Annotated in this window: 55 protein-coding genes and 2 tRNA genes; 47 read left to right on the top strand and 10 right to left on the bottom strand. The window is 71.1% G+C overall.

Going from position 1 to position 57251, the window contains the following annotated elements; translation table 11 throughout:
- From QIS96_RS33445 to QIS96_RS33455, 3 genes are all read left to right on the top strand, one after another.
- On the top strand, window positions 1-166 hold a 166-nt coding region (locus QIS96_RS33445), incomplete at its 5' end, for a chorismate-binding protein (RefSeq protein ID WP_282546641.1).
- A complete protein-coding gene (locus QIS96_RS33450) occupies window positions 163-984 on the top strand; it encodes an aminotransferase class IV (RefSeq protein WP_282546591.1) in 822 nt (273 codons plus the stop codon). The genes QIS96_RS33445 and QIS96_RS33450, both read left to right, overlap by 4 nt.
- Window positions 985-1046: 62 nt before the next feature.
- Window positions 1047-1874 (top strand): GNAT family N-acetyltransferase, encoded by an 828-nt coding sequence (locus QIS96_RS33455; RefSeq protein ID WP_282546592.1) that lies wholly within the window; start codon window positions 1047-1049, stop codon window positions 1872-1874.
- Between the two features lie 23 nt (window positions 1875-1897).
- Here QIS96_RS33455 and QIS96_RS33460 read toward each other — a convergent pair whose 3' ends face one another.
- The gene (locus QIS96_RS33460; protein WP_282546593.1) at window positions 1898-2425 is read right to left on the bottom strand and encodes a DsbA family protein; all 528 of its coding nucleotides are present in this window, start codon (window positions 2423-2425) and stop codon (window positions 1898-1900) included.
- Between the two features lie 172 nt (window positions 2426-2597).
- Between QIS96_RS33460 and QIS96_RS33465 the strand changes: the two genes are divergently transcribed.
- Together QIS96_RS33465 and QIS96_RS33470 are read left to right on the top strand one after the other, a co-directional pair.
- Window positions 2598-3056: a hypothetical protein gene (locus tag QIS96_RS33465; protein WP_282546642.1), complete on the top strand. Its 459-nt coding sequence runs from the start codon at window positions 2598-2600 to the stop codon at window positions 3054-3056.
- A gap of 97 nt (window positions 3057-3153) precedes the next feature.
- A complete protein-coding gene (locus QIS96_RS33470; RefSeq protein WP_282546594.1) occupies window positions 3154-3306 on the top strand; it encodes a hypothetical protein in 153 nt (50 codons plus the stop codon).
- A gap of 37 nt (window positions 3307-3343) precedes the next feature.
- On the opposite strand, the gene QIS96_RS33475 is transcribed toward QIS96_RS33470, so the two are convergent.
- Together QIS96_RS33475 and QIS96_RS33480 are read right to left on the bottom strand one after the other, a co-directional pair.
- Window positions 3344-3904, bottom strand: coding sequence for a CGNR zinc finger domain-containing protein (locus tag QIS96_RS33475; RefSeq protein WP_282546595.1), 561 nt, complete (start codon window positions 3902-3904; stop codon window positions 3344-3346).
- A gap of 197 nt (window positions 3905-4101) precedes the next feature.
- Window positions 4102-4515: an SsgA family sporulation/cell division regulator gene (locus QIS96_RS33480; protein ID WP_003959770.1), complete on the bottom strand. Its 414-nt coding sequence runs from the start codon at window positions 4513-4515 to the stop codon at window positions 4102-4104.
- 189 nt (window positions 4516-4704) lie between these two features.
- Here QIS96_RS33480 and QIS96_RS33485 point away from each other — a divergent pair, with 189 nt between their 5' ends.
- Both QIS96_RS33485 and QIS96_RS33490 read left to right on the top strand, forming a co-directional pair.
- Entirely contained in the window at window positions 4705-5148 is a 444-nt protein-coding gene (locus QIS96_RS33485; RefSeq protein WP_282546596.1) for a TIGR02611 family protein, read from the top strand.
- Window positions 5149-5212: 64 nt separating this feature from the next.
- Window positions 5213-5284: transfer RNA gene (locus QIS96_RS33490), tRNA-Val, on the top strand.
- Window positions 5285-5352: 68 nt separating this feature from the next.
- Here the strand turns inward: QIS96_RS33490 and QIS96_RS33495 are convergent.
- A complete protein-coding gene (locus QIS96_RS33495) occupies window positions 5353-7776 on the bottom strand; it encodes an SCO7613 C-terminal domain-containing membrane protein (RefSeq protein WP_282546597.1) in 2424 nt (807 codons plus the stop codon).
- Between the two features lie 94 nt (window positions 7777-7870).
- On the opposite strand from QIS96_RS33495, the gene QIS96_RS33500 reads away from it, so the two are divergent.
- Both QIS96_RS33500 and QIS96_RS33505 read left to right on the top strand, forming a co-directional pair.
- Window positions 7871-8317: an SRPBCC family protein gene (locus QIS96_RS33500; RefSeq protein WP_282546598.1), complete on the top strand. Its 447-nt coding sequence runs from the start codon at window positions 7871-7873 to the stop codon at window positions 8315-8317.
- A gap of 86 nt (window positions 8318-8403) precedes the next feature.
- Window positions 8404-8475, top strand: a tRNA-Val gene (locus tag QIS96_RS33505).
- Window positions 8476-8548: 73 nt separating this feature from the next.
- Here QIS96_RS33505 and QIS96_RS33510 read toward each other — a convergent pair.
- Window positions 8549-9274, bottom strand: coding sequence for a 3'-5' exonuclease (locus tag QIS96_RS33510; protein WP_282546599.1), 726 nt, complete (start codon window positions 9272-9274; stop codon window positions 8549-8551).
- Between the two features lie 246 nt (window positions 9275-9520).
- On the opposite strand from QIS96_RS33510, the gene QIS96_RS33515 reads away from it, so the two are divergent.
- The 4 genes from QIS96_RS33515 (at window position 9521) to QIS96_RS33530 (ending at window position 14162) form a co-directional block, all read left to right on the top strand.
- On the top strand, window positions 9521-10087 hold the full coding sequence (locus QIS96_RS33515) for a DUF4365 domain-containing protein (protein WP_282546600.1): 567 nt from the start codon (window positions 9521-9523) through the stop codon (window positions 10085-10087).
- Window positions 10087-11295 (top strand): hypothetical protein, encoded by a 1209-nt coding sequence (locus QIS96_RS33520; protein WP_408907299.1) that lies wholly within the window; start codon window positions 10087-10089, stop codon window positions 11293-11295. Before QIS96_RS33515 ends, QIS96_RS33520 begins: the two co-directional genes overlap by 1 nt.
- A 190-nt stretch (window positions 11296-11485) precedes the next feature.
- Complete coding sequence (gene thrS, locus QIS96_RS33525; RefSeq protein WP_282546601.1) at window positions 11486-13462, top strand: threonine--tRNA ligase; 1977 nt, start codon at window positions 11486-11488, stop codon at window positions 13460-13462.
- A 139-nt stretch (window positions 13463-13601) separates the two neighbouring features.
- On the top strand, window positions 13602-14162 hold the full coding sequence (locus QIS96_RS33530) for an HIT family protein (protein ID WP_282546602.1): 561 nt from the start codon (window positions 13602-13604) through the stop codon (window positions 14160-14162).
- Between the two features lie 136 nt (window positions 14163-14298).
- On the opposite strand, the gene QIS96_RS33535 is transcribed toward QIS96_RS33530, so the two are convergent.
- Both QIS96_RS33535 and QIS96_RS33540 read right to left on the bottom strand, forming a co-directional pair.
- Window positions 14299-15951: a hypothetical protein gene (locus tag QIS96_RS33535; RefSeq protein WP_408907301.1), complete on the bottom strand. Its 1653-nt coding sequence runs from the start codon at window positions 15949-15951 to the stop codon at window positions 14299-14301.
- A gap of 276 nt (window positions 15952-16227) precedes the next feature.
- Complete coding sequence (locus QIS96_RS33540; RefSeq protein ID WP_282546604.1) at window positions 16228-18432, bottom strand: elongation factor G-like protein EF-G2; 2205 nt, start codon at window positions 18430-18432, stop codon at window positions 16228-16230.
- A 289-nt stretch (window positions 18433-18721) separates the two neighbouring features.
- Between QIS96_RS33540 and pgsA the strand changes: the two genes are divergently transcribed.
- From pgsA to QIS96_RS33615, 15 genes are all read left to right on the top strand, one after another.
- Window positions 18722-19501, top strand: a complete 780-nt coding sequence (pgsA, locus tag QIS96_RS33545; RefSeq protein WP_282546605.1) for a phosphatidylinositol phosphate synthase — start codon at window positions 18722-18724, stop codon at window positions 19499-19501.
- On the top strand, window positions 19498-20451 hold the full coding sequence (locus QIS96_RS33550) for a phosphatidylinositol mannoside acyltransferase (RefSeq protein WP_282546606.1): 954 nt from the start codon (window positions 19498-19500) through the stop codon (window positions 20449-20451). The genes pgsA and QIS96_RS33550 overlap by 4 nt, the downstream gene beginning before the upstream one ends.
- A complete protein-coding gene (locus QIS96_RS33555) occupies window positions 20448-21608 on the top strand; it encodes a glycosyltransferase family 4 protein (protein ID WP_282546607.1) in 1161 nt (386 codons plus the stop codon). The genes QIS96_RS33550 and QIS96_RS33555 overlap by 4 nt, the downstream gene beginning before the upstream one ends.
- A 396-nt stretch (window positions 21609-22004) precedes the next feature.
- Window positions 22005-22550 carry a LemA family protein gene (locus tag QIS96_RS33560; protein WP_282546608.1) on the top strand — a complete coding sequence of 182 codons (546 nt, stop codon included), beginning with the start codon at window positions 22005-22007 and terminating at the stop codon, window positions 22548-22550.
- Window positions 22551-22729: 179 nt separating this feature from the next.
- Window positions 22730-23656 (top strand): pyridoxal 5'-phosphate synthase lyase subunit PdxS, encoded by a 927-nt coding sequence (pdxS, locus tag QIS96_RS33565; protein WP_282546609.1) that lies wholly within the window; start codon window positions 22730-22732, stop codon window positions 23654-23656.
- A 5-nt stretch (window positions 23657-23661) separates the two neighbouring features.
- Complete coding sequence (gene pdxT / locus QIS96_RS33570; RefSeq protein WP_282546610.1) at window positions 23662-24261, top strand: pyridoxal 5'-phosphate synthase glutaminase subunit PdxT; 600 nt, start codon at window positions 23662-23664, stop codon at window positions 24259-24261.
- A 48-nt stretch (window positions 24262-24309) separates the two neighbouring features.
- On the top strand, window positions 24310-25062 hold the full coding sequence (locus QIS96_RS33575) for a YebC/PmpR family DNA-binding transcriptional regulator (protein WP_282546611.1): 753 nt from the start codon (window positions 24310-24312) through the stop codon (window positions 25060-25062).
- Window positions 25063-25205: 143 nt separating this feature from the next.
- Window positions 25206-25748, top strand: a complete 543-nt coding sequence (ruvC, locus tag QIS96_RS33580; protein ID WP_282546612.1) for a crossover junction endodeoxyribonuclease RuvC — start codon at window positions 25206-25208, stop codon at window positions 25746-25748.
- The gene (gene ruvA / locus QIS96_RS33585; RefSeq protein ID WP_282546613.1) at window positions 25745-26356 is read left to right on the top strand and encodes a Holliday junction branch migration protein RuvA; all 612 of its coding nucleotides are present in this window, start codon (window positions 25745-25747) and stop codon (window positions 26354-26356) included. Before ruvC ends, ruvA begins: the two co-directional genes overlap by 4 nt.
- 101 nt (window positions 26357-26457) lie before the next feature.
- Entirely contained in the window at window positions 26458-27534 is a 1077-nt protein-coding gene (gene ruvB / locus QIS96_RS33590; RefSeq protein WP_282546614.1) for a Holliday junction branch migration DNA helicase RuvB, read from the top strand.
- A gap of 164 nt (window positions 27535-27698) precedes the next feature.
- On the top strand, window positions 27699-28223 hold the full coding sequence (yajC, locus tag QIS96_RS33595; protein WP_282546615.1) for a preprotein translocase subunit YajC: 525 nt from the start codon (window positions 27699-27701) through the stop codon (window positions 28221-28223).
- 144 nt (window positions 28224-28367) lie between these two features.
- Window positions 28368-30125 carry a protein translocase subunit SecD gene (secD, locus tag QIS96_RS33600; protein WP_282546616.1) on the top strand — a complete coding sequence of 586 codons (1758 nt, stop codon included), beginning with the start codon at window positions 28368-28370 and terminating at the stop codon, window positions 30123-30125.
- 1 nt (window position 30126) lies between these two features.
- Window positions 30127-31260 carry a protein translocase subunit SecF gene (secF, locus tag QIS96_RS33605; protein WP_282546617.1) on the top strand — a complete coding sequence of 378 codons (1134 nt, stop codon included), beginning with the start codon at window positions 30127-30129 and terminating at the stop codon, window positions 31258-31260.
- A complete protein-coding gene (locus tag QIS96_RS33610) occupies window positions 31257-31796 on the top strand; it encodes an adenine phosphoribosyltransferase (RefSeq protein ID WP_282546618.1) in 540 nt (179 codons plus the stop codon). The genes secF and QIS96_RS33610 overlap by 4 nt, the downstream gene beginning before the upstream one ends.
- Window positions 31797-32008: 212 nt before the next feature.
- Window positions 32009-34570: a RelA/SpoT family protein gene (locus QIS96_RS33615; protein ID WP_282546619.1), complete on the top strand. Its 2562-nt coding sequence runs from the start codon at window positions 32009-32011 to the stop codon at window positions 34568-34570.
- Between the two features lie 74 nt (window positions 34571-34644).
- Here QIS96_RS33615 and QIS96_RS33620 read toward each other — a convergent pair whose 3' ends face one another.
- Window positions 34645-35877, bottom strand: a complete 1233-nt coding sequence (locus QIS96_RS33620) for a DUF349 domain-containing protein (protein WP_282546620.1) — start codon at window positions 35875-35877, stop codon at window positions 34645-34647.
- A gap of 154 nt (window positions 35878-36031) precedes the next feature.
- Window positions 36032-36871: a peptidylprolyl isomerase gene (locus tag QIS96_RS33625; RefSeq protein WP_282546621.1), complete on the bottom strand. Its 840-nt coding sequence runs from the start codon at window positions 36869-36871 to the stop codon at window positions 36032-36034.
- Between the two features lie 180 nt (window positions 36872-37051).
- On the opposite strand from QIS96_RS33625, the gene QIS96_RS33630 reads away from it, so the two are divergent.
- The 5 genes from QIS96_RS33630 to QIS96_RS33650 all read left to right on the top strand — a co-directional run bounded on the left by QIS96_RS33630 (window position 37052) and on the right by QIS96_RS33650 (window position 41992).
- On the top strand, window positions 37052-37765 hold the full coding sequence (locus QIS96_RS33630) for an MBL fold metallo-hydrolase (RefSeq protein WP_282546622.1): 714 nt from the start codon (window positions 37052-37054) through the stop codon (window positions 37763-37765).
- A gap of 11 nt (window positions 37766-37776) precedes the next feature.
- The gene (gene hisS, locus QIS96_RS33635; protein ID WP_282546623.1) at window positions 37777-39039 is read left to right on the top strand and encodes a histidine--tRNA ligase; all 1263 of its coding nucleotides are present in this window, start codon (window positions 37777-37779) and stop codon (window positions 39037-39039) included.
- Between the two features lie 89 nt (window positions 39040-39128).
- Window positions 39129-39572 carry a hypothetical protein gene (locus tag QIS96_RS33640; RefSeq protein WP_282546624.1) on the top strand — a complete coding sequence of 148 codons (444 nt, stop codon included), beginning with the start codon at window positions 39129-39131 and terminating at the stop codon, window positions 39570-39572.
- A 212-nt stretch (window positions 39573-39784) separates the two neighbouring features.
- Window positions 39785-40417, top strand: coding sequence for a vitamin K epoxide reductase family protein (locus QIS96_RS33645; RefSeq protein WP_408907300.1), 633 nt, complete (start codon window positions 39785-39787; stop codon window positions 40415-40417).
- Between the two features lie 84 nt (window positions 40418-40501).
- Entirely contained in the window at window positions 40502-41992 is a 1491-nt protein-coding gene (locus tag QIS96_RS33650) for a replication-associated recombination protein A (protein ID WP_282546626.1), read from the top strand.
- 242 nt (window positions 41993-42234) lie between these two features.
- Here QIS96_RS33650 and QIS96_RS33655 read toward each other — a convergent pair whose 3' ends face one another.
- Entirely contained in the window at window positions 42235-42924 is a 690-nt protein-coding gene (locus tag QIS96_RS33655; RefSeq protein WP_282546644.1) for a DUF2470 domain-containing protein, read from the bottom strand.
- A 191-nt stretch (window positions 42925-43115) separates the two neighbouring features.
- Here QIS96_RS33655 and rpsD point away from each other — a divergent pair, with 191 nt between their 5' ends.
- The 14 genes from rpsD to nusB all read left to right on the top strand — a co-directional run bounded on the left by rpsD (window position 43116) and on the right by nusB (window position 57061).
- Window positions 43116-43730 (top strand): 30S ribosomal protein S4, encoded by a 615-nt coding sequence (gene rpsD / locus QIS96_RS33660; protein WP_282546627.1) that lies wholly within the window; start codon window positions 43116-43118, stop codon window positions 43728-43730.
- A 219-nt stretch (window positions 43731-43949) separates the two neighbouring features.
- Entirely contained in the window at window positions 43950-44405 is a 456-nt protein-coding gene (locus tag QIS96_RS33665) for a DUF948 domain-containing protein (protein ID WP_282546628.1), read from the top strand.
- Window positions 44406-44412: 7 nt separating this feature from the next.
- Entirely contained in the window at window positions 44413-44769 is a 357-nt protein-coding gene (locus tag QIS96_RS33670) for a DUF6167 family protein (RefSeq protein WP_282546629.1), read from the top strand.
- Window positions 44769-47438: an alanine--tRNA ligase gene (gene alaS / locus QIS96_RS33675; protein WP_282546630.1), complete on the top strand. Its 2670-nt coding sequence runs from the start codon at window positions 44769-44771 to the stop codon at window positions 47436-47438. The genes QIS96_RS33670 and alaS overlap by 1 nt, the downstream gene beginning before the upstream one ends.
- On the top strand, window positions 47438-47914 hold the full coding sequence (gene ruvX, locus QIS96_RS33680; protein ID WP_282546631.1) for a Holliday junction resolvase RuvX: 477 nt from the start codon (window positions 47438-47440) through the stop codon (window positions 47912-47914). Before alaS ends, ruvX begins: the two co-directional genes overlap by 1 nt.
- Window positions 47915-48040: 126 nt before the next feature.
- On the top strand, window positions 48041-49690 hold the full coding sequence (mltG, locus tag QIS96_RS33685; RefSeq protein WP_282546632.1) for an endolytic transglycosylase MltG: 1650 nt from the start codon (window positions 48041-48043) through the stop codon (window positions 49688-49690).
- The gene (locus tag QIS96_RS33690) at window positions 49687-50517 is read left to right on the top strand and encodes a shikimate dehydrogenase (protein WP_282546633.1); all 831 of its coding nucleotides are present in this window, start codon (window positions 49687-49689) and stop codon (window positions 50515-50517) included. The genes mltG and QIS96_RS33690 overlap by 4 nt, the downstream gene beginning before the upstream one ends.
- Window positions 50518-50823: 306 nt before the next feature.
- Window positions 50824-52008 (top strand): chorismate synthase, encoded by a 1185-nt coding sequence (gene aroC, locus QIS96_RS33695; RefSeq protein ID WP_282546634.1) that lies wholly within the window; start codon window positions 50824-50826, stop codon window positions 52006-52008.
- The gene (locus tag QIS96_RS33700; RefSeq protein ID WP_282546635.1) at window positions 52005-52520 is read left to right on the top strand and encodes a shikimate kinase; all 516 of its coding nucleotides are present in this window, start codon (window positions 52005-52007) and stop codon (window positions 52518-52520) included. The genes aroC and QIS96_RS33700 overlap by 4 nt, the downstream gene beginning before the upstream one ends.
- Window positions 52517-53602, top strand: a complete 1086-nt coding sequence (gene aroB, locus QIS96_RS33705; RefSeq protein ID WP_282546636.1) for a 3-dehydroquinate synthase — start codon at window positions 52517-52519, stop codon at window positions 53600-53602. The genes QIS96_RS33700 and aroB overlap by 4 nt, the downstream gene beginning before the upstream one ends.
- Before the next feature lie 208 nt (window positions 53603-53810).
- Entirely contained in the window at window positions 53811-54821 is a 1011-nt protein-coding gene (locus QIS96_RS33710; RefSeq protein ID WP_282546637.1) for an AAA family ATPase, read from the top strand.
- A 79-nt stretch (window positions 54822-54900) separates the two neighbouring features.
- Window positions 54901-56007: an aminopeptidase P family protein gene (locus QIS96_RS33715; protein WP_282546638.1), complete on the top strand. Its 1107-nt coding sequence runs from the start codon at window positions 54901-54903 to the stop codon at window positions 56005-56007.
- A 50-nt stretch (window positions 56008-56057) separates the two neighbouring features.
- The gene (gene efp, locus QIS96_RS33720; RefSeq protein ID WP_282546639.1) at window positions 56058-56624 is read left to right on the top strand and encodes an elongation factor P; all 567 of its coding nucleotides are present in this window, start codon (window positions 56058-56060) and stop codon (window positions 56622-56624) included.
- 2 nt (window positions 56625-56626) lie between these two features.
- Window positions 56627-57061, top strand: coding sequence for a transcription antitermination factor NusB (gene nusB / locus QIS96_RS33725; RefSeq protein WP_282546640.1), 435 nt, complete (start codon window positions 56627-56629; stop codon window positions 57059-57061).
- Window positions 57062-57251 lie beyond the last annotated feature (190 nt).

Consider the following 57251-nt stretch of genomic DNA (forward strand, 5'->3'; position numbering starts at 1 on the left):
CTTCTGGGCCGACCGCGCCGAGGGCGTGCTCCGCTTCGGCACCGGCGCCGGCATCACCTGGGGCTCCGACCCCGAACGCGAGTGGCAGGAGACCGAGCTCAAGGCGGCGCGACTGCTCGCGGTAGCGTCAGGGACGTACGACGTAATGGGAGGAAGCCGCACGTGAAGATCTGGCTCAACGGCGAGCTGCAGGAGCTCGACTCGGCTCGCGTCTCTGTCTTCGACCACGGACTGACCGTGGGCGACGGGGTGTTCGAGACCCTCAAGGCGACCGACGGGCAGGCCTTCGCGCTCACCCGCCACCTCGACCGCCTGGCCCGCTCCGCGCGCGGACTCGGCCTGCCCGAGCCCGACCTCGACGAGGTGCGCCGCGCCTGCGCCGCGGTCCTCGAGGCCAACCCGATGCCGCTCGGCCGCCTCCGCATCACCTACACCGGAGGCCTCTCGCCGCTCGGCTCCGACCGCGGGGACCAGGGCCAGACCCTCGTCGTCGCGCTCGGCGAGGTGACCCGCCGCCCGGACAGCACCGCGGTGATCACCGTCCCCTGGACGCGCAACGAACGCAGCGCGCTGGCCGGCCTGAAGACCACCTCGTACGCGGAGAACGTGGTCGCGCTCGCGCGGGCGCACGAGGCGGGGGCCAGCGAGGCGCTGTTCGCGAACACCGTGGGGCAGCTCTGCGAGGGCACCGGCTCCAACGTCTTCGTCGTCCTCGACGGCGAGATCCACACCCCGCCGGTCGCCTCCGGCTGCCTCGCCGGGATCACCCGCGCCCTCGCCGTCGAGTGGACCGGGGCCCGCGAGACCGACCTGCCGCTCGACGTCCTCGACCGCGCCGACGAGGTGTTCCTGACCTCCACGCTCCGCGACGTCCAGGCCGTCCACCGCGTCGACGACCGCCAACTCCCTGGCGCCCCGGGCCCGGTGACCGCCAAGGCCATGCGGATCTTCGACGAGCGCTCGGGCGACGACCTCGACCCGTGAGCGAACCGGCCACGTCGGAAACCGGATGACCGAGGGGTCCGGCAGCGGGTAGAAATCCCGTGATGACCACGACCCTGCGGCCGACCGGGCCGATCCAGCGCGATACGGACGGAGTGCGTTCACGCACCTACCAAGTGTGCGTGAACAGCCGCCCCGTGGGCACGACCGAGATCGCCACGCACCCCGTCTTCGGCCCCACCGTGGGCCATGTCCGGTACCTCGCGATCGACGAGCCGGACCGCCATCGCGGCCGCGGCACCGTCGCCGCGCTCGCCGCCGAGGAGGTGCTGCGCGGCTGGGGCTGCACCCGCGTCGAGGCGACGATCCCGGCCGCGGCCCCGGCGGCCCTGAGCCTGGCGACGGCCCTCGGGTACGTGGAGCGCAACCGCCGGATGGCCAAGCCGCTCCCCGCCTCCGGCCCGCCCGAACTGCCGGCAGGCAGCACGGGACGGCCGCTGACCGAGTCCGAGTACCCGGACTGGCTGGCGGCGAAAAAGGCCTCGTACGCGCGGACCTGGATGGCGCGCGGAGTCCCGGAGGAGCAGGCGCGCGCCAAGTCGGAGCGGGACTACGCCCGGCTCCTTCCGGACGGCCTCGCCACGGCCGGCGCCCTGCTGAGCGTCCTCACGCACGAAGGCACAGACGTCGGCACGCTCTGGCTCGCACTGCAGGAGGACGGGGCGTTCGTATACGACGTGGAGGTGGACGAGCAGCACCGCGGGCACGGCCACGGCCGCTCCCTGATGCTGCTCGCCGAGCGCCAGGCCGCCGACGCGCGAGCAGGCACCATCGGCCTCAACGTCTTCGCGGGCAACACCCCGGCCCTGCGCCTGTACGAGTCGCTGGGCTACGAGCCGCTCACGTACCACCTCTACAAACCCCTGCTCTGACCCCGGGCGCGCGGGGCCGGAGGTCAGCCGGCGAGCAGCCGGTCGACGATCTCCTCGATCCGCTCCCGCAGCCCCTCCTGGCTCTTCCCGCCGTCAAGCCGCTCGCCGCCGATGACGTACGTCGGGGTGCCGGTGACGCCGATCGCCTTGCCCTCGGCCTGGTCGGCGTCGACGATCAGGATGTGCCGGCCGTCGATCAGCGCGGTGTCCAACTCCTCGGCGTCCAGGCCGATTTCGCGGGCCACGTCCATGAGCAGCGCCTCGCCCTTGCGGTCGAACTCCTCGACACGGGCGAGCACGGCCTCCACGTACGGCCAGGCCTGACCCTGCTCCGCGGCCTCCTCGGCGGCCTGGGCGGCGGCGAAGGAGTGCTTGTGCTTCTCCAGGGGGAAGTGCCGCAGGCGCAGCTCGATCCGGTCGCCGTAGCGGGCGCGCAGGGCGCGGACGTCATCGAGGGCGGCGCGGCAGTCGGGGCACTGGAGCTCGCACCAGACGTCGAGCACGGGGCGGGCGGCGGGGTCGAGAGGGGATCCGAGGGAAGAGTCGCTCATGGGGACAGTCTCACAGGAGCGCCACGAGGCCCCCAACCCGGACCTGACCCTGACCTCAGCGGGGGCCGGACCCGGAGATCTCCCTGAGGTCGCCCCGGATCGTGGCCCCGAGGACCCCGACCGGTGCACGATGGAACCAGGACGTGACCCCGAGGCCCAGCTGGAGGACCGGATGCTTGCCGAGACCATCTGCTCCGCCGTGTCCGCGGCAGGCCTGGGCATCGCCGCGATCACCGCGTACCGCAAGCGTTTCCTGACCGCGACCCGGATCGCTGCCTACTCGCTCGTGCCCATCGGCCTGGTCCTGACCGGGGCCGTCGAGTGGGTCTTCGACCTGGTCTTCAAGCCGAGCACGTGGATCGGAGTGGGCCTCCTCGGCCTCGCCTGGCTGCTGTTCATGACGACGCGCGCGGTCGAGCGGCGCAGCGGCCGAAGAGAGGTGCAGGCCGCCGAGCAGGACGCCGTCGCCCCGCAGGCCTCCGCCCCCTCCCTCGGCGCGGGCCGTACGGCGGCGCCCGCCCCGAAGCACCAGGAGAGACAGCAGGGAAAGCAGCGCGCGAAGCAGACCGATCCCGCACCTGCGGACGACTTCTCGGACATCGAAGCGATTCTGAAGAAGCACGGCATCTGAGAGCCGCCGCGAAAGACCACGTGATCCGGCGAACTCCCGCTGGTACCGGGCGTGTTGATCCTGCCCTCGTGGTGCCCTGCGCCATGATCGCCGCGAGATGCAGGAAACACCCCGGGGCCAGGTCCCCGCACCCACGTCCGAGCCGCGAGGCTGCCTCTTCGCGCTCTCCCAGCCGCCCCTGATGATCTTCCTCGGAGTGGTCGGCTGCCTCCTCCTGGCGGCGGCGATGCACGATCTCTATTTCTTGTGAACGCCGCCCCGCCCCGCTGTCGTGCGCACATCGGCGGTCAGCCCGCCGCGGCCTCCTTGCGCCGGGCCCGGTACGCGGCGACGTGCAGACGGTTGCCGCAGGTCCGGCTGTCGCAGTAGCGCCGGGACCGGTTACGGGACAGATCCACGAAGGCGTGCTGGCAGTCCGGCGCCTCACACCGGCGCAGCCGCTCCTGCTCCCCGGCGACGATGAAGAAGGCGAGCGCCATGCCTCCGTCGGCGGCGAGGTGGTCGGCCACGGAGGCGCCGGGCGCGAAGTAGTGCACGTGCCAGTCGTAGCCGTCGTGGTCGGTCAGCCTCGGCGTGGTGCCGGCCGCGGCGACCAGCTCGTTGATGGTGTGCGCGGCGCCCCGCGCGTCGTCCGCCGGGAACACGGCGGCGAACCGGGCCCGCACGCCCCGCACCGCCGCCAGGTCGTCCTCGGTCAGCCGCCCGACATCGCTGATGGAATGCGTCCGTACGAAGGCGTCGAGGGCCGCGACGTCCGCGAGGTCGTCGGGCTTGTCGTCCTCCGGCGCGGAGTTCACCAGTGCGCACACCGCTTCGAGTGCGCACCGGGTGTCGTGGGTGATCAGCACGAATCGCTCCAGGGCCTTGGGTCCGGGCGGGCGCCCGCTGATGCTGGCCGATGCTAGCGGCTCGATTCGAACACATCGGTGCCGTCGCTGCGGGGGAACCCGCGGCGACGGCACCGAGCACTGCCTGTATGAGGTTGTCTGGGCCCGCGCCGCCTCCCCGAGTCGGGCGGCTGCGGGCTGCTTGCCGGTCGGCCTCGTCAGCTCTCGGCGAGGATGTGGGAGAGCTCCGTGTCGAGGTCGAAGTGACGGTGTTCGGTACCGGGTGGCACCGCGGCGTCCGTCCTCTTGAGGAAGGATTCCAGGGCCCGCGCCGGGGCCTCGAGCAGAGCCTCGCCTTCCGGAGAGCTCAGGGCGATGCAGACGACGCCCTGACCGTGACTGCGTGACGGCCAGACACGGACGTCGCCGGTGCCCGTGGGCCTGTGCAGACCCTCGGCGAGAAGGTCGCGGGCGAAGACCCACTCGACCGTCTCTTCGGCTCCGGTGTGGAAGGTGGCGTGCACGGCGTAGGGATCGGCCGTGTCATACCGCAGTCCTGCGGGTACAGGGAGTGAGGACTCGCTCGACACAACGAGGCGCAGGTGCAGCTCGCAGCTGACCGTGGTGTTCATAAGCGCCAGGGCCTTTCGCTCAGTGTGCGCTCGGGGATTCGCACGTCGGCGAAATCGACATGCCACCTACGATGCCGTTGTAAACCCCTCTGAGGGATTTGAGAGGCTTTCAGTAGCTCGTACAGCCGTCGGGCCGTTCGTTCATACGTCCATTCCGGTGACGCGTTCCCGTCCGGTAATGTCGGCCGTATGAATACGGGGAGTGACGAGCGCAGTGAGGTGGGCTCGGCCGCCGAGCCGGCCGCCGCAGCACAGGACGAGCAGGGGCTCGGATCCAAAGCGCCGAAGTTCATCAAGCGTCGCCGTGCTCTGCACCTGAGCTGGCAGGTCGGCGTCTTCATCGTGGGTCTGGCCGTCGTGGTCGGCGGCATCATCATGCTGCCGCTGCCTGGTCCCGGCTGGGTCGTGATCTTCTGCGGTATGGCGATCTGGGCGACGGAGTTCGTGTGGGCGCAGCTCGTGCTGCGCTGGACCAAGCGGAAGGTCACCGAGGCGGCGCAGCGCGCGCTCGACCCCAAGGTGCGCCGGCGGAACATCATCCTGACGTCCGTCGGCCTCGTGATCATCGGCGTCCTGCTCGGGATCTACGTGTGGAAGTTCGGCATCGTCATGCCGTGGAAGATCGACGAGTGAGGGCGCTGCTCGCAGGCGTGGTCAAAGGCCCGTCTGAAGTGCGGTAATGTTCTCTGTGCGCCCGGGGCGATTAGCTCAGTGGGAGAGCGCTTCGTTCACACCGAAGAGGTCACTGGTTCGAACCCAGTATCGCCCACCCGGCCGAAGGTCCGTGAGACATCCCGTCTCACGGACCTTCGTCGTTTCCGCCCTTCCGCGGTGGTGTCAGTGCATGCGGCCGAGGGCGTCCCGCAGCCGTCTGGCGTCGCGCAGGCGCTGTTCGTACGTCGCGCCCACGGCGAGCAGGAGCAGTCCGGCCAGGGCCGGGGGCAGCCAGCGGGGGAGGGCGCCGACGACCTGGACGACGTACGGCGCGAGCTCGTGCGCGGCGACCAGGGCGAGCACCGTGCCGCCGAGCGTCAGCGGGGCCTGCAGCCGGTGGTGGGCGCCGAGCAGCGTGACGGCCAGGGCGGCGAGGCCGAGCAGGAGCGGGCGCAGCCAGTGCGGGTCGGTCCAGGCGGCGATCAGGCTGGGCAGCAGAGTGGCGGCGAGGCCGGGCCCGTAAGCGGACCAGGAGGACGCCTCAGGGGCGCGTCGGCGGCGCAGGAAGCCGACCGCGAGCGCGGGGAGCGTCACCGGCAGCGTGTACGCCTCAGGGGCCGTCACGTCCCATGCGGCCAGGCGCACCCAGCACGCCGCGGCGAACAGGGCGCCCGCGGCGTACGACACCGGGCGGCGGTCGGGGCGCAGGGCTGTGGCTGCCGCGATCACGCCGGTCAGGGCGAGGGTCAGGGCCAGGCTCGGGGCGTGGCCGGAGGACAGCGCCACGGCGAGGCCGGCGGCCGCCGCGCCCTCGATCTCCAGGGGCAGGGCGACGCGGAGCGTGCGCAGACGGGCGGCGAGCAGCGCGGTCGCGACCGGCACCGCGAGGACCACGAGGGCCGTGCGGTGCGGCGGCAGGTCGAGGGCGGCCGGGCCTGCGACGGCGAGGGCGGTGGCCCAGAGCGTCGCGGTGCAGGCGAGGAGCGCGCGGCGGGCGTCGTCCGCGTGCAGCGCGGCGGCCGCGACGCAGCCGGCGAGCAGGGCGGCGAGCACCGTGAAGGTCGCGGGCTCCGTGGCGAGGGACAGCAGCGCAGCGCCCACCGCCGAGGTCAGGCCGCAGGCGAGCAGGACCCATGCGAGGTGCGGACGCGCGGCGCGGGCCAGCGCGGTGGCGGCGCCCAGGGACGCCAGGGCCAGTGCGGTGTGCGTGGCGAGAGCGGCCGCGTAAGGGAGTTCGAGGGTCAGGGGCAGGGTGGAGAGCGCGGACCAGAAGAGGGCCGGAGCGGCGCAGGCGGCTGTGGTGCTTCGGGCGCGCCATGCCTCGTCGGCCCGTGTGAGCCGGTGCGCGGCCCAGGCGGTGGCGGCGAGCGCGAGCAGCGTCACCGGGACTGCCGCTCCGGCGGTGACCGGGGCGTCCAGGTAGGCCTGACGCGGCGTGCCCGTCCAGGTCAGCTCGGCCCAGCGCGCCAGGCCCGCGACGGAGAGGGCCGCGGTCGGCAGGGCCCACAGCAGCGCGACGCCGACGGGCACCGCTGCGGCAGCGGCCAGGCCGCGTCGTACGGCCAGGGGGAGTCGGGTGCGTACGGCCGTCAACAGGGTGATGCCGCACAGGAGATGGGCCGGGACCGTCCAGGTCTCGGGGAGGGCTGTGCGCAGGACGCCGCCCGCGGCGAGGACCGTGGCGAGGCCTGCGACGGCGGCGCAGGCCGTGGCCGACGGGGCGTGCGGGGTGCGCAGAGCCGCGCCCAGGGCGATCGCCGCGGCGAGGAGGAGCAGGACGCCGGCGCGCGCGGCCGCGGCCGGGTCGGCGGCCGTCCAGGACAGGGCCGTCGCGATCGTCAGGGCGATGAAGCCGAGGAGGGCCGCGCCGGACGCGGCCGTGGCGCGGACGGAGAGCCGCTTGACCCACAGGGCGAGGACCGTGTCAGCCGAGGCCGTGGCGAGCAGGGCGACCGTCAGGGCGTGTGCGCCGCCTTCGGCCGCCAATGTGCCGAGGAACAGCGGGAGTTGAGCCGCTACCACGGCGGTCGGCAGCGGTGCGTGCAGCCGGGGCAGGGCCGTTCCGTACCCGGCCCAGAGGGCGGAGAGCACGGCCGAGGCGATCGCCGCGTAGGCCGCGCCGTCCGCGTCCGGCACCGCGACCCGGTGCAGGGCGTACGCGTCGAGGACCGTCAGGACCAGGCCGAGCGCGGCCACCGCCTCCGCCGTCGCGGCGAGGCCGCGGCGCTGCAGCAGGACGGGCACGCCGAGCGCCGCCAGGGTCACCGCGCCGAGCACGGCCGAACGGCCGGCGATGCCCATGTGGCCCCAGCTGACCAGCGTGAACGCCAGCGCGGCGACGGTCAGCAGGAGCCCGCCGAGGACGAGCAGGACGTTCTGCACGCTCGGCGGGGACGACTCCGCGCGCGGGCGCGGGCCCCAGGCCTGGGGTGCGGGTCCGGCCGGCCGGGGCGGCGCGGTCGGCGCGGGCTGCGGCGCCGACCGCTGGGCCAGGACCGACACCAGCCAGGCCCGGCGGGCCAGCAACTGGGTGCGGCGCGCCTCCAGTTGGCCCAGCTCGTGGTCCAGGATGCGCAGCTCTTCGGCCGGTGACGGAAAGGTGGTCATGCCTGCAGTGTGGTCCGGGTCACGGCGACCCGGCATGGGCGTACGTACTCAGATACGGCTGAGTACGCGCCCGGCGTCGCGCAGACTCGGGGGCATGGACTGGTGCCACTACCGCTTCCGCAGCGTCTGGAACGTGCCCGCGCGTCCCGAAGCGGTCTTCGCCGTGCTGGAGAACGCCGAGGAGTACCCGCTGTGGTGGCGGCAGGTGCGCGAGGTCATCCCGATCGACGCGCACAGCGGCCGCGCCAGGTTCCGCTCCGCGCTGCCGTACGACCTCCGCGTCACCGTGCGCGAGCTGCGCCGCGACCCGGCGGCCGGGGTCCTGGAGATCCGCATGACCGGCGACCTCGACGGCTGGGCGCGCTGGACGCTCGCGCCGGTCGGCCGCGGCACGCGCGTGGTGTACGAGCAGGAGGTCGACGTACGACGGACGTTGATGCGCCGCCTCGCCGTTCCGGGGCGGCCGGTGTTCCTGCTCAACCACGCGCTGATGATGCGGGCGGGGCGACGCGGACTGATCGGGCATCTCGGTACGAGCTGACCGAGGGCGGCCGCGGGGCGATGCGCAGGCGTCCTGAACCGGTTTGGAGGAGGGCCGTCGGGACCTGTATGGTTCAGTGCGTTCCCGGGCGATTAGCTCAGTGGGAGAGCGCTTCGTTCACACCGAAGAGGTCACTGGTTCGAACCCAGTATCGCCCACCGGGAAAGACCGGTCCGTCACAGACGGGCCGGTCTTTTTGTGTACGCAGAGCCCCGTACCGCTCTGCGACTCTCAAGCGGCGGCCGGGAGTTCCGGGCGCAGCGGCCAGGCCGGGTCGACCGTCTCCGGAGTGCCGTTGCGGGTGAACCACGCCTGCAGGCCGTGCGCCTGGGCCGCGTGCCACACCGCCTGCAGGGCGTGCAGCTCGGCCGCCGAGAGGCGTTCGAGCCGGGCCGCGAAACGGCGCCCCACCGCGCGGGTCACCTCCAGGGCGGCGAGCGCGTCCGCCGCCGCGTCGTGGGCGTCGGCGAGCTCCACCTCGTACAGCGCGCACAGGTCGGTGAGCGTGCGGCGGCCCTTGCGGTAGCGGTCCAGGTGCTTGTCCAGGACCCGCGGGTCGAGGACGCACAGCGGGCGGCTCCCCAGGTAGTGCGGGAGCGACGACGCGCGGTGCCGGCGCAGCTCCCGGTCCAGGAGCGTCAGGTCGAACGGCGCGTTCATCACCACCAGCGGCCGTCCCGCGGCGGTGAGATCGGACAGCTCGCGGCCTATCTCCTCCATCACCGGCGCCGGCCAGCGGCCGTAGCGGTGCAGATGGTCCTCCGTCAGGCCGTGTATGTCGGAGGCCTCTTCGGGGATCGGGACGCCCGGGTCGACCAGCCAGCGCGTCGCCCGCGCCCGGCCTCCCGGGGTGTCCTGGACGACGATCGCGGCCGACACGATGCGGTCGTTCTCCACGTCCACGCCCGTGGTCTCGGTGTCGAATGCGGCAAGTGGTCCCTCGTACCAACACGTCATGGTGATGCAACTCCCTGTGTCCGCACGGCAGATGACGTGCGGCCGCCCGCCGTCCCTGGCGCGACGCGCCCCGCTGCCTGCCCGAACTCGTGATACCCGGGCCGTTTGCCCGATACGCGCAGCGGTGACAACACAGGTGACGGGCCGATGCGTTGGGCGGTCCGGGGGTGTGCGGCGCGCAACCGGCAGGGTGTGCGGGCCGCGGCACCACCTCAGTAACTCCTCGGCCCGGAAGGCTCGTTCGCCATGGCGCTCGCGCAGCCCGAACAGGGTGGGCTGCTGCCCGAGCGGATCGCACCGCTGCGCGGCACGCTCGCCACCACCGCCTGCATGGAGACCCTCCAGGTGGGCTATCTGCACGCCGTCGCGGCCGCGGCCGGATGTTCGCTCTCGCAGCCCTTTCCGGACAACGGCATCGACTGGCACGTCAGCCACAGCGCCCCCGGGCACACGGTCGACGACGAGGTCACCATCAAGGTGCAGCTCAAGTGCACGTACCAGCTCGCACCCGAACCCCCGGGCCCCGCCTTCTCGTTCACGCTCGACAACGCGCACCTGGAGAAGCTGGCCCGCACCCCGGTCTCGGTGCACAAGATCCTGGTCGTGATGATCGTGCCCCGGTCCCGCGACGACTGGCTGCGCGCCGGGCACGACCGGCTCGACCTCAGGCACTGCTGCTACTGGACCAACCTGGCCGGGCACCCCGTGCGGGGGCGGCACAGGACGACGGTGCGGATCCCGACCTCGCGGATATTCGACGACCGGGCCCTCTGCGAGATCATGACGCGCGTCGGGACGGGAGGGAGACCCTGATGCACCGCCCGATCGACGAACCCCCACACCTGATGCCCCCAGACCTGGTGGGCGGCGCCTTACCGGACCCGGACGCCGCGCGCGTGGACCCCGGCGTCCTCGGCGTCCTGCTCGACCGGCACGGCTGGCGGCGGCGCGGCGGCGCGGCCGGCCGGTACGCCCGCTGGACCCCGCCCGACGGCGCCTCCGGCACCAGCCTCCTCGTCCCCGAGAGCCGCGCCTTCCCCGACAGCGACGACCTGCTCAGCGAGGCCCTGCTCGCGCTCGCCCGCAGCGCCGCCCCGTCCGCGCGCGCCGTGCTCGTCGGCCTCGCGGTGCCCAGCGACGAGCTGACCTGGACCCGGGACGTCCCGCAGGGGCCCGCGGGCAGCGCCGCCTGGAACGTCGAGGAGCAGTTACGGAACTCCGTGCGCCAGGTGCTGCTCGCCGGGGCACTCGCTGTGCGCGAGCGGGCCGGGTACTACGGGGCGCGGCACCGCAGGGCTGCCGCCGCTTCTCTCGCGAGCGTTCTGGTGGGGCCCGCGCGCGGCGGCCGCAGGCTCACCGCGTTCGTGCCCGCGGCCACCGGCAGGCCCCTTGCCGTACGGCTGTACCACGCGCTGTGCGCTGCGCGTGAGGCCGTCGACTACCGCCGGGCCACGGGTGGCATGGAGGCCTTCGACACCGCCGTCGAGGCAGGCGTCAGCCACGAGTTGACCGAGGCCCTGGTCACTCTCGTAGGCGGTACGGAAGGGGCCTGCGTCGACCTCGCGTGGGCGCCCGCGGCCGGGGCGCCCGAGGGGTGTGCGGCCCGGCCCGAGTCCGTCGAGTTCTCGCCCGGCGACCTGGCGGTGCTGCGCGAGGCCTCCGCCCGCTACCGCCGAGCCGAGCCCTCGATGCCCGTCAAGATCACCGGGACCGTCGTACGGATGCGCAGGGCGGGGCCGCGGGGGAGCGGCGCCGTACGGCTGCGGGTGATCGCGGGGGCCGAGGTCCCGCACGTACGCATGTCCCTGGACGAGGAGGCGTACCGGATCGCGGGGCATGCTCATCTCCTCGGCCTGCCGGTACGGGTGCAGGGCCGCCTGGAGAGCCGCGGGGGCTTCCGTCGGCTGTCCGGGGCCACGGAGGTGGTGCCGGTGCAGGTGGACGAGGCGGAGCGGGACCGGATGCTGAAGTCGCTGCAGGAGAACCTGGACTTCTTCGGGGAGGCGTGCGGCGGGGAATAGGTCTCAGGCGGGCGGGTCCGGGAAATTCAGCCCACACCGCGATCGAGGGGGCCCGAGTCAACGGTGCGGCTCGGACCACGGAAGCCGGCCCCCGCTAACCGTTTCGCGAACGCCTCCACGGTCTCGGTACGATTCCTCTTGCGCGCGCACGCAGTGATGCCGCGCATCCACCTTCAGGCAGGAGAGACCGGTGTCAGACGTCCGTGTGATCATCCAACGCGATTCCGAGCGGGAAGAGCGCGTGGTGACGACGGGCACTACGGCCGCCGAACTCTTCCCCGGTGAGCGCACCGTCGTCGCCGCGCGCGTGGGCGGCGAGCTGAAGGACCTGGCGTACGCCGTGCAGGACGGCGAGGAGGTCGAGCCGGTCGAGATCTCCTCCGAGGACGGCCTCAACATCCTGCGCCACTCCACCGCGCACGTGATGGCGCAGGCAGTGCAGGAGCTCTTCCCCGAGGCCAAGCTGGGCATCGGCCCGCCGGTCAAGGACGGCTTCTACTACGACTTCGACGTCGCCGAGCCGTTCACTCCCGAGGACCTCAAGCGCATCGAGAAGAAGATGCAGGAGATCCAGAAGCGCGGCCAGCGGTTCTCCCGCCGCGTCGTCTCCGACGACGACGCCCGCGAGGAGCTCGCCGACGAGCCGTACAAGCTGGAGCTCATCGGCATCAAGGGCTCCGCCTCGCACGACGACGGCGCGGACGTCGAGGTGGGCGGCGGCGAGCTGACCATCTACGACAACCTCGACCCGAAGTCCGGCGAGCTGTGCTGGAAGGACCTCTGCCGCGGTCCGCACCTGCCGACCACCCGCAACATCCCCGCGTTCAAGCTGATGCGGAACGCGGCGGCGTACTGGCGCGGCAGCGAGAAGAACCCGATGCTGCAGCGCATCTACGGCACCGCCTGGCCGTCCAAGGACGAGCTGAAGGCGCACCTGGAGTTCCTCGCCGAGGCCGAGAAGCGCGACCACCGCCGCCTCGGCAACGAGCTGGACCTGTTCTCCGTCCCGGAGCAGATCGGCTCCGGCCTCGCGGTCTTCCACCCCAAGGGCGGCATCGTCCGCCGCGTGATGGAGGACTACTCGCGCCGCCGGCACGAGGAGGAGGGGTACGAGTTCGTCTACACCCCGCACGCCACGAAGGGGAAGCTCTTCGAGACCTCGGGCCACCTGGACTGGTACGCCGACGGCATGTACCCGCCCATGCAGCTCGACGAGGGCGTGGACTACTACCTCAAGCCCATGAACTGCCCGATGCACAACCTGATCTTCGACGCGCGCGGGCGTTCGTACCGTGAACTGCCGCTGCGCCTCTTCGAGTTCGGCACCGTGTACCGGTACGAGAAGTCCGGCGTCGTGCACGGCCTGACCCGCGCCCGCGGCTTCACGCAGGACGACGCGCACATCTACTGCACCCGCGAGCAGATGGCGGACGAGCTCGACAAGACGCTCACCTTCGTCCTCGGCCTGCTCCGCGACTACGGCCTGAACGACTTCTACCTGGAGCTGTCCACCAAGGACCCGGAGAAGTACGTCGGCTCGGACGAGGTCTGGGAAGAGGCCACCGAGGTGCTCGCCCAGGTCGCCGAGAAGCAGGGCCTGCCGCTGACCCCGGACCCGGGCGGCGCCGCGTTCTACGGCCCGAAGATCTCCGTCCAGGCGAAGGACGCGATCGGCCGGACCTGGCAGATGTCCACGGTCCAGCTGGACTTCAACCTGCCGGAGCGCTTCAACCTGGAGTACACCGGCCCGGACGGCACCAAGCAGCGCCCGGTCATGATCCACCGAGCCCTGTTCGGCTCCATCGAGCGGTTCTTCGCGGTGCTCCTCGAGCACTACGCGGGCGCCTTCCCGGCGTGGCTCGCCCCGGTCCAGGCCACGGGCATCCCAATCGGTGACGCGCACGTCGAGTACCTGCAGGAGTTCGCCGCCAAGGCGAAGAAGCAGGGCCTGCGGGTCGAGGTGGACTCCTCCTCCGACCGGATGCAGAAGAAGATCCGCAACGCCCAGAAGGCCAAGGTGCCCTTCATGATCATCGCGGGCGACGAGGACATGGCCGCCGGCGCCGTCTCCTTCCGCTACCGCGACGGTTCGCAGGAGAACGGCATCCCCGTCGACGAGGCCATCGCGAAGATCGCCAAGGTCGTCGAGGAGCGGGTGCAGGTCTGATCCCGGTCTGATCCCGGCGGGACGTCCGTCCCGTAGCCGAGTTGTGGTCGCGAGGCCCCGGAGCGCGGTTGTCGCGCTCCGGGGCCTCGGGCTTCCCCGCTGCCCGACCCGGCGACGCATCGGGCCCCGGCCACGCCATATGCTGCACACCATGACGAGTGACCCGGAGCAGCAGAACGGAGTGGGGACGCAGGACGCGTTCCAGCGCCTGTGGACGCCCCACCGGATGGCGTACATCCAGGGCGAGAACAAGCCGACCGGGCCGGGGGCCGGGGACGGCTGTCCGTTCTGCTCGATCCCCGAGATGTCCGACGAGGACGGCCTGATCGTCGCACGCGGCAACCATGTGTACGCGGTGCTCAACCTGTACCCGTACAACGGCGGGCACCTGATGGTCGTGCCCTACCGGCACGTCGCGGACTACACCGAGCTGTCCACCGCCGAGACCGTGGAGCTGGGCGAGCTCACCAAGCAGGCCATGGTCGCGCTGCGCACCGCTTCGGGCGCGCACGGCTTCAACATCGGCATGAACCAGGGCACCGTCGCCGGCGCCGGCATCGCCGCGCATCTGCACCAGCACATCGTGCCCCGCTGGGGCGGCGACACGAACTTCATGCCCGTCGTCGGCCACACCAAGGTGCTGCCCCAACTCCTGGGCGACACCCGCAAGATGCTGGCCGACGCCTGGCCTCGGGGCTGACCTCCCGCCGTTCCCTGATGGTGCTCACGTCCTCTCGTACGTGAGCACCATCGCGCTTTTCCGGGCCGCTCCCGCGCGTGCACGCGGGGGTTGTACGGCGTGGGCGCGGGCCCTACGCGCCGAGTGACGTGGGGCCCTACGCGTCGTACACGTCGGCCTTGGTGGGCGAAGCCTCCTGGACGGCGCCGCTGAGGGTGAGCGAGCGGCTGGCGAAGCGCGCCGTGTCCACGGAGTTCTCCTCCAGGACGCGCATCGCGGCGGCGTGCACCACCCGCAGCACCGGGGTGGCCGCACGCAGCGCGTCGTCCGCCATGAAGCGGTGCCGCCACGGCTTGTCGGCCCAGGCGTGCCGCAGGCCGAACGGCTCCGGCAGGGCCAGCTTGCCGCCGAGGAAGTCCAGGATCGGCGGGAACCAGGTGAACGGCGCGCGGGCCGCGAGCCGCACCACGTCGTCGGCCTCTATCAGGGGCAGCTTCACCTCCCGCGTCTCCCAGAACTTCACCGTCTTGGAGACTTCCTTGGTCTTCGCCTTCGGCTTGGTCGTGAACAGGGAGTGCACCGGGCCGAGCGCATGGCCCGTGACCTCGATGCGCAGCGTCTCGTGCAGCACCGTCACCGTGATCAGCATCGTGATCACCAACTGGCCGTCCCAGAGCCGGAACTGGACACCCAGATAGTGGCGGTCGCCGCTGCCGAACTGCTGCTCGTTGCAGATCCGCTGTATCTCGTGCGGCTTGACCTGGAAGGCCTCCACGTCCGTGCCGGAGGGACGGGCCACCTCCGTCGCCCCCTCGGCCACGGGGGAGACGATCCAGTGCCGTATCGACGGGGTGGGGAAACCGCCGGTGTGCAGCGGGCCGCGCTCCAGCATGCGCAGCTGGTCGTGGATCGCGCGCACCACGTCCCAACTGCGGAACGGGTGGATCTCCGAGCTGCCCGCGCGCGGCACCAGCTCTTCCGCCAACTGCCAGCTGCCCCAACGGGTTCCCATGCCGAGGATGCCCTTGGGCCCGGCGTAGAACACGGAGTTGGACTGCTGCTCGGCGGTGAGCCGGGCCAGGCCCTGGCGCAGCCGCTCGGCCGCCGTCTCGCCGGGCGAACCCGGCACCGCCTCGGGGATCTTGGCGCCGATGCCGCCGCCGGCGAGCAGACTCTCCCAGCGGCCGCGCAGATCCTGGGCCGTACGCTCACAGATCTGCTTGGCGAGCACCCAGCCGATCACCGGGGCGATCACCATGGCCCGCAGATATATCCCCAGGAAACCCGTGAACGGCAGCTTGATCAGGAAGATCACGGCCAGGACGCAGGCGGCTGCCAGGAGCGCCGTGCCGATCGTGGACTTCTTCTTGTCCTTGCCCTCGCCGAGGCTCTTCTTGACCTGGAAGATCAGCAGCCACAGCAGCAGTCCCGGCAGGAACAGCACCCCGAACAGCACGGTCACAGCGGTGAGTCGGGTGTCACGCTCCTTGCGGATGCGGGTGGCCGCGAGGCAGTGCTCGACCACGGACTGCGGCTCTATCCCGAAGGACTGGATCAGCGGCTTGCGGGCGCCGCCGAGCATCCGCACCTGCACGGCGCGCGCGAAGGCCTCGCCGAGGTCCGGCTTGAAGAGCGACAACTTGCCTTTCTTCACCTCGGACTTGTGCCAGTCGTTGTTCGCTTTCAGTATCTCGTCGACATCGCTGTCGCGGTACGCCGCCGACGCCAGCGCGTGCGTCGCCGCCGTCTCGCCCGCGGCGCCGGAGAGCGGCACCTGCGCCCCCGGCGTGAAATCGAAGGCCGAATCGATGTCCGCCACTGCAAGCCCCCATCGCCGCACCGCCGCTGCTCTGCGGCCCTTCCCGACTTCCTTACCCCGCACGGCCGTTGACCGCACCGCCGGGCAGATCATCAATGTATCGGGGCGCACTGACATCCGTCATCGGGCGGCCGAATGCCGCCCGTCCCCACACGAGTCGGGACGGGCGGCATTCGGCCCGCCGGCACCGGGCCCCGGTGCACCGGCGTGCCGCCGCCGCGCCCTGCCGGAACGCGGCGGCGGGGGAGGTCGGGGCCGGTCAGTGGGTCAGTCGTCCTGCTCGGCCTCCTCGCGGACCTTCGCCGCGAGCTGTGCGGGCATCGGCTCGTGCCGGACGTAACTACGGCTGAAACGGCCCGTTCCGTGCGCGAGCGAGCGCAGGTCCACCGCGTACCGGCCGATCTCGATCTCCGGCACCTCGGCCCGTACGAGGGTGCGGCCGCCTGGCGACTGCTCGGTGCCCACGACGCGGCCGCGCCGCCCCGACAGATCGCTCATCACGGAGCCCACGAACGCGTCGCCGACCAGCACCTGCACCTCGGCGACGGGTTCGAGCACGTGGATCTTCGTGTCCGCCGCAGCCTCGCGCAGGGCGAGCGCGCCGGCCGTCTGGAACGCCGCGTCGGACGAGTCGACGGAGTGCGCCTTGCCGTCCAGGAGCGTGACGCGGACGTCGACCAGCGGGCTGCCGCCGATGCCGCGTGCGGCCTGGGTGCGCACGCCCTTCTCCACGGACGCGATGAACTGGCGTGGCACGGCGCCGCCGACGACCTTGTCGACGAACTCGACGCCGCTCCCGCCGGGCAGCGGCTCCACCTCGATCTCGCAGATCGCGTACTGCCCGTGCCCGCCGGACTGCTTCACATGGCGGCCCCGGCCCGCCGCCCTGGCCCCGAAGGTCTCGCGCAGGGCGACGCGGTGCGGCACGACGTCGACCTGGACGCCGTAGCGGCTGCGCAGCCGCTCCAGGGCCACGTCCGCGTGCGCCTCGCCCAGGCACCAGAGGACCACCTGGTGGGTGTCCTGGTTCTGCTCCAGACGCATCGTCGGGTCCTCGGCCACCAGGCGGGCCAGGCCCTGCGACAGCTTGTCCTCGTCGGGCTTGCTGTGCGCCCTGATCGCCAGCGGAAGCAGCGGGTCCGGCATGCTCCATGGCTCCATGAGGAGCGGGTTCTCCTTGGCCGAGAGCGTGTCCCCGGTCTCGGCGCGGCTCAGCTTCGCCACACACGCGAGGTCGCCCGCGATGCAGCGCGTGAGCGTCCGCTGCTGTTTGCCGAACGGAGAGGAGAGGGCGCCGATGCGCTCGTCGACGTCGTGGTCCTCGTGGCCGCGGTCGGCCAGGCCGTGCCCCGAGACGTGCACCGTGTCGTCGGCGCGCAGCGTCCCGGAGAAGACCCGGACCAGCGAGATCCGGCCCACATAGGGGTCGGACGACGTCTTCACGACCTCGGCGGCCAGCGGACCGTCCGGGTCGCAGGAAAGCGCCGCACGCGCGGTGCCGTCCGGGGCGGTGACGGCGGGCGTCTCGCGCTCCAGGGGCGTCGGGAAGCCGCCGGTGATCAGTTCCAGGAGCTCGACCGTGCCGAGGCCCTGCCGGGCGCCCTCGGCCGCTGGGGCCGCGGCGAGCACCGGGTGGAAGACGCCGCGTGCCACGGCGCGCTCCAGATCCTGCACCAGGGTCTTGTAGTCGATGGTCTCGCCGCCCAGATAGCGGTCCATGAGGGTCTCGTCCTCGCTCTCCGCGATGATCCCCTCGATGAGCCGGTTACGGGCCTCGGCGATCCGCGCCTCCTGTGCGCCGTCCGGATCCAGCTCCTTGCGCTCGCCCGAGGCGTAGTCGAAGACCCGCTGCGAGAGCAGCCCGACCAGACCGGTCACCGGAGCGTGGCCGTCCGGGCCCTCGTCCCCGTACTGCGGCAGATACAGCGGAATCACCGCGTCCGGGTCGTCTCCGCCGAAGGTCGCCGCGCAGCTGCCGGTCATCGCGGCGAAGTCGGCGCGGGCCGCCTCCAGGTGCGTGACGACGATCGCCCGCGGCATGCCCACCGCCGCGCACTCGTCCCACACCATGCGGGTCGCGCCGGTGATGCCCTCCGTGCCCTCGGCGGCCGAGACGACGAAGAGGGCCGCGTCCGCAGCGCGCAGACCGGCCCTCAACTCGCCCACGAAATCGGCGTATCCGGGGGTGTCGAGCAGATTGATCTTGATGCCGTCCCATTCCACGGGGACCAGGGACAGCTGGATCGAGCGCTGCTGGCGGTGCTCGATCTCGTCGTAGTCGGACACGGTGCCGCCGTCCTCCACGCGGCCCGCCCGGTTCACCACCCCCGCGGTCAGCGCGAGGGCCTCCACCAGAGTCGTCTTGCCGGAACCGCTGTGGCCGACCAGCACCACGTTCCGTACGGAGCGGGGGTGGTCGGCCGTGAGTGCTCTGCCGGCGGCCCCGGTGTGTGCACCTGCTTTGTCGCCCATGCTGTGCCTCCCGAAGGCTCCCGATTCGCTGCACGGTGAGGGGAGAGGGCGCGGACACGCTGGGGACCGCATGTGCCGGCGGCTCCGACGACGCCCGCGGTGTCCTTCGAGCTTTCCACTCGCTTCACGGTGCGTCCATACGTCGTACGAGATCGCGGCGGCACGGGAGACGCGCGGGGGACCCGAGGGGCTCACGAGGTGGAGCGACAGGGTCCGTGGCTACGATGGGGCGGCCGGTGGCCGCAGGGGTCGCGCGGCCCGCCACTCCCCTTGGGAAGGCTTCAAGGCCATGCTGAACAAGTACGCGCGTGCGTTTTTCACGCGTGTCCTCACACCGTTCGCCGCGTTTCTGCTCCGCCGGGGAGTCAGCCCGGACGCGGTCACGCTGATCGGCACGGCAGGTGTCGTGGCGGGTGCACTGGTCTTCTTCCCCCGGGGCGAGTTCTTCTGGGGCACGATCGTCATCACGCTGTTCGTGTTCTCCGACCTGGTCGACGGGAACATGGCCCGGCAGGCGGGCATCTCCAGCCGCTGGGGCGCCTTCCTCGACTCCACGCTCGACCGGGTCGCGGACGGCGCGATCTTCGGCGGCTTCGCGCTCTGGTACGCGGGCCGGGGCGACAGCGACATGATGTGCGCGGTGTCCATCTTCTGCCTGGCCAGCGGGCAGGTCGTCTCGTACACGAAGGCGCGCGGTGAGTCGATCGGCCTGCCCGTCGCGGTGAACGGCCTGATCGAGCGGGCCGAGCGGCTTGTCATCTCCCTGGTCGCGGCAGGTCTGGCCGGACTGCACGCCTTCGGGGTGCCCGGCATCGACGTGCTGCTGCCGATCGCCCTGTGGATCGTCGCCGTCGGCAGCGCCGTGACCCTCGGCCAGCGCGTCGTGACCGTACGCCGGGAGTCCGCCGAGGCGGATGCGGCGGCGGAGCCCGCGGACGGGGCGCCCGACGCGACCGACGCGGAGCCGAAAACAGGCACAGGCGAGACTGGCACCAGTGGGACGAAAACCGCCACAGAAGACGTAGAGCCGAGCGGCAGCCCGGCACGGGGGAGCGAGGCCACGTCATGAGCAACGCACAGGAGAGACTCACCGACGCCCTGTACGGGCTCGGCTGGTCCGCGGTGAAGAAGCTCCCCGAGCCCGTCGCCGTCCGCCTCGGGCGCACCATCGCAGACATCGCGTGGAAGCGCCGCGGCAAGGGCGTCCAGCGCCTGGAGGCCAACTACGCGCGCGTGGTGCCGGATGCGAGTCAGGAACACCTCGCCGCCCTGTCCAAGGCGGGCATGCGCTCGTACATGCGCTACTGGATGGAGTCCTTCCGGCTGCCCGCCTGGAGCGAGGACCGCATAAAGAACGGCTTCACGCCGAAGGACGTGCACTACCTGACGGACGGCCTGGCCTCCGACAAGGGCGTCATCCTCGCCCTGCCCCACCTTGCCAACTGGGACCTCGCGGGCGCCTGGGTCACCACCAAGCTGGAGACCCCGTTCACCACCGTCCAGGAGCGGCTCAAGCCGGAGTCCCTGTACGACCGGTTCGTGGCCTACCGGGGCAGCCTCGGCATGGAGGTCCTGCCGCACACCGGCGGCTCCGCCTTCGGCACCCTGGCCCGCAGGCTCCGCGCGGGCGGCCTGGTCTGCCTCGTCGCCGACCGGGACCTGTCCGCATCCGGCGTCGAGGTCAAGTTCTTCGGCGAGACCACGCGCATGCCGGCAGGCCCCGCGATCCTCGCCCAGCAGACCGGCGCGCTGCTCCTGCCCGTCACTCTCTGGTACGACGAGAGCGCCGTCATGAAGGGCCGGGTCCACCCGCCCGTCGACGTACCGGAGACAGGCACACGGGACGAGAAGACGTCTGTCATGACACAGGCGCTGGCCGACGCCTTCGCCACCGGTATCGCCGACCACCCGGAGGACTGGCACATGCTGCAACGGCTGTGGCTCGCCGACCTGGACCCCGCCAAGGCGCCCGACGGGTCCACGGCCTCGACGGCCTCCACGGCCGAGGTGACCGAGTGAAGATCGGCATCGTCTGTCCGTACTCCTGGGACGTGCCGGGCGGCGTCCAGTTCCACATCCGCGACCTCGCCGAGCACCTCATCCGGTGGGGCCACGAGGTATCCGTCCTCGCACCCGCCGACGACGACACTCCGCTTCCGCCGTACGTGGTCTCCGCGGGGCGTGCTGTTCCGGTGCCGTACAACGGCTCCGTGGCGCGGCTGAACTTCGGATTCCTGTCCGCCGCGCGGGTGCGGCGCTGGCTGCACGACGGCACCTTCGACGTCATCCACATCCACGAACCGGCCTCGCCCTCGCTCGGCCTGCTCACCTGCTGGGCAGCGCAGGGGCCGATCGTCGCGACGTTCCACACCTCGAACCCGCGCTCACGCGCGATGATCGCGGCGTACCCGATCCTGCAGCCCGCACTGGAGAAGATCAGCGCGCGGATCGCGGTCAGCGAGTACGCGCGCCGGACCCTGGTCGAGCACCTCGGCGGCGACGCGGTCACGATCCCCAACGGCGTCGACGTCGACTTCTTCGCCAAGGCCGAGCCGAAGCCCGAGTGGCAGGGCGACACCATCGGGTTCATCGGGCGCATCGACGAGCCGCGCAAGGGTCTGCCGGTCCTGATGAAGGCGCTGCCCCGGATTCTGCAGGAGCGCCCGCAGACCCGTCTGCTCGTCGCAGGCCGCGGTGACGAGGAGGAGGCCGTCGCGACCCTGCCGCTCGACATGCGCTCGCGCGTGGAGTTCCTCGGCATGGTCAGCGACGAGGACAAGGCCCGCCTGCTGCGCAGCGTCGACGTGTACGTGGCGCCCAACACGGGCGGCGAGAGCTTCGGGATCATCCTCGTAGAGGCGCTCTCCGCGGGCGCGCCCGTGCTCGCCTCCGACCTCGACGCCTTCGCCCAGGTCCTCGACCAGGGCGCGGCGGGCGAGCTGTTCGCCAACGAGGACGCCGACGCGCTCGCGGACGCCGCCCTGCGCCTCCTCGGCGACCCCGCACGCCGGGACGGGCTGCGCGAGCGCGGCAGCGCCCACGTCCGCCGCTTCGACTGGTCGACGGTCGGCGCCGACATCCTCGCGGTGTACGAGACGGTGACGGACGGCGCGGCATCGGTCGCCGCCGACGAACGCACGGGGCTGCGGGCCCGGTTCGGGCTGGCCAGGGACTGACTTCGGGCCGCCGGACCGGCGTTGTCAGTGGCGCGTCCTAGCCTTCAGGCATGCAGCTGATCCACGGCGGCCGGACCGCCTCCGACTCCGCCCCGCCGCCCCATCGGCGGACTGCCGCTCGTGCCCGCCGAGTTCGGCCGGCCGCTGTGCGCGGAGTGCGAGGGAGCCCTGCGGTTCGTGGCCCAACTCCCGTTCGGCGACGGTACGACGATGCGCCCATGACGTGCGTCGCCTCGCTCGACGAGGGGCACGACACCCGCACAGTGGCCAACTGCCCTGGCGGCGGCCGGAGTTGTGTCTTCCGCTGTCTGCCCGGCGAAGAGGCGGCGCCCCGTCAGCCGTGCGGGCGGCCGTCACGAAGTCCGCCACAGCCGCGCACGGGTAGCCTTTCCGCCCGTGACCTCCACTTTGATCTGGATCGCGGTAGCCCTCTTCGCGATCGGCCTCTACCTGAGCTGGACGGCCGGCCGCCTCGACCGGCTGCACGCGCGCATCGACGCCGCCCGCGCCGCCCTCGACGCGCAACTGCTGCGCCGAGCGTCGGTCGCCCAGGAACTCGCCACCTCGGGGGTCCTCGATCCAGCGGCCTCGATCGTGCTGTACGAAGCGGCGCACGCGGCCCGGCAGGCGGAGGAGGAACAGCGCGAGGTCGCCGAGAGCGAGCTCAGCCAGGCCCTGCGGGCGATCTTCGCGGACCCCGGGCAGATGGACGTCGTGCGCGAGGCCCCCGGCGGCGAGGAGGCGGCGAACGAACTCGCCCAGGCCGTCCGCAGGGTGCCCATGGCCCGCCGCTTCCACAACGACGCCGTACGCGCGGCCCGTGCCCTGCGCAGGCACCGCAAGGTCAGGTGGTTCCGGCTCGCCGGGCACGCACCGTTCCCGATGGCCTTCGAGATGGACGACGAACCGCCTACGGCCCTCGCGGACCGCCCCACCTCGTAGACGCCTCGTACTCCCGTCGCAAGACGCCTCGCCTTCAGGTTGTAGTCCACCTCGTCCTGCGGTTCTGTGGCCGTCCGGGGAAAAATGAGCCACCGCCTCACCATTGGCCCTTGTTGCGGCCTGAAGTGGACGGTTGGCTCTGAGGAGCAAGATTCCCCTTCACTCCAGTGAGGTCACCCGTGTCCAGCACGCCCACCACCAGCACCCAGCAGGCCACCGACACCCCTGCGACCGGCACCGCGCGCGTGAAGCGCGGCATGGCCGAGCAGCTCAAGGGCGGCGTGATCATGGACGTGGTCACCCCGGAGCAGGCGAAGATCGCCGAGGACGCCGGCGCCGTCGCCGTCATGGCCCTGGAGCGGGTGCCCGCCGACATCCGCAAGGACGGCGGCGTGGCCCGGATGTCCGACCCGGACATGATCGAGGGCATCATCGAGGCCGTCTCCATCCCGGTCATGGCCAAGTCCCGCATCGGCCACTTCGTCGAGGCTCAGGTCCTGCAGTCGCTCGGCGTGGACTACATCGACGAGTCCGAGGTCCTGACCCCGGCCGACGAGGTCAACCACAGCGACAAGTTCGCCTTCACCACCCCCTTCGTCTGCGGCGCCACCAACCTGGGCGAGGCCCTGCGCCGCATCGCCGAGGGCGCGGCCATGATCCGCTCGAAGGGCGAGGCCGGCACCGGCAACGTCGTCGAGGCCGTCCGCCACATGCGCCAGATCAAGAACGAGATCGCCCGCCTGCGCGGCTACGACAACAACGAGCTGTACGCCGCCGCCAAGGAGCTGCGCGCCCCGTACGAGCTGGTCAAGGAGGTCGCCGAGCTCGGCAAGCTGCCGGTCGTGCTGTTCTCCGCCGGTGGCGTCGCCACCCCGGCCGACGCCGCCCTGATGCGCCAGCTCGGCGCCGAGGGCGTCTTCGTCGGCTCCGGCATCTTCAAGTCCGGCGACCCGGCCAAGCGCGCCGCCGCCATCGTGAAGGCCACCACCTTCTACGACGACCCAAAGATCATCGCCGACGCCTCCCGCAACCTGGGCGAGGCCATGGTCGGCATCAACTGCGACGAGCTCCCCGAGACCGAGCGCTACGCGAAGCGCGGCTGGTAACACCCATGAACACCCCTGTGATCGGCGTCCTGGCCCTCCAGGGCGACGTACGGGAGCACCTCATCGCCCTGGCCGCGGCAGACGCCGTGGCCAGGCCGGTGCGGCGCCCCGAGGAGCTGGCCGAGGTCGACGGACTCGTCATCCCCGGCGGCGAATCCACCACGATCTCCAAGCTGGCCGAACTCTTCGGCCTCGCGGAGCCGCTGCGCGAGCACATCAGGAACGGCCTGCCGGTCTACGGCAGCTGCGCCGGGCTGATCATGCTCGCCGACAAGATCCTCGACCCGCGCTCCGGCCAGGAGACGTTCGGCGGCATCGACATGATCGTGCGCCGTAACGCTTTCGGGCGGCAGAACGAGTCGTTCGAGGCGACCGTCGAGGTGGCCGGGGTCGGCGGCGTGGAGGGCGTCTTCATCCGCGCCCCCTGGGTCGAGTCGGTCGGCGCGGCCGCCGAGGTGCTCGCCGAACACGACGGCCACATCGTCGCCGTGCGCCAGGGCAGCGCCCTCGCGACCTCCTTCCACCCGGAGCTCACCGGTGACCACCGGGTCCACGAGCTGTTCGTGGAGATGGTGCGGGAGAAGCACACGGCAGGGTCCCGGTAGGATCTCTGTCGTTCGTACAGAGATTGGTTACGCGAAGGAGACAGGCAGATGTCCGGCCACTCTAAATGGGCCACGACGAAGCACAAGAAAGCCGTGATCGATGCCAAGCGCGGCAAGCTCTTCGCGAAGCTGATCAAGAACATCGAGGTCGCAGCGCGAATGGGCGGCGTCGACATCGAGGGCAACCCGACCCTCTACGACGCCATTCAGAAGGCCAAGAAGCAGTCGGTTCCGAACAAGAACATCGACTCGGCCGTCAAGCGCGGCGGCGGCCTCGAAGCAGGCGGCGCCGACTACGAGACGATCATGTACGAGGGCTACGGCCCCAACGGCGTGGCCGTCTACATCGAGTGCCTCACCGACAACCGCAACCGCGCGGCGTCCGACGTCCGCGTCGCGATGACCCGCAACGGCGGCTCGATGGCCGACCCGGGCTCGGTGTCGTACCTCTTCAACCGCAAGGGCGTCGTCATCGTCAACAAGGGCGAGCTGGGCGAGGACGACGTCCTCGGCGCGGTCCTGGACGCGGGCGCCGAGGAAGTCAACGACCTCGGTGAGAAGTTCGAGGTCGTCAGCGAGGCCACCGACCTGGTCGCGGTCCGCACCGCCCTGGTCGACGCGGGCATCGACTACGACTCGGCCGAGGCCAACTTCCTGCCCACCATGCAGATCGAGCTGGACGAGGAGGGCGCGCGGAAGATGTTCAAGCTCATCGACGCCCTCGAGGACAGCGACGACGTCCAGAACGTCTTCGCCAACTTCGACGTCTCGGACGAGGTCATGGAGAAGGTCGACGCCTGAGCGCGCGCACTGCGCGTCGCACGGCGAACTCCGCTGCACGGCAAGGGCCGACGGGACACACGCCCCGTCGGCCCTTCGCCTTGGCACCGGTTGTCAGTGGCAGCCGATAGCCTGCACAAACAGATGAGCGAAGGAGGGGCGGCGTGCGTGTGCTCGGTGTGGACCCAGGTCTGACCCGCTGCGGTGTGGGGGTCGTCGAGGGCGTCGCAGGACGCCCCCTGACGATGCGAGGCGTCGGCGTCGTCCGCACGCCCGCCGACGCCGAGTTGGGCCACAGACTCGTCGCCATCGAGCAGGGGATCGAGCAGTGGCTCGACGAGCACCGGCCCGAATGCGTCGCAGTGGAGCGGGTGTTCAGCCAGCACAACGTGCGTACGGTCATGGGCACCGCCCAGGCCAGCGCCGTCGCCATGCTGTGCGCCTCGCGCCGCGGCATCCCCGTCGCCCTGCACACGCCGAGCGAGGTCAAGGCCGCGGTCACCGGCAGCGGTCGGGCGGACAAGGCCCAGGTCGGCGCCATGGTCACGAGGCTGCTGCGGCTTGCCGCCCCGCCCAAGCCCGCCGACGCCGCGGACGCCCTGGCCCTCGCCATCTGCCACATCTGGCGCGCCCCCGCCAAGAACCGACTCCAGCAGGCAGTTCAGCAACAGGCAGCCCTGCACGCATCGAAAGGCCGCACGCCATGATCGCCTTCGTCAGCGGACCCGTGGCCGCACTCGCCCCCGACGCCGCGGTGGTCGAGGTCGGCGGCATCGGCATGGCCGTCCAGTGCACCCCGAACACCCTGTCCGGCCTGCGCGTGGGCCAACAGGCCAAGCTGGCCACGTCGTTGGTGGTGCGCGAGGACTCCCTCACGCTCTACGGCTTCGCCGACGACGACGAGCGCCAGACCTTCGAGCTGCTGCAGACCGCGAGCGGCGTCGGACCGCGCCTGGCCCAGGCCATGCTCGCCGTGCACAGCCCGGACGCCCTGCGCATCGCCGTCGCCGGCGGCGACGAGAAGGCGCTCACGGCCGTCCCCGGCATCGGTAAGAAGGGCGCCCAGAAGCTGCTCCTCGAACTGAAGGACCGCCTCGGCGAACCCCTCGGCACCGGCGGCCCCGCCATCGGCACGGCCGTCACCGCCGGCTGGCGCGACCAGCTGCACGCGGCCCTGATCGGCCTCGGGTACGCCACGCGCGAGGCCGACGAAGCGGTCGCCGCCGTGGCCCCCCAGGCCGAGGCCGCCGAGGGAACGCCGCAGGTCGGCCAGCTCCTGAAGGCCGCGCTGCAGACCCTCAACCGGGCCCGCTGACCGCGTCCGCTGACCGGCACGGCCCGGGTCCGCCGGAAGCCGCCGGCGCTCACCCGACCCGTATCGCAGACCACCGCACCCACAACCCCGAGGCCGCCACCGTGAACTGGGACCCCACACCGACCGACACCGCCGCCGACGGCCGCCTCGTCGGGGCCGCCGCGGACGGCGAGGACCAGGCCGTCGAGGCGGCCCTGCGCCCCAAGTCCCTGGCCGAGTTCGTCGGCCAGGAGCGGGTGCGCGAGCAGCTCGACCTCGTCCTCAAGGCCGCCCGCCAGCGCGGCGCCACGGCCGACCACGTCCTGCTCTCGGGCGCCCCCGGCCTCGGCAAGACCACGCTCTCCATGATCATCGCGGCCGAGATGGAAGCCCCCATCCGCATCACCAGCGGCCCCGCGATCCAGCACGCGGGCGACCTGGCCGCGATCCTGTCCTCACTGCAGGAGGGCGAGGTCCTCTTCCTCGACGAGATCCACCGGATGTCACGCCCCGCCGAAGAGATGCTTTACATGGCGATGGAGGACTTCCGGGTCGACGTCATCGTCGGCAAGGGCCCCGGCGCCACCGCCATCCCGCTCGAACTCCCGCCCTTCACCCTGGTCGGCGCCACCACGCGCGCCGGACTCCTGCCGCCGCCCCTGCGCGACCGCTTCGGCTTCACCGCGCACATGGAGTTCTACGGCCCGAGCGAGCTGGAGCGCGTCATCAGCCGCTCCGCCGAGCTGCTCGACGTGACGATCGAGGCCGACGGCGCGGGCGAGATCGCCGGCCGCTCCCGTGGCACGCCCCGGATCGCCAACCGCCTGCTGCGCCGCGTGCGGGACTACGCCCAGGTCAAGGCGGACGGCACCGTCACCCGAGAGATCGCCGCCGCCGCCCTCAAGGTGTACGAGGTGGACGGCCGGGGCCTCGACCGCCTCGACCGCGCGGTCCTCCAAGCCCTGCTCAAGCTCTTCGGCGGCGGCCCCGTGGGCCTGTCCACCCTGTCCGTCGCGGTGGGGGAGGAACGTGAGACCGTGGAAGAGGTCGCCGAGCCCTTCCTCGTAAGAGAGGGACTCCTCGCCCGTACGCCCAGAGGCCGCGTCGCCACCCCGGCGGCCTGGGCCCACCTCGGACTCACGCCCCCGCAGGGCGGCGGAACGGGAGGAACGGGGCAAGGGGACCTGTTCAGCAGCTGACGGTGCGGGCGCTCGCAGGCCCAGGAACCCCAGTGCCATGCTGAGCGTTGTTCCTTAGGCGCGGGCTCGCTTAGACTCCGCCGATGCCGCCCTCCCGGGCGGCGTGCCCACCCCCAATACACAGGCCGCTCAACGCGCGGTCGCGCGAAGGAAAATTACGTCCCGTGGATATCGTGACCTTCCTCCCGTTCATCGTGCTCATCGGGGCCATGTTCCTGATGACGCGCTCCGCCAAGAAGAAGCAGCAGGCGGCGGCGACGATGCGCAATGAGATGCAGCCCGGCACCGGCGTCCGCACGATCGGCGGCATGTACGCCGTCGTCAAGGAGGTCACCGAGGACACCGCCACGCTCGAGGTGGCGCCCGGAGTCCACGCGATCTATGCGAAGAACGCGATCGGCGCCGTCCTCGACGACGAGGAGTACAACCGCATCGTCCACGGCGCCGAGCAGGACCTGAAGTCGGACACCCCGGTCGTGCCGGACGACGCCTCCTCGCTGACCGAGGGTGACGAGCCCGCCGCCGACGAGTCGCCTGTGGACCTCGGCAAGAAGGACGCCGACGCGGACGAGGACGCCCCGAAGAAGGACGCCGACGCCGACGCGGACACCCCGAAGGCCGACGAGGACGCTCCGAAGTCGGACGAGGACGCGCCGAAGAAGACCGACGGCGAGGCCGACGCGAAGTAGTCACGACCGAGGACCGCGGAGTGCCCCGAGCGCCCCGCGGTCCTTCGGACGTGCTGGCTTCGTCCGGTTTCACCCCCCACCACTTCATGGCCGCCCACGGCGCGTGTTCGGGTTCCGGGCGGTTGGACAGGGAGAAACGACAAGGTGGCAGCACCTAAGAAGGGCCGGAGGCCGAGCGGCCAGGGCAAGCCGGGCAGGGCCCTGGCGTTCATCCTGATCGCCATGGTGGCGCTGACCGGAGGGATGTTCTTCTCCGGCCACACCACTCCGCGCCTGGGCATCGACCTCGCCGGCGGTACGAGCATCACGCTCGAGGCCAAGAACGAGCCCGGCAAGCCGAACGCGATCAACAAGACCAATATGGACACCGCGGTCGGCATCATCGAGCGCCGTGTCAACGGCCTGGGCGTCTCCGAGGCGGAGGTCCAGACCCAGGGCGATCGCAACATCATCGTCAACATCCCCAAGGGGACCAACGAGAAGCAGGCCCGCGAGCAGGTCGGCACGACCGCTCAGCTCTACTTCCGCCCGGTCCTGACGATGAGCGCGGGCAAGCCCACGCCCGACCCCTCAGCCAGCAAGACCCCTGACCCCTCGGCGTCCGGCAAGGACAAGCCGAAGGCCGGCAGCGGCGACGAGCACGCCACGCCCACCGCGAGCCCGACCACGCAGGGCCGTGCGGTCACCGACGGCCTGAAGGCCGACCCGACCCCCTCCGCGGGCGAGAAGGGCAAGGGCGACGAGAAGCCCTCCGCCACCGAGACGCCCAAGCCGGACGCGGACGACGCCGCCGCCGCGAAGAAGCTGCAGGCGCAGTTCATGGCGCTCGACTGCACCAAGAAGGACCAGCGGGTCAAGGCGGCGCAAGGCGTCAAGTCCAGTGACCCGATGGTCGGTTGCGGCAAGAACGCCATCGGCCAGTGGGAGAAGTACATCCTCGGTCCGGCGGAGGTCGACGGCAAGGACGTCGACGACGCCCAGGCGGTCATCAACGACCGCGGCCAGTGGATCGTCACGATGAAGTTCAACAGCAAGGGCGCCGACAAGTTCTCGAAGATCACGACCCAGCTGAAGACGCAGCAGTCGCCGCAGAATCAGTTCGGCATCGTGCTCGACGGCGAGGTCGTCTCCGCCCCCAGCGTCAGCGAGACCCTGAGCAAGAGCGCCGAGATCTCCGGCAGCTTCAACCAGGAGTCCGCGACGGAGCTGGCGAACATCCTGTCGTACGGTGCGCTCCCGCTGACCTTCCAGGAGCAGAGCGTCACCTCGGTGACCGCCGCCCTCGGCGGTGAGCAGCTGCAGGCCGGCCTGATCGCCGGCGCCATCGGCCTCGCCCTGGTCGTCGTCTACCTCGTGGTCTACTACCGCGGCCTGTCCCTGATCGCCCTGCTCAGCCTCCTCGCCTCCGGCATCCTCACGTACACGCTGATGTCGCTGCTCGGGCCGGCCATCGGGTTCGCGCTGAACCTGCCGGCGGTCTGCGGTGCGATCGTCGCCATCGGCATCACCGCCGACTCGTTCATCGTGTACTTCGAGCGGGTCCGGGACGAGGTCCGTGAGGGCCGCAGCCTCCGCCCCGCCGTCGAGCGGGCCTGGCCGCGCGCCCGGCGCACCATCCTGGTCTCCGACTTCGTGTCGTTCCTGGCCGCGGCGGTGCTGTTCATCGTGACCGTCGGCAAGGTGCAGGGCTTCGCGTTCACGCTCGGCCTGACCACGCTCCTCGACGTCGTCGTGGTGTTCCTCTTCACCAAGCCGCTGATGACGCTGATCGCCCGCCGCAAGTTCTTCGCGAACGGCCACCCGTGGTCCGGACTCGACCCGAAGCGCCTCGGCGCCAAACCCCCGCTGCGCCGCTCGCGCACCCGTCGCGTGCCCGGCTCCGTCGACCCGAAGGAGGCGTGAGATGTCGAAGCTCGGCAACCTCGGCGCCCGGCTCTACCGCGGCGAAGTCGGATACGACTTCATCGCCAAGCGGAAGGTCTGGTACGGCGTCTCGATCCTCATCACCATCACGGCCATCGTGGCCCTGGCGGTGCAGGGGCTGAACCTGGGCATCGAGTTCAAGGGCGGCGCGGTCTTCACCACGCCCAAGACCGAGGCCTCCGTCGCGCAGGCCCAGGACGTCGCCGAAGAGGCCTCCGGCCACCAGGCCATCGTCCAGAAGCTGGGCAACGGCGGCGTCCGGATCCAGGTCAGCGGCGTCGACACCGCCAAGTCCGACCAGATCAAGGCGGAGCTCGCCACGGACCTGAAGGTCCCGGCGAACGACATCAACGCCGAACTGGTCGGCCCCAGTTGGGGTGCGCAGATCGCCAACAAGGCCTGGATGGGTCTCGGCATCTTCATGATCCTGTGCGTGATCTACCTGGCGATCGCCTTCGAGTGGCGCATGGCCGTCGCCGCCCTCGTCGCCCTGATCCACGACATCACGATCACCGTCGGTGTGTACGCACTGGTCGGCTTCGAGGTCACCCCGGGCACGGTGATCGGTCTGCTGACCATCCTCGGTTACTCGCTGTACGACACGGTCGTGGTCTTCGACTCCCTGAAGGAGCAGTCGAAGGGCATCACGAAGCAGACGAAGCAGACCTACAGCGAGGTCGCCAACCTCTCCATCAACAGCACCCTGGTGCGCTCCATCAACACCACGGTGGTCGCGCTCCTGCCGGTGGCGGGCCTGCTGTTCATCGGTGGCGGCGTCCTCGGCGCCGGCATGCTGAACGACATCTCGCTGTCCCTGTTCGTCGGCCTCGCCGCCGGCGCGTACTCCTCGATCTTCATCGCCACGCCGCTCGTCGCCGACCTCAAGGAGCGCGAGCCGCAGATGAAGACGCTCAAGAAGCGGGTGCTCGCCAAGCGCGCGCAGGCCGCCGCGAAGAGCGAGTCGGAGTCCGCGGACGAGGGCGACGAGGCGGGCGACCTGGGACCGGTGGACGCCGCCGCGGCGGGTGCCGCATCGGGCGTCGTCGGCCAGCGCCGTACCCAGCCGCAGGCGCGCAACCGCGGCCGCGGCCGACCCTCGGGGAAGCGCCGATGACCGACGTCAAGGAACTGCTGCTCAGCCGGATCCGGGACGTCCCGGACTACCCGAAGGCCGGCGTGATGTTCAAGGACATCACCCCACTGCTCGCCGACCCGACGGCGTTCACGGCGCTCACCGGCGCCCTCGCCGACCTGTGCGTCGAGCACGGTGCGACGAAGATCGTCGGCCTGGAGGCACGCGGCTTCATCCTCGCGGCGCCGGTCGCGGTCCGCGCCGGCGTCGGCTTCATCCCCGTACGCAAGGCGGGCAAGCTCCCCGGAGCGACCCTGGCCCAGTCGTACGAGCTGGAGTACGGCAACGCCGAGATCGAAGTACACGCCGAGGACCTGGCCGCGGGCGACCGCGTCCTGGTGATCGACGACGTCCTCGCGACCGGCGGCACCGCCGAGGCCTCGCTGCAGCTCATCCGCCGCGCGGGCGCCGAGGTCGCGGGCCTCGCCGTACTGATGGAGCTCGGCTTCCTCGGCGGCCGGGCACGCCTTGAGCCCGCGCTCCTGGGCGCACCGCTGGAGGCGCTGCTCACCGTCTGAGCACCGCGGACCACCGTCCGATCGCCGTCCGACGGGCACGATCGAGCCAAGGGCGGGCACCCGGCACAGTCCGGGCGCCCGCCCTTCGCACGCCCACAGGGAGATCACCCCGCGCAGGGGTTATCCACAGTGGGCACGAGCCCGAGCGCAAGGATCGATACCATGGCAGTCCGGACCTGATCGGGGGGCCGGACCCTGCATGAGGAGCACTCTTGCCAGACGAGGCCCGTCAGCCACTCGCCGCCGCGCAGCCCGAGCCCGACCAGCCGGCCGAATCGGCCGCGGCGCCCGCTGCCACGCCCGCCGAGAGCGAGAAGAAGCAGGCACCCAAGGCGGAGAGCGACCACGTGGCCGAAAAACCCCGCCCCGCGCCGAAGCCCGCACCGCCTGCGGCCCCCGCCCAGCCTGCCCCGCCCGCAGCGAAGGGCCCCGCGAACCAGGCCCCCGCGATGCGCCCGGCCGCGGCCAACCCGTCCCGCTCCGCCTCCTCCAACCGCGTGCGGGCCCGCCTCGCCCGCCTCGGAGTCCAGCGCTCGAACCCGTACAACCCGGTGCTCGAACCGCTCCTCCGGATAGTGCGGAGCAACGACCCGAAGATCGAGACGGCGACGCTGCGCCAGATCGAGCGGGCCTACCAGGTCGCCGAGCGCTGGCACCGCGGTCAGAAGCGCAAGAGCGGCGACCCGTACATCACGCATCCGCTCGCCGTGACGACCATCCTCGCCGAGCTCGGCATGGACCCGGCGACGCTGATGGCGGGCCTGCTGCACGACACGGTCGAGGACACCGAGTACGGCCTGGACACCCTGCGCCGGGACTTCGGCGACCAGGTCGCGCTGCTCGTCGACGGCGTCACCAAGCTGGACAAGGTCAAGTTCGGCGAGGCCGCGCAGGCCGAGACGGTCCGCAAGATGGTCGTCGCCATGGCCAAGGACCCGCGCGTCCTGGTCATCAAGCTCGCCGACCGCCTGCACAACATGCGCACGATGCGGTACCTGAAGCGGGAGAAGCAGGAGAAGAAGGCCCGCGAAACCCTGGAGATCTACGCCCCGTTGGCGCACCGACTGGGCATGAACACCATCAAGTGGGAGCTGGAGGACCTCGCCTTCGCGATCCTCTACCCCAAGATGTACGACGAGATCGTCCGCCTCGTCGCCGAGCGGGCCCCCAAGCGCGACGAGTACCTGGCCATAGTGACCGACGAGGTCCAGGCCGATCTGCGCGCCGCCCGCATCAAGGCCACCGTCACCGGCCGCCCGAAGCACTACTACAGCGTCTACCAGAAGATGATCGTCCGCGGCCGTGACTTCGCGGAGATCTACGACCTGGTGGGTATTCGGGTCCTCGTAGACACGGTCCGCGACTGCTACGCGGCCCTGGGCACCGTCCACGCCCGCTGGAACCCGGTTCCGGGGCGGTTCAAGGACTACATCGCGATGCCCAAGTTCAACATGTACCAGTCGCTGCACACCACGGTGATCGGCCCCAACGGCAAGCCCGTCGAGCTGCAGATCCGCACGTTCGACATGCACCGCCGCGCCGAGTACGGCATCGCGGCGCACTGGAAGTACAAGCAGGAGGCCGTCGCCGGCGCCTCCAAGGTGCGCTCGGACGCCCCCAAGGGCGGCGGCAAGGACGACCACCTCAACGACATGGCGTGGCTGCGCCAGCTCCTCGACTGGCAGAAGGAGACCGAGGACCCCGGCGAGTTCCTGGAGTCCCTGCGCTTCGACCTCTCGCGCAACGAGGTCTTCGTCTTCACGCCGAAGGGCGACGTCATAGCGCTCCCGGCGGGCGCGACCCCGGTGGACTTCGCGTACGCGGTGCACACCGAGGTGGGCCACCGCACCATAGGAGCCCGGGTCAACGGCCGGCTCGTCCCCCTCGAATCCACCCTGGACAACGGGGACTTGGTGGAGGTCTTCACCTCCAAGGCGGCCGGCGCGGGACCGTCCCGTGACTGGCTCGGCTTCGTCAAGTCGCCGCGGGCGCGCAACAAGATCCGCGCCTGGTTCTCCAAGGAGCGCCGCGACGAGGCCATAGAGCAGGGTAAGGACGCCATCGCCCGCGCGATGCGCAAGCAGAACCTGCCCATCCAGCGCATCCTCACCGGCGACTCCCTGGTGACGCTCGCGCACGAGATGCGCTACCCGGACATCTCCTCGCTGTACGCGGCGATCGGCGAAGGCCATGTCACCGCGCAGAGCGTCGTGCAGAAGCTGGTGCAGGCACTCGGCGGCGCGGAGGAGGCCGGCGAGGACATCGCCGAGACCGCCACCCCGGTCCGCGGCCGCAGCAAGCGCCGCTCGAACGCCGACCCGGGCGTCATGGTCAAGGGCGTCGAGGACGTGTGGGTCAAGCTCGCTCGCTGCTGCACCCCGGTGCCGGGCGACCCCATCATCGGCTTCGTCACCCGCGGCAGCGGCGTCTCCGTGCACCGCGCGGACTGCGTCAACGTCGACTCCCTTTCGCAGCAGCCCGAGCGGATCCTCGAGGTCGAGTGGGCGCCCACCCAGTCCTCGGTCTTCCTCGTCGCCATCCAGGTCGAGGCCCTGGACCGCTCCCGGCTCCTGTCGGACGTCACCCGCGTCCTGTCCGACCAGCACGTCAACATCCTGTCGGCGGCCGTCCAGACCTCCCGCGACCGCGTCGCCACCTCCCGCTTCACCTTCGAGATGGGCGACCCCAAGCACCTGGGCCACGTCCTCAAGGCGGTCAGAGGAGTGGAGGGCGTCTACGACGTGTACCGCGTGACGTCGGCCCGCAGACCGTAACCCCACGCAGGCATACGAAAGGGGCTCCCGTACGCGAAGTACGGGAGCCCCTTTACGTACGTACGAGAAAGGCGTCAGCCGCCGAACTCGTGCAGGCCCTTCAGCGCCTGGTCGAGCAGCGCCTGGCGGCCGTCGAGCTCCTTCTGGAGCTTGTCGGCGCGGGCGTTGTTGCCCTGCGCGCGGGCCGTCTCGACCTGGCCATTGAGCTTGTCGACCGCGGCCTGCAGCTGACCGGTGAGCCCCTCGGCACGCGCGCGTGCCTCCGGGTTCGTACGCCGCCACTCCGCTTCCTCGGAGTCCTGCAGGGCGCGCTCCACGGCGTGCATCCGGCCCTCGACCTTCGGGCGGGCGTCACGCGGGACGTGGCCGATGGCCTCCCAGCGCTCGTTGATCCCCCGGAACGCGGCGCGGGCCGCCTTCAGGTCGGTGATCGGCAGGAGCTGCTCGGCCTCGTCGGCGAGCGCCTCCTTGAGCTTCAGGTTCTCGGCCTGCTCGGCGTCGCGCTCGGCGAAGACCTCGCTGCGGGCCGTGAAGAACACGTCCTGGGCGCCGCGGAAGCGGTTCCACAGGTCGTCCTCGTGCTCGCGCTGGGCGCGGCCCACGGCCTTCCACTCGGCCATCAGCTCGCGGTAGCGCGCGGCCGTCGGACCCCAGTCCTTGGAGTTCGACAGCGCCTCGGCCTCCGAGACGAGCCGCTCCTTGGCCTTGCGGGCCTCCTCGCGCTGCGCGTCGAGCGCCGCGAAGTGGGCCTTGCGGCGCTTGGAGAACGCGGAGCGCGCGTGCGAGAAGCGGTGCCAGAGTTCGTCGTCCGACTTGCGGTCCAGACGCGGCAGGCCCTTCCAGGTGTCCACGAGCGCGCGCAGCCGCTCGCCCGCGGCCCGCCACTGCTCGCTCTGGGCCAGCTCCTCCGCCTCGGCGACCAGCGCCTCCTTGGCGTGCTTGGCCTCGTCCGCCTGCTTCGCCTTCTCGACCTTGCGCTCCTCGCGCCTGGCCTCGACGCTCGCCACCAGCTTGTCCAGCCGCTTGCCGAGGGCTTCCAGGTCACCCACCGCGTGCGCGTCGGTGATCTGCTCGCGCAGGTGCTCGATGGCGGTCGTCGCGTCCTTGGCCGACAGGTCGGTGGTCTGCACCCGGCGCTCGAGAAGGCCGATCTCCACGACCAGGCCGTCGTACTTGCGCTTGAAGTAGGCAAGGGCTTCGTCGGGCGAGCCTGCCTGCCACGAACCGACGACTCGCTCGCCTCCGTCGGCCGTACGCACGTACACGGTCCCCGCCTCGTCGACGCGGCCCCACGGGTCGCTGCTCACAGCGCCTCCTCCACATGATGCCTGCGCGGGGTTCGCCCGGGGCATCGTCCACAGTTTCTTCAGGGCAGCCGCACACGGCGCCCTGCACAACGCCAACATAGGCGACGGGCAGGGCGGCTGTCCGCATCCAGCACCACCGAACTTGCCCTGCTGGTCAAGACTTCCTGACGGTCGCCTTGTCGATGACCACAGTGGCGTTCGGAGCCGTGTTGCCGGAGGTCGGGTCGGGCTGCGCGGCGCCCGCTTTCGCGATCTTCTTCAGGACCTTCATGCCGGCCTCGGAGACCGTGCCGAAGGGCGTGTAGTCGGGCGGCAGTTGGCTGTCCTGGTAGACGAGGAAGAACTGGCTGCCGCCGGTGTCCCGGCCCTTGCCGTCCTGCGGGTTGTACTGGTTCGCCATCGCGACCGTGCCCGACGGGTAGACGTTGTCCTTCAGGCTCTTGTCCTTCAGGTTCTCGTCCGGGAGCGTGTAACCGGGGGTGCCGGTTCCGGTGCCCGTCGGGTCGCCGCACTGCAGGACGTAGATGCCCTGGTTGGTGAGGCGGTGGCACTTGGTGTGGTTCAAGTAGCCCTTGTTCACCAGGAAGTCGAACGAGTTGACCGTGTGCGGCGCGGCCGAGGCCTTCAGGTCGATGTCGATGTCACCGCAGGTCGTGGCCAGACTCATGGTGTAGTCGGCGGACTGGTCGATGGCGAGCTTCGGCTCCTCCTTGAAGCTCATCTTCTCGACCTTGCCGGGCGCCGGCTTCTCACACGGGTCGTCGATCTTCGGGGTGGCGGACGGCTTGGCCGCAGCGTCCGTGTCCTTCTTGTCGTCGCCGGTGAAGGCGCCCGCGGCCACCGCTCCGCCGCTCGCCGCGAGCACCACCACGAGGGACGCGGCGATGATCGCGTTACGTCGCTTCGCCTTGCGGCGTGCCGACTCCCGCCGCTCCTGCTGGCGGGCGAACTTCTCCCGGGCGAGCTGACGCCGCCGCTGATCGCTGGTGACCACCGGGTCTTCTCCTTGTACGTCTTGTGCACGGTCCTGACCGCCTGAGCTTGCCCCGTACCGTATATGGGTTAGCTGTGCGCCGAGCCGCGCCGGTAGGCTGCGTGTATTGCGATCTGGTGTCGCCGCCGCCTCGGCAGGTGAACCGCCGCACTTCCCGTCGGACCACCTTTAAGGACGAACGTGCTGATTGCCGGGTTCCCCGCCGGGGCCTGGGGGACCAACTGCTACTTGGTCGCCCCGGCCGCAGGCGAGGAGTGCGTGATCATCGACCCCGGCCACCAGGCCGCCGAAGGCGTCGAGGAAGCACTCAAGAAGCATCGGCTCAAGCCCGTCGCGGTCGTCCTCACGCATGGCCACATCGACCATGTCGCCTCGGTCGTCCCGGTCTGCGGAGCGCACGACGTTCCCGCCTGGATCCACCCCGAGGACCGGTACATGATGAGCGACCCCGAGAAGGGCATCGGCCGCTCCATCGGCATGCCGCTGATGGGCGAGCTGACCGTGGGGGAGCCGGACGACGTGCGCGAGTTGGGCGACGGCGCCCGACTGCAGCTGGCCGGGCTCGACTTCTCCGTCGCGCACGCACCGGGGCATACGAAGGGGTCGGTGACGTTCCAGATGCCCGAGGCCGCGGACATCCCGTCCGTGTTCTTCTCGGGCGATCTGCTCTTCGCCGGCTCCATCGGACGCACCGACCTGCCCGGCGGTGACATGGACGACATGCTCGAGTCGCTGGGCCGTGTGTGCCTGCCGCTCGACGACTCGACCGTGGTCCTGTCCGGGCACGGTCCCCAGACGACCATCGGCCAGGAGCGCGCCACCAATCCGTATCTGCGCCAGGTGGCCGCAGGCCAGGGAGCCCAGCACCAGCAGGCTCCGCGACGAGGAATGTGACGAGAGTTTCCGTGAGCACTTTTCAGGCCCCCAAGGGCACGTACGACCTGCTTCCGCCCGATTCCGCGAAGTACCTCGCGGTGCGTGAGGCGATCTCCGCGCCGCTGAAGAACTCCGGGTACGGGTACATCGAGACGCCCGGCTTCGAGAACGTCGAGCTGTTCTCGCGCGGCGTCGGCGAGTCCACCGACATCGTCACCAAGGAGATGTACGCCTTCGAGACCAAGGGCGGCGACAAGCTCGCGCTGCGCCCCGAGGGCACCGCGTCCGTGCTGCGCGCCGCCCTGGAGGCCAACCTGCACAAGGCGGGCAACCTCCCGGTCAAGCTCTGGTACTCGGGCTCGTACTACCGCTACGAGAAGCCGCAGAAGGGCCGCTACAGGCACTTCTCCCAGGTCGGCGCCGAGGCGATCGGCGCCGAGGACCCGGCCCTGGACGCCGAGTTGATCATCCTGGCCGACCAGGCGTACCGCGCGCTCGGGCTGCGCAACTTCCGCATCCTGCTCAACTCCCTGGGCGACAAGGAGTGCCGTCCCGTCTACCGCGCGGCCCTGCAGGACTTCTTGCGCGGCCTCGACCTCGACGAGGAGACGCTGCGCCGCGCGGAGATCAACCCGCTGCGTGTCCTCGACGACAAGCGGGTCGACGTGCAGAAGCAGCTGGTCGGCGCGCCGGTCCTGCGCGACTACCTGTGCGACGCCTGCAAGACGTACCACGAGGAGGTGCGCGCCCTCGTCACGGCGGCGGGCGTCGCCTTCGAGGACGACGAGAAGCTGGTCCGAGGCCTGGACTACTACACGCGCACGACCTTCGAGTTCGTCCACGACGGCCTCGGCTCGCAGTCCGCGGTGGGCGGCGGCGGTCGGTACGACGGCCTGTCCGAGATGATCGGTGGCCCCTCGCTGCCGTCCGTCGGCTGGGCCCTCGGCGTGGACCGCACGGTGCTCGCCCTGGAGGCGGAGGGCGTGGAGCTCGAACTCCCCGCCGCCACCAGCGTGTTCGCGGTCCCGCTCGGCGAGGAGGCCCGCCGGGTGCTCTTCGGCGTCGTCACCGAGCTCCGCAAGGCGGGCGTCGCGGCCGATTTCTCGTACGGCGGCAAGGGCCTCAAGGGCGCGATGAAGAACGCCAACCGCAGCGGCGCGCGGTACGCGATCGTGGCCGGCGAACGCGACCTCGCCGAGGGCGTCGCCCAGCTCAAGGACATGGAGTCCGGCGAGCAGGAAGCGGTGGCCGTCGACGCACTCGTCGAGCTCCTCAAGAGCAAGCTCGGCTAGTTCGCGGGCAGTTGGGGCCCCGGGTGCGGTTCAGTGCACCCGGGGCCCTCGCGTGTTCGGGGCGGTTTCCTGTGCCCGATGATCTACGGATGGATCTCGACGAATTGCTGGTGGGGCACTGGAGCAGCCTTCCGCTCTCGTACGGCGTCATGGAGGCCTCCGAGCTCGGCTTCCTCGGTGACGGGTGGGGCTGGAGCACGTGGTTCAACGTGGGCGGGATGTGCGTCACACGCTTCGAGTGGAGATGCCCGGCGCTGGGGATCGTGGAGCTGCGTGCGCGATGGAGGGTGGAGGGGACTCCTGGGCCAGGGGCCGGCCCGGTGACGTTCGCGTCCGCGGAGCCGCCCGAGCCGGTGGACGACCTCACGCGGCGCTCGTATCGCATCGGTCCGGTCGTGCCCATGCCCGGTGCGGAGGCGGTCCCGGCGGTGACCTTCGAGGAACCGGTGGAGTTCTGCCACGAGTACGCCCGAGGGGCCGTGCGGATCCGGCGTGAGGAGGAACCGGCCCACAGGCTGCTGCCCGACCGGTAGGGCTCAACGGCCTTGGCGGAGACGGCGAGTTCACATCCGTGCCCGCTTCAGCATCCGCCTCCCTGTCCCTCTCCGTATCCGCATCCTTATGCGCATCGAACGGTGGACGCACAGGCTTGTGCGGCACAATGTGCGTGCCTGTGGGCCCCTGCGGCTCACCGGCCCTGTAACCCCCCACCACGAGCGACGGAAACGGCGTGATGAGCGAAACGATGTCTGCGAAGGACGGCGGCGGCCCGGACGGTCGGGAGCAGGCGGACGCGCCCCGCTCCGTCGGCGGCAGTCGTGCGTTGGCGCTGCTCCTTGTGATCACGGGCGCGGCCGGACTGCTCGCGGCGTGGGTGATCACCCTCGACAAGTTCAAGCTCCTCGAGGACCCGAACTTCACGCCCGGCTGCAGCCTCAACCCCGTGGTGTCCTGCGGCTCGATCATGGAGAGCGAGCAGGCGGCGGCCTTCGGCTTCCCGAACCCGATGCTCGGCCTGGTCACCTACGGGATCGTGGTGTGCGTCGGCATGAGCCTCCTCGCCCGTGCCCGCTTCCCGCGCTGGTACTGGCTGACCCTGAACGCCGGAATGCTGTTCGGCGTCGGCTTCTGCACATGGCTGATGTACCAGTCGCTGTACAACATCAACGCCCTCTGCCTGTGGTGCTGCCTCGCGTGGGTCGCCACGATCGTCATGTTCTGGTACGTCACCGCGCACAACGTGCGGCAGGGGATGCTGCCGGCGCCGGGCGCGCTGCGCGGGTTCTTCGACGAGTTCACCTGGGTCCTCCCGGTGCTGCACGTCGGCATCATCGGCATGCTGATCCTGACCCGCTGGTGGGACTTCTGGACCAGCTGACCCCCGTCCCCGCCGACCTGGGCTCTTCCTCGGCTCAGGGCAGCGCGGGGAGCGTTGTCAGTGGGGTGGCATAGGGTCGTGGACGTGGAGCCAGACCTCTTTACCGCCGCAGCCGAAGAACGCCAGGAGAAGGACCCGGCGAGCAGCCCCCTGGCCGTGCGCATGCGCCCGCGCACGCTCGACGAAGTCGTGGGGCAGCAGCACCTGTTGAAGCCGGGATCGCCGCTGCGCAGACTCGTCGGCGAGGGCGGCGGCGGCCCGGCGGGCCCCTCGTCGGTGATCCTCTGGGGACCTCCCGGCACGGGCAAGACGACCCTCGCGTACGTGGTGTCCAAGGCGACGAACAAGCGCTTCGTGGAGCTCTCCGCGATCACCGCCGGCGTCAAGGAGGTCCGCACGGTCATCGACGGCGCCCGCCGCGCGATGGGCGGCCACGGCAAGGAGACCGTCCTTTTCCTCGACGAGATCCACCGCTTCAGCAAGGCTCAGCAGGACTCCCTGCTGCCCGCCGTCGAGAACCGCTGGGTCACGCTCATCGCCGCGACGACGGAGAACCCGTACTTCTCGGTGATCTCCCCGCTCCTGTCCCGCTCCCTCCTCCTCACCCTCGAACCGCTCACGGACGACGACCTGCGCGCGCTGCTGCACCGCGCCATAGCGGAGGAGCGGGGGCTCGGCGGCTCGGTCGCGCTGCCCGCCGACGCCGAGGGGCACCTCCTGCGGATCGCCGGCGGCGACGCCCGGCGCGCACTGACCGCCCTGGAGGCCGGCGCCGGCTCGGCCCTGTCCAAGGGCGAGCAGGAGATCACGCTGCAGACCCTGGAGGAGTCGGTCGACCGCGCGGCCGTCAAGTACGACCGGGACGGCGACCAGCACTACGACGTCGCCAGCGCCCTGATCAAGTCCATCCGCGGCTCCGACGTCGACGCGGCGCTGCACTATCTGGCCCGCATGATCGAGGCGGGCGAGGACCCCAGATTCATCGCCCGGCGCCTGATGATCTCCGCGTCCGAGGACATCGGCCTCGCCGACCCGACGGCCCTGCCCACCGCCGTCGCCGCCGCCCAGGCCGTCGCCATGATCGGCTTCCCGGAGGCCGCGCTCACCCTGAGCCACGCCACCATCGCCCTGGCCCTCGCCCCGAAGTCCAACGCCGCGACGACCGCGATCGGCGCCGCCCTCGAAGACGTACGCAAGGGCCTGGCAGGACCCGTCCCACCGCACCTGCGCGACGGCCACTACAAGGGAGCTGCCAAACTCGGCCACGCCCAGGGGTACGTGTATCCGCACGACGTCCCGGGCGGCATCGCAGCCCAGCAGTACGCCCCGGACGCGATCCACGGCAGGCGCTACTACCAACCGACGCGGTACGGCGCCGAGGCGCGGTACGCGGACGTGGCCGACCGGGTCCGTGAGCGCCTGCGCGGCGAGACCCGAACCGAGAGACCGGCCCCGAAGAAGCCCGAGCCGCGCGCCGACCAGCCAAAACCCGAAGAGGCAGCCGCCAAGGCCAAGGCCGAGCCCAAGACCGAGCCCAAGCAGGAGACCGAGGCAGCAGCGGCCGACGCGCAGTAGCCCCAGCGCCTGAACCACGCCAACGACCTCGACGTCCTGCTCGCCGTCGACAAACAGGCCGACGCGGACAAGAGCAGCAAGACCCCCGACAAGTGGAAGCCGGGGCGGCGTACCACTGTGCGTATGCGCGACGCTGGACCGGCAACAAGGCCAAGTGGCGCCTCACGGTCACCGCGCCCTAGAAACGAGCGCTGCAGGACATGCTCGCCGCCTGCCCCAACTAGCCTCAGGCCGATGGGAGTTCAGTGCGCCGCGGCCTCGAAGAGCCGGTGCATCGCGCGCCGAAGAGCGACCACGTCCCGCACCGGCTCGGGAAAGTCGAAGCGGGCGTCGAACGTCGCGCCGTCCCGCTCGCCGACGAACCGCACCCGCAGCCCGTAGCGGTCGAGCGCCAACGGCACCGCGCGCTCCGGCAGCGAGGAACGCCCACCCAGCAGCGCGGTGAGGAGCTGCACCCGGTCCTCGTGCGCGGCGTGCAGATGCTGCAGCAGCTCCGCCTCGTGCGGGGCGAGCGGGTCGGCGACGGCGCGCGCGAACTCCTCCGGCTCCACGCCGTCCGCGCCCCACAGGTCGTCCACCGAGGCCTCGCCGACCTCGAGGCGCAACGTCATCCGCCCCGGCTCGGCGAGCCCCGGCACCCGGGTCAGCCAGCCGGAGATCCAGGCCCGGCCCCGGATACGGTGGGGGACGGAGACCGGCGCGACGTCCGTGATCTCCAGGACGGCCGGCAGCTCGTCGTCCTGCGCGTGCGTCGCCGCCCGCACGACGGGGGAGTCGGCCGGGAAGACCAGGTAGACGTCGCCGTCCGGCCCGACCGAGCGCTCGTCCGTGACCAGGTGCTCGGGCAGGGCCCCGGACACCCCCGGAGAGAGCAACACTCCGGAGCATGTACTCTGTACGAGAGTTCGTGTGCGTTCGGCTGCTGACGGCATCCGGATGGTTTCAAGCCCGCTGGGACGCGGCTGACCACGATCTGATCGGACCTCCGTCATATCGATGCCCCTTTGCGTTGGCGTCGGTTTTTCTGTGCTGTCCGTGACGTGACTGGTGTTCCCACGGCAAGACGCGCGATCTCCCTTAGCAAGGTGAGCCTAACCTAACCTATTTCGGAGGTCTGGAGAACGTGCCTAACCAGTCGCGTCCCAAGGTCAAGAAGTCTCGTGCTCTCGGCATCGCCCTGACGCCGAAGGCCGTCAAGTACTTCGAGGCCCGTCCGTACCCGCCGGGCGAGCACGGCCGTGGCCGCAAGCAGAACTCGGACTACAAGGTCCGTCTGCTCGAGAAGCAGCGTCTGCGCGCGCAGTACGACGTTTCCGAGCGCCAGCTCGTCCGCGCCTACGAGCGCGCCGCGAAGACCCAGGGCAAGACCGGCGAGGCCCTGGTCATCGAGCTCGAGCGTCGCCTCGACGCCCTGGTCCTGCGTTCGGGCATCGCCCGCACCATCTACCAGGCCCGCCAGATGGTCGTCCACGGCCACATCGAGGTCAACGGCAAGAAGGTCGACAAGCCGTCCTTCCGCGTCCGCCCCGACGACGTCGTGACCGTGCGCGAGCGCTCCCGCGCCAAGCACCCCTTCCAGGTCGCGCGTGAGGGTGGCTACGCCCCCGAGGGTGAGACCCCGCGCTACCTCCAGGTCAACCTGAAGGCCCTGGCCTTCCGCCTGGACCGCGACCCGAACCGCAAGGAAATCCCGGTCATCTGCGACGAGCAGCTCGTCGTCGAGTACTACGCCCGCTGATCCAGCAGGCGTAGCGACCCAGCGCGCACGGCCCGCCGCATCCCCGCCCTTCCCGGCGGAGGGAGCGGCGGGCCTTCGCACGTATGGCCCGAAACGGCGGCGCGCGGCCCGAGAACAGCGGCGTCCGGACTTATCCACAGGCGTGCGGAGCGCGCTGCCTGGCGCGATAAGGTCGGACGACGACTTTCAAGACCCCGAACCAGCAGAGAGCGGTGTGGTGTGACCGGTGGTGAGGTGGCCGGCATCCTGGTGGCGGTGTTCTGGGCGATCCTGGTGTCGTTCCTCGCCGTCGCCCTGGTGAGGCTGGCCCAGACGCTCAAAGCGACCACCAAACTCGTGGCGGACGTGACCGAACAGGCCGTCCCGCTGCTCGCCGACGCGTCCGCGACGGTCCGCTCCGCACAGACCCAGCTCGACCGGGTCGACGCCATCGCCACGGACGTCCAGGAAGTGACCTCCAACGCCTCGGCCCTGTCCACCACCGTCGCCTCGACGTTCGGCGGCCCCCTGGTCAAGGTCGCCGCCTTCGGGTACGGAGTGCGCCGGGCCATCAGCCGCAAGGGGCCCGAAACAAAGGACGTGCCCGCCCCCGCCACCCGGCGTACCGTGATCGTGGGCCGCACGGTGCCATCCTCCCGCCGGGGCAAGCGCAGACACCGGGACGAGAAGGACTGAGGCCGCGATGTTCCGCCGTACGTTCTGGTTCACCGCAGGCGCAGCCGCCGGTGTGTGGGCCACCACCAAGGTCAACCGCAAGCTCAAGCAGCTGACCCCCGAAAGCCTCGCGGCGCAGGCCGCGAACAAGGCGATCGACGCCGGTCACCGCCTCAAGGACTTCGCGCTCGACGTCCGCGACGGCATGGTCCAGCGCGAGGCCGAACTGGGCGACGCCCTGGGTCTGAACGCCCCGGAACTCCCCGAACTCCCGCCGCAGGCACGGATCGTGGCGATCGAGAACCACAACGCCGCGAGCCACAAGCCCGCACACCACGACAACAACCACACGAAGTACTCGTACAACCGGAATGAGGACCACTGATGGAGTCGGCTGAAATCCGCCGCCGCTGGCTGCGCTTCTTCGAAGAGCGTGGGCACACCGTCGTGCCGTCGGCGTCGCTGATCGCCGACGACCCGACGCTGCTCCTCGTCCCTGCGGGCATGGTGCCCTTCAAGCCGTACTTCCTCGGCGAGGTCAAGCCGCCCTTCGACCGCGCGACCAGCGTGCAGAAGTGCGTGCGCACCCCCGACATCGAAGAGGTCGGCAAGACCACGCGGCACGGCACGTTCTTCCAGATGTGCGGCAACTTCTCCTTCGGCGACTACTTCAAGGAAGGCGCCATCAAGTTCGCCTGGGAGCTGCTCACCAGCTCCGTCGCGGACGGTGGCTTCGGCCTCGACCCCGAGCGCCTCTGGGTGACGGTCTACCTCGACGACGACGAGGCCGAGACCATCTGGCGCGAGAAGGTGGGCGTCCCGGCCGAGCGCATCCAGCGCCTCGGCAAGAAGGACAACTACTGGTCCATGGGCGTCCCCGGACCCTGCGGCCCCTGCTCCGAGATCAACTACGACCGCGGCCCCGAGTTCGGCGTCGAGGGCGGCCCGGCCGTCAACGACGAGCGGTACGTGGAGATCTGGAACCTGGTCTTCATGCAGTACGAGCGCGGCGAGGGCACCTCGAAGGAGGACTTCGAGATCCTCGGCGAGCTCCCCAGCAAGAACATCGACACCGGTCTCGGCCTCGAGCGCCTCGCGATGATCCTGCAGGGCGTGCAGAACATGTACGAGATCGACACCTCCCGTGTCGTGATCGACAAGGCCACCGAGCTGACCGGCGTCGCCTACGGCGCGGCCCAGGACTCCGACGTCTCGCTGCGCGTGGTCTCCGACCACATCCGCACGTCCGTGATGCTCATCGGCGACGGCGTCACGCCCGGCAACGAGGGCCGCGGCTATGTGCTGCGCCGCATCATGCGCCGCGCCATCCGCAACATGCGCCTGCTCGGCGCCACCGGCCCGGTCGTCAAGGACCTCGTCGACGTCGTCATCGACACGATGGGCCAGCAGTACCCGGAGCTCATCACCGACCGCAAGCGCATCGAGACCGTGGCCCTCGCCGAGGAGGCCGCGTTCCTCAAGACGCTCAAGGCCGGCACCAACATCCTCGACACCGCCGTCACCGAGACCAAGGCCGCCGGCCACACGGTCCTGCCCGGCGACAAGGCGTTCCTGCTCCACGACACCTGGGGCTTCCCGATCGACCTCACCCTCGAGATGGCCGCCGAACAGGGCCTCTCCGTGGACGAGTCGGGCTTCCGGCGCCTGATGAAGGAGCAGCGGGAGCGCGCCAAGGCCGACGCCAAGGCCAAGAAGACCGGTCACGCCGACCTGTCCGCGTACCGCGAGATCGCCGACAACTCCGGCGCCACCGACTTCACCGGCTACTCCACCACCGAGGGCGAGTCGACGGTCGTCGGCCTGCTCGTCGACGGCGTGCCCTCGCCGGCCGCCGTGGAGGGCGACGAGATCGAGGTCGTCCTCGACCGCACCCCGTTCTACGCCGAGGGCGGCGGCCAGCTCGCCGACACCGGCCGCATCAAGCTCGACACCGGCGCCGTCATCGAGGTCCGCGACGTGCAGCAGCCGGTGCCCGGCGTCTCCGTGCACAAGGGCTCGGTCCAGGTCGGCGAGGTCACCGTCGGCTCCTCCGGTTTCGCCACGATCGACGTGAAGCGCCGCCGCGCCATCGCCCGCGCGCACAGCGCCACCCACCTCACGCACCAGGCGCTGCGCGACGCGCTCGGCCCGACCGCCGCCCAGGCCGGTTCGGAGAACTCGCCGGGCCGCTTCCGCTTCGACTTCGGCTCGCCCAACGCCGTGCCCGGCACCGTCCTCACGGACGTCGAGCAGAAGATCAACGAGGTCCTCTCCCGCGAACTCGACGTGCACGCCGAGGTCATGGGCATCGACGAGGCCAAGAAGCAGGGCGCCATCGCCGAGTTCGGCGAGAAGTACGGCGAGCGGGTCCGTGTCGTCACCATCGGCGACTTCTCCAAGGAGCTGTGCGGCGGCACGCACGTCCACAACACCGCCCAGCTGGGCCTGGTGAAGCTCCTCGGCGAGTCCTCCATCGGCTCCGGCGTGCGCCGCATCGAGGCCCTCGTCGGCGTCGACGCGTACAACTTCCTCGCCAAGGAGCACACGGTCGTCGCCCAGCTCCAGGAGCTGGTCAAGGGCCGTCCCGAGGAGCTCCCGGAGAAGATCTCCAGCATGCTCGGCAAGCTGAAGGACGCCGAGAAGGAGATCGAGAAGTTCCGCGCGGAGAAGGTCCTGCAGGCCGCCGCGGGCCTCGCCCAGGGCGCCAAGGATGTACGCGGCGTCGCTCTCGCCACCGGCCAGGTGCCGGACGGCACGGGCGCCGACGACCTGCGCAAGCTGGTCCTCGACGTGCGCGGCCGTATCCCCGGCGACCGCCCGGCCGTCGTCGCCCTGTTCACCACGGCCAACGGCCGCCCGCTGACCGTCATCGCCACCAACGAAGCCGCCCGCGAGCGCGGTCTCAAGGCTGGCGACCTGGTCCGTACGGCGGCCAAGACCCTCGGCGGCGGAGGCGGCGGCAAGCCGGACGTCGCGCAGGGCGGCGGCCAGAACCCGGAGGCCATCGGCGACGCCATCGCCGCTGTCGAGCGCCTCGTCGCCGAGACCGCGTAATGACCGCAGAGATCCGTCGCGGTCGCCGGATCGCGATCGACGTCGGGGACGCCCGGATCGGGGTCGCCTCGTGCGACCCCGACGGGATCCTCGCGACGCCGGTGGAGACCGTGCCGGGGCGTGACGTCCCGGCCGCCCACCGGCGGCTCAAGGCGATTGTCGAGGAGTACGAGCCGATCGAGGTCGTCGTCGGGCTCCCGCGCTCCCTCAGCGGGGGCGAGGGCCCGGCCGCGGCCAAGGTGCGCGGCTTCGCGCAGGAGCTCGCCCGCGGCATCGCACCGATCCCGGTGCGGCTCGTGGACGAGAGGATGACCACAGTGACGGCCAGTCAGGGACTGCGCGCCTCGGGCGTGAAGTCCAAAAAGGGCCGGTCCGTCATCGATCAGGCGGCAGCCGTGATCATCCTCCAGCAGGCCCTGGAGTCCGAACGGGCGTCAGGCGAAGCCCCGGGCGAGGGCGTCGAAGTGGTCATCTGATCGCGATACGGTAACGTTCCGCGCGATGCGGCGGTGTTCGAACAGCCGCCGCACAACGAAGAGGCAGACCGGCCGGCCGGGGGACCAGCGTCCGACGGCCGCCGCCTCGCGGCTCGTAGGGGATCGATGACTGAGTATGGCCGGGGCTCCGGCTCGCAACCGTGGCATCCCGATGACCCGTTGTACGGGGACCAGGGATGGGAAGGACAGCAGGCCGCAGGCCAGGGTCCGTACGGCGGCCAGCCGCAGCACTACCCGCAGCAGTCACCGGAAGCGCACTACGGCGGCCAACAGTCCGGCTATCCGCAGGACATGTCCGCCCAGGCCGGTTACCCGCAGGACAGTTCGCCGCAGGCCAGCTACCCGCAGCACGACTTCAACGGCGGCTGGGACACCGGCCAGCAGTCCGGCTATGACCCGTACGCCGAGCCGTACGCGGGCCAGACCGCCGCATACGGAGCCGAGCGCCCCGACCCGTACGACAGCCCCGAGGCGTTTCCGCCGCCGCAGCGGCCGGGCCATCGGCACGAGCCCGTCGAGGAGAACGTCGACTGGGACCCGGGCCCCAACGACCGTGAGCACGCCTTCTTCGCGGGCGGCGACGATGACGACGCGGACGACGAGCACCCGCGCGCGGGCCGCCGCGGCGGCCGCCAGGAGCGGCGCGGCAAAGGCGGGAAGAAGAAGCGCAGCGGCTGCGCCTGCCTCGTCCTCACGCTGATCTTCGCGGGCGGCATCGGCGGCGTCGGCTACTTCGGCTACCAGTTCTACCAGGACCGTTACGGCAGCGGCGGCGACTACACCGGCAGCGGCACGAGCGAGAAGGTCACCGTCGACATCCCCAAGGGGGCCGGCGGTTACGTCATCGGCAACAAGCTGGAGGCGGCCGGAGTCGTCAAGAGCGCCGAAGCGTTCGTCAGCGCCCAGGGCCAGCACCCCGACGGTCTGAAGATCCAGGCCGGCGTCTACTCGCTGAACAAGGAGATGTCGGCGGAGGCCGCCGTCGAGGCGATGCTCGACCCGAAGAGCCGCAGCAACCTCATCATCGCCGAGGGCCGCCGCAACGCCTGGGTCTACGAGCAGATCGACAAGCGCCTCGAGGTCGACAAGGGCACCACCGCGAAGTACGCCAAGAAGAACTGGAAGAAGCTCGGCCTGCCCAGTTGGGCCACCGAGAACATCAACAGCGACGTCAAGGACCCGCTGGAGGGCTTCCTCTTCCCGTCGAGCTACCCGGTGGCCAAGGGCCAGAAGCCCGGCGACGTACTGAAGAAGATGGTCGCGACGGCCAACGCGGAGTACGAGAGCCACAACATCAAGGGCAAGGCCGCGGCCCTCGACCTCGACAACCCGCTGCAACTCCTCACCGTGGCGAGCCTCGTGCAGGCCGAGGGCAAGTACAAGCACGACTTCGAGAAGGTCTCGACGGTCGTCTACAACCGCCTCAAGCCCGACAACACCGAGACGTACGGGCTCCTCGACTTCGACTCGACCGTCAACTACCTGCGCGGGAAGTCGGAGTTGGCGACCGGCTCCGTCGACCAGCTGCGCCGGCTCGACGACCCGTACAACACGTACAAGATCAAGGGGCTGCCGCCCGGACCGATCGGGAACCCCGGGGCCGAGGCCATCAAGTCGGCGCTCCACCCGGCCAAGGGCAACTGGTACTACTTCGTCTCCATCAACGAGGACGAGACGCTCTTCGCGGAGACGAACGAGGAGCACGAGCGCAACCGCCAGAAGTACCTCGAGGAACTGAAGAAGAACGAGCAATGAGCGCCATCAAGCATCGGGCCGCGGTTCTCGGCTCGCCGATCGCCCACTCCCTCTCGCCGGTGCTGCACAGCGCCGCGTACCGCGAACTCGGCCTGGACGACTGGGAGTACGGGCGTTTCGAGGTGGACGAGGCCGAGCTGCCCGGCTTCCTCGACGGGCTGGGTGACGAGTGGGCCGGCCTCTCCCTGACCATGCCGCTGAAGCGCGCCGTGATCCCGCTGCTCGACGAGATCAGCGAGACGGCCACGTCCGTGGAGGCCGTGAACACCGTGGTGTTCGGCCCGGACGGGCGTCGCACCGGGGACAACACCGACATCCCCGGCATGGTCGCCGCGCTGCGCGAGCGGGGCATCGAGCAGGTCGAGTCGGCCGCGATCCTCGGCGCGGGCGCGACCGCGTCGTCCGCGCTCGCCGCGCTCTCGCGGATCTGCACGGGCGAGATCGTCGCGTACGTACGCAGCGAGGCGCGCGCCGTCGAGATGAAGCAGTGGGGCGAGCGCCTCGACGTCGAGGTGCGGACCGCCGCCTGGGACGAGGCCGCGGCGGCCTTCGACGCTCCGCTGGTGATCGCCACAACGCCCGCAGGCACCACGGACGAGCTGTCCAAGGCGGTCCCGGAGCGGCCGGGCACGCTCTTCGACGTGCTGTACGAGCCGTGGCCCACGGAACTCGCGGCGCGCTGGTCGATGTTCGGCGGCGCGGTGGTGAGCGGGCTCGACCTGCTCGTGCACCAGGCCGTGCTGCAGGTCGAGCAGATGACGGGCAGCTCGCCCGCGCCGCTCGACGCCATGCGTCAGGCGGGAGAGCGGGCGCTCGCGGGCCGGTAGCGACCGCTCCGCGCCCGGCCGGGCGCGGCGAGCTGACATCTTCGCCCCTGCTTCCGGGCGGGCTTTCGCCCTGGCCGGGCGGCCCGAACAAGTGCTGTGCGGTGCCCTGCGGGGTGGTGTGCGAGCGCCTGCGCTGCGGCGTTGCCGGAAGCGGAGGCCCGTACTCCCGTACCAGCCGGGCGTCCGCCTGCTGGACCGGCGGCCGGGGCTCGGCCCTGGACGTGGGAGGATCTAGGCAGGCGGGCCAGGGCCGCGCACCCGGGTCGCGCCGTCGCCAGAAACCAGGCGCGAGCATGAGGAGCACCGTTGAGCAGGTTGCGTTGGCTGACCGCGGGGGAGTCCCACGGCCCCGCACTCGTCGCGACGCTGGAGGGTCTGCCCGCCGGCGTGCCGATCACCACGGAGATGGTGGCGGACGCACTGGCCAGGCGGCGCCTGGGCTATGGCCGCGGTGCGCGGATGAAGTTCGAGCAGGACGAGGTCACGTTCCTCGGCGGCGTCCGGCACGGCCTGACGATGGGCTCGCCCGTCGCGGTCATGGTGGGCAACACCGAGTGGCCGAAGTGGGAGAAGGTCATGGCCGCGGATCCGGTGGATCCCGCCGAGCTGGCCAAGCTCGCCCGCAACGCCCCGCTCACCCGCCCCCGCCCCGGTCACGCGGACCTCGCGGGTATGCAGAAGTACGGCTTCGACGAGGCCCGTCCGGTCCTGGAGCGCGCCAGCGCCCGTGAGACCGCGGCCCGCGTCGCGCTCGGCACGGTCGCCCGGTCGTACCTCAAGGAGACGACCGGGGTCGAGATCGTCTCCCACGTCGTCGAGCTGGCCGCCGCCAAGGCGCCGTACGGCGTGTACCCGAAGCCCTCCGACGTGGAGAAGCTGGACGCCGACCCGGTGCGCTGCCTGGACGCGGACGCGTCGAAGGCGATGGTCGCGGAGATCGACCAGGCCCACAAGGACGGCGACACCCTGGGCGGTGTGGTCGAGGTCCTCGCGTACGGAGTGCCGGTGGGCCTCGGTTCGCACGTGCACTGGGACCGGCGCCTTGATGCGCGGCTCGCCGCCGCGCTCATGGGCATCCAGGCCATCAAGGGCGTCGAGGTCGGCGACGGCTTCGACCTCGCCCGGGTGCCGGGCTCGAAAGCGCACGACGAGATCGTCTCCACGGACGAGGGCATCAAGCGCACCTCCGGCCGCTCCGGTGGTACGGAGGGCGGGCTCACGACGGGTGAACTGCTGCGCGTGCGTGCGGCGATGAAGCCGATCGCCACCGTCCCGCGTGCCCTCGCCACCGTCGACGTGGTGACCGGTGAGGCCACCAAGGCGCACCACCAGCGCTCCGACGTGTGTGCGGTGCCCGCCGCCGGCATCGTCGCCGAGGCCATGGTCGCGCTCGTCCTCGCGGACGCGGTCGCGGAGAAGTTCGGCGGCGACAGCGTGGCCGAGACCCGGCGCAACGTCCAGTCGTACCTCGACAACCTGCAGATCCGGTGACCGGCCCGCGGATCGTCCTCGTCGGCCCGATGGGCGTCGGCAAGACCACCGTGGGCGAGCTGCTCGCCGAGCGGCTCGGCACCACGTTCCGGGACACCGACGCCGACATCGTCGCGGCCGAGGGGCGGGAGATCGCCGAGATCTTCGTCGACGACGGTGAGCCGCACTTCCGCGAGCTGGAGCGCCAGGCCGTGCGCGCCGCCCTCGCCGAGCACCCCGGCGTGCTCGCCCTCGGCGGCGGCGCCGTCCTCGACGCCGGTACGCGGGAGCTGCTCGCCGAGCAGACCGTCGTCTATCTGTCGATGGACGTCGAGGAGGCGGTCAAGCGCACCGGCCTGAACGCCGCCCGCCCGCTGCTCGCGGTCAACCCGCGCAAGCAGTGGCGCGAGCTGATGGAGGCCCGCCGGCACCTGTACACGGACACCGCGCGCGTCGTCGTGGCCACCGACGGCCGCACCCCCGAAGAGGTCGCCGACGCGGTCCTCGACGCACTGGAGTGGAAAGAAGCATGAGCGAGCAGCAGGTGACGCGCATCCACGTCGGCGGAGCCGACCCGTACGAGGTGCTCGTGGGCCGTCAACTCCTCGGTGAACTGGGCGGGTTGATCGGGCCGCAGGCCAAGCGCGTGGCGGTGATCCACCCCGAGGCGCTCGCCGAGACCGGTGAGGCGCTGCGCGAGGACCTGGCCGGGCAGGGCTACGAGGCCGTCGCCATCCAGGTGCCCAACGCCGAGGAGGCCAAGACCGCCGAGGTCGCCGCGTATTGCTGGAAGGCGCTCGGCCAGTCCGGCTTCACCCGCAGTGACGTCGTCGTCGGTGTCGGCGGCGGTGCGACCACCGACCTGGCCGGGTTCGTCGCGGCGACCTGGCTGCGCGGTGTGCGCTGGGTGGCCGTTCCGACGACCGTGCTCGCCATGGTGGACGCGGCGGTCGGCGGCAAGACCGGGATCAACACCGCCGAGGGCAAGAACCTCGTCGGCGCCTTCCACCCGCCGGCCGGCGTGCTCTGCGACCTGGCGGCGCTCGACTCGTTGGGCGTGCACGACTACGTGTCCGGGCTCGCCGAGGTCATCAAGGCCGGCTTCATCGCCGACCCGGTGATCCTCGACCTGATCGAGGCCGACCCGGAGGCCGCGCGCACCCCGGCCGGGCCGCACACCGCCGAGCTGATCGAGCGGTCCATCAAGGTCAAGGCCGAGGTGGTCTCCAGCGACCTCAAGGAGGCCGGCCTCCGCGAGATCCTGAACTACGGCCACACGCTGGGCCACGCCATCGAGAAGAACGAGCGGTACAAGTGGCGGCACGGCGCCGCCGTCTCCGTAGGCATGATGTTCGCCGCCGAACTCAGCCGCCTCGCCGGGCGGTTGGACGACGCGACGGCCGACCGGCACCGCTCCGTCCTGGAGTCGGTGGGCCTCCCGTTGACGTACCGCGGGGACCAGTGGCCCAAGCTCGTCGAGAACATGAAGATCGACAAGAAGTCCCGCGGCGACCTGCTGCGCTTCATCGTCCTCGACGCCCTCGGCAAGCCCACCGTCCTCGAAGGCCCCGACCCGGCGGTCCTCCTGGCCGCGTACGGCGAGGTCTCCGCCTGACCGCGGTCCCGCCGCGAGGCGAAGTGTCCGGCTGACCGCACTCCGCCCGAAATGGCCCCGCCCGGCGGGCACTTGTGGCTCTCCCCGGCCGTTCACACAACGGCGGCCGGGGAAGGTACCGTTCGGTAAGGCCCCGGGCGCCGCAGCATGATCGCCCGACGCCCGCCCGACCAGCGCCAGTTGCCTGTACGAGACGGAGTGGCACCGGATGCAGCACGCAGTGGGGAATCCGCTGCCGCCCCACCAGCCGGGGCAAGGATCGGCCACCGGCTGGTCCCCGGCCGCACACCACCCGGGACCTGCGGGCCACCCCGGCCCCGCAGGCCGGCCGGGGCCCGCCGGACCGGCCCCGCAGCAGGGCGCCCCGCACCAACAGGGCACGCCGCAGCATCCGCCCGCTCCGGGACCCCACGCCCCGGGCCCCGTCGCGCCCGGCCCTGCCGCGCCGCCGCCCGCCGCCCCCGTACCGAGCGCGCCCGCAGGCCCGCCGCCCCCGCCGCCCGGCCACGGCTACCACGCGCCGCCGCCCCAGACGGGGCCGCCCGCCCAGACCCAGCAGCAGCCCGGTGCGGAGAACACCACGGGGCACATCCAGCTTCCGCCCGGCGGCCCCGTCGCCGTGCCGAGCCCGCCGCCGGACGCCACCCACGGCGACACCGGCGCGACCACCCTCGCCGTTCTGCTCATCGGCCCGGCCGGCGCGGGCAAGACCTCCGTCGCCAAGTACTGGGCGGAGCACCGCCGCGTGCCCACCGCCCACATCAGCCTCGACGACGTCCGCGAATGGGTGCGCTCCGGCTTCGCCGACCCCCAGTCCGGCTGGAACGACAACTCCGAGGCGCAGTACCGCCTGGCCCGCCGCACCTGCGGCTTCGCCGCCCGCAACTTCCTGGCCAACGGCATCTCCTGCATACTCGACGACGCCGTCTTCCCGGACCGCCCCGTCGTAGGACTCGGCGGCTGGAAGCGGCACGTAGGCCCCGGGCTGCTGCCCGTCGTGCTGCTGCCCGGCCTGGAGATCGTCCTGGAGCGCAACGCCCAGCGCAGCGGCAACCGCCGCCTCACCGACGAGGAAGTGGCCCGCATCCACGGCCGCATGGCGGGCTGGTACGGCTCCGGCCTGCCGATCATCGACAACTCCAGCTACGACGTGCCGACCACGGCCCGCGTCCTCGACGACGTCCTGGCCCGCGCCATCGCCAGCCCGCCCCAGTGGTGACCGAGCTTGCGGGCGCCGAGCCCGCCCGGTCGGACGCGCTGCCCAGGCCGCATCGCGCGTCCGCTCGTAGGCTCGATTCATGTCTGAGGTGTACGCGGACCGCAGAGCCCGCCTGAGGGATCAGTGCACGGCAGGCGGCAGCGCGGCCGCCGTCGTCTCCCGCCCCGCCAACGTCCGCTACCTGGCCGGGGCCGCGCCGCGCGGCGCGGCCCTGCTGCTCGGGCCGCGCGCCGATCTCCTGCTCTGCCGCAGCCAGCCCACCGGTGAGCCCGACGAGGGCAGGCCCGACGAATCGCTGCAGCTCCAGGTGTTGCCGACGGTCGGCGGTGACGCCGCGGTCGCCGCCGCCGACCTGGCCGCCGGGCAGGGCGCCGACTCCCTCGCCGTCGAGGAGCACCACCTGACCGTCGCCCGGCACCGCGCCCTGCTCTCCGTGGCGCCCCGGCTCCGCCTCGCCGACCTCGGCTGCGCCGTCGAACAGCTGCGGCTCGTCAAGGACGACGAGGAGATCTCCTGCCTGCGCATCGCCGCCGAGATCGCCGACCAGGCCCTCGGCGAACTCCTCGAATCCATCCTCGTGGGGCGTACGGAACGTCATCTCGCCCTCGAACTGGAGCGGCGGCTCGTCGACCACGGCGCGGACGGACCGGCCTTCGCCACCTCCGTCGGCACCGGTGTCAACTCCGGGCGCGGCACCCATCGCCCCACCGACCGGCGCGTGGAGGAGGGAGACTTCCTCTCCGTCTGCCTGGGGGCCGCCTACCGCGGCTACCGCAGCGAGATCGGCCGCACCTTCGTCATCGGCACCACCCCGGCGGACTGGCAGATCGAGCTGTACGACCTGGTCTTCGCCGCGCAGCGGGCGGGACGCGAGGCGCTCGCACCCGGCGCCGAGTACCGCGAAGTCGACCGCGCGGCACGCTCCGTACTGGATGCCGCTGGGTACACCGACGCCCTGCCGCCGGTCATCGGCCACGGGGTGGGGCTCGAAATCGACGAGGACCCGCAGCTGGCCCCCGGAGCCATGGGTAAACTGGACGCTTGTGTGCCGGTCACCGTCGAACCGGGGGTCCACCTTCCGGGCCGGGGCGGTGTCCGGATCGATGACACGCTCGTCGTGCGTCCCGAGACGGACGGCGGGCCTGAGCTACTCACCATCACGACCAAGGAGCTGCTCGCGCTCTAGCGCGTACGGCCTTCGGTCCCACCAGCTTCAGTCCAGGAGATTCCGCAACCGTGGCTTCCACGAACGACCTCAAGAACGGCATGGTGCTCAAGCTCGACGGGGGCCAGCTCTGGTCCGTCGTCGAGTTCCAGCACGTCAAGCCCGGCAAGGGCCCGGCATTCGTGCGCACCAAGCTCAAGAACGTGCTCTCCGGCAAGATCGTCGACAAGACGTTCAACGCCGGTACCAAGGTCGAGACGGCCACTGTCGACAAGCGTGACATGCAGTTCTCGTACATGGACGGCGAGTACTTCGTCTTCATGGACATGCAGACGTACGACCAGCTGCACGTCGAGAAGAAGGCCGTCGGCGACGCCGCCAACTTCCTGATCGAGGGCTTCACCGCCACCGTCGCGCAGCACGAGGGCGAGGTGCTCTACGTCGAGCTGCCGGCCGCCGTCGAGCTCGTCATCCAGGAGACCGAGCCGGGCGTCCAGGGCGACCGCTCCACCGGTGGCACCAAGCCCGCCACCCTGGAGACCGGCCACCAGATCCAGGTCCCGCTCTTCATCACCACCGGCGAGAAGATCAAGGTCGACACCCGCACGAGCGACTACCTCGGCCGGGTGAACAGCTAACCGTGGCCGCCCGTAACACGGCCCGCAAGCGTGCCTTCCAGATCCTCTTCGAGGCAGACCAGCGCGGCACCGACGTCCTGACCGTCCTCGCGGACTGGGTGCGCCACTCGCGCAGCGACACCCGCCAGCCGCCGGTCAGCGAGTTCACCATGCAGCTGGTCGAGGGGTACGCGGAGAACGCCCGCCGGATCGACGAGCTCATCGCCCAGTACGCGGTGGACTGGACCCTCGACCGCATGCCGGTCGTGGACCGCAACCTGCTGCGGCTCGGCGCGTACGAGCTGATCTGGGAGGACGGGACGCCCGACGCCGTCGTCCTCGACGAGGCGGTGCAGCTCGCCAAGGAGTTCTCCACCGACGAGTCGCCAGCGTTCATCAACGGTCTGCTCGGCCGTCTGAAGGACCTCAAGCCCTCCCTGCGCAGGGAAGAGGCCTGATCGGGACTTCCGGCTCCGCACATCGACGAGGGGCCCACGGCGCATCCGCGCTGTGGGCCCCTCGTCGTGTGGCACTCGCGTACGAAGTCGTGTGGCACTCGCGTACGAAAAAGCCGCCGGGGGGGGGGGGGGGAGGGGGCCCCCCCCCCCCCCCCCCCGCCCGGGGGGACGAGGGGGGGGGGGGGGGGGC

Source organism: Streptomyces cavernicola (assembly GCF_029968035.1).
Lineage (GTDB): Bacteria > Actinomycetota > Actinomycetes > Streptomycetales > Streptomycetaceae > Streptomyces > Streptomyces cavernicola.

Coding starts and splice junctions, on each gene's coding strand:
- QIS96_RS33455 (WP_282546592.1), top strand. CDS start 1,047: ATGACCACGACCCTGCGGCCGACCGGGCCGATCCAGCGCGATACGGAC.
- QIS96_RS33460 (WP_282546593.1), bottom strand. CDS start 2,425: ATGAGCGACTCTTCCCTCGGATCCCCTCTCGACCCCGCCGCCCGCCCC.
- QIS96_RS33465 (WP_282546642.1), top strand. CDS start 2,598: ATGCTTGCCGAGACCATCTGCTCCGCCGTGTCCGCGGCAGGCCTGGGC.
- QIS96_RS33470 (WP_282546594.1), top strand. CDS start 3,154: ATGCAGGAAACACCCCGGGGCCAGGTCCCCGCACCCACGTCCGAGCCG.
- QIS96_RS33480 (WP_003959770.1), bottom strand. CDS start 4,515: ATGAACACCACGGTCAGCTGCGAGCTGCACCTGCGCCTCGTTGTGTCG.
- QIS96_RS33485 (WP_282546596.1), top strand. CDS start 4,705: ATGAATACGGGGAGTGACGAGCGCAGTGAGGTGGGCTCGGCCGCCGAG.
- QIS96_RS33495 (WP_282546597.1), bottom strand. CDS start 7,776: ATGACCACCTTTCCGTCACCGGCCGAAGAGCTGCGCATCCTGGACCAC.
- QIS96_RS33500 (WP_282546598.1), top strand. CDS start 7,871: ATGGACTGGTGCCACTACCGCTTCCGCAGCGTCTGGAACGTGCCCGCG.
- QIS96_RS33510 (WP_282546599.1), bottom strand. CDS start 9,274: ATGACGTGTTGGTACGAGGGACCACTTGCCGCATTCGACACCGAGACC.
- QIS96_RS33515 (WP_282546600.1), top strand. CDS start 9,521: ATGGCGCTCGCGCAGCCCGAACAGGGTGGGCTGCTGCCCGAGCGGATC.
- QIS96_RS33520 (WP_408907299.1), top strand. CDS start 10,087: ATGCACCGCCCGATCGACGAACCCCCACACCTGATGCCCCCAGACCTG.
- QIS96_RS33530 (WP_282546602.1), top strand. CDS start 13,602: ATGCTGCACACCATGACGAGTGACCCGGAGCAGCAGAACGGAGTGGGG.
- QIS96_RS33540 (WP_282546604.1), bottom strand. CDS start 18,432: ATGGGCGACAAAGCAGGTGCACACACCGGGGCCGCCGGCAGAGCACTC.
- pgsA (WP_282546605.1), top strand. CDS start 18,722: ATGCTGAACAAGTACGCGCGTGCGTTTTTCACGCGTGTCCTCACACCG.
- QIS96_RS33550 (WP_282546606.1), top strand. CDS start 19,498: ATGAGCAACGCACAGGAGAGACTCACCGACGCCCTGTACGGGCTCGGC.
- pdxT (WP_282546610.1), top strand. CDS start 23,662: ATGAACACCCCTGTGATCGGCGTCCTGGCCCTCCAGGGCGACGTACGG.
- QIS96_RS33575 (WP_282546611.1), top strand. CDS start 24,310: ATGTCCGGCCACTCTAAATGGGCCACGACGAAGCACAAGAAAGCCGTG.
- ruvA (WP_282546613.1), top strand. CDS start 25,745: ATGATCGCCTTCGTCAGCGGACCCGTGGCCGCACTCGCCCCCGACGCC.
- secF (WP_282546617.1), top strand. CDS start 30,127: ATGTCGAAGCTCGGCAACCTCGGCGCCCGGCTCTACCGCGGCGAAGTC.
- QIS96_RS33610 (WP_282546618.1), top strand. CDS start 31,257: ATGACCGACGTCAAGGAACTGCTGCTCAGCCGGATCCGGGACGTCCCG.
- QIS96_RS33640 (WP_282546624.1), top strand. CDS start 39,129: ATGGATCTCGACGAATTGCTGGTGGGGCACTGGAGCAGCCTTCCGCTC.
- QIS96_RS33645 (WP_408907300.1), top strand. CDS start 39,785: ATGTCTGCGAAGGACGGCGGCGGCCCGGACGGTCGGGAGCAGGCGGAC.
- QIS96_RS33655 (WP_282546644.1), bottom strand. CDS start 42,924: ATGCCGTCAGCAGCCGAACGCACACGAACTCTCGTACAGAGTACATGC.
- QIS96_RS33670 (WP_282546629.1), top strand. CDS start 44,413: ATGTTCCGCCGTACGTTCTGGTTCACCGCAGGCGCAGCCGCCGGTGTG.
- alaS (WP_282546630.1), top strand. CDS start 44,769: ATGGAGTCGGCTGAAATCCGCCGCCGCTGGCTGCGCTTCTTCGAAGAG.
- ruvX (WP_282546631.1), top strand. CDS start 47,438: ATGACCGCAGAGATCCGTCGCGGTCGCCGGATCGCGATCGACGTCGGG.
- mltG (WP_282546632.1), top strand. CDS start 48,041: ATGACTGAGTATGGCCGGGGCTCCGGCTCGCAACCGTGGCATCCCGAT.
- QIS96_RS33690 (WP_282546633.1), top strand. CDS start 49,687: ATGAGCGCCATCAAGCATCGGGCCGCGGTTCTCGGCTCGCCGATCGCC.
- aroB (WP_282546636.1), top strand. CDS start 52,517: ATGAGCGAGCAGCAGGTGACGCGCATCCACGTCGGCGGAGCCGACCCG.
- QIS96_RS33710 (WP_282546637.1), top strand. CDS start 53,811: ATGCAGCACGCAGTGGGGAATCCGCTGCCGCCCCACCAGCCGGGGCAA.
- QIS96_RS33715 (WP_282546638.1), top strand. CDS start 54,901: ATGTCTGAGGTGTACGCGGACCGCAGAGCCCGCCTGAGGGATCAGTGC.